The sequence below is a fragment of the Alistipes senegalensis JC50 genome (assembly GCF_025145645.1).
In the GTDB taxonomy this organism is placed as follows: Bacteria; Bacteroidota; Bacteroidia; order Bacteroidales; family Rikenellaceae; genus Alistipes; species Alistipes senegalensis.
Window position 1 is genome coordinate 3,286,401 of sequence record NZ_CP102252.1, and the last position, 57,671, is coordinate 3,344,071.

General features: G+C 61.1%; 45 protein-coding genes (2 of these 45 cut by a window edge). 32 read left to right on the forward strand and 13 right to left on the reverse strand.

The window, feature by feature from the left end; translation table 11 throughout:
* Positions 1-688, reverse strand: the 5' end (the start) of a protein-coding gene (locus tag NQ519_RS13130) for a DUF6377 domain-containing protein (RefSeq protein ID WP_019150700.1). It extends 974 nt beyond the left edge of the window; only the first 688 of its 1,662 coding nucleotides appear in the window; it begins with the start codon at positions 686-688; its stop codon lies off the left edge, out of view.
* A gap of 625 nt (positions 689-1,313) precedes the next feature.
* Here NQ519_RS13130 and NQ519_RS13135 point away from each other — a divergent pair.
* From NQ519_RS13135 to NQ519_RS13155, 5 genes are all read left to right on the forward strand, one after another.
* A complete protein-coding gene (locus NQ519_RS13135) occupies positions 1,314-4,349 on the forward strand; it encodes a SusC/RagA family TonB-linked outer membrane protein (RefSeq protein ID WP_019150699.1) in 3,036 nt (1,011 codons plus the stop codon).
* A gap of 22 nt (positions 4,350-4,371) precedes the next feature.
* A complete protein-coding gene (locus NQ519_RS13140) occupies positions 4,372-5,916 on the forward strand; it encodes a RagB/SusD family nutrient uptake outer membrane protein (protein WP_019150698.1) in 1,545 nt (514 codons plus the stop codon).
* Positions 5,917-5,938: 22 nt separating this feature from the next.
* Positions 5,939-7,447, forward strand: a complete 1,509-nt coding sequence (locus NQ519_RS13145; RefSeq protein WP_019150697.1) for a glycoside hydrolase family 30 protein — start codon at positions 5,939-5,941, stop codon at positions 7,445-7,447.
* Positions 7,448-7,468: 21 nt separating this feature from the next.
* A complete protein-coding gene (locus NQ519_RS13150) occupies positions 7,469-9,499 on the forward strand; it encodes a DUF5125 domain-containing protein (RefSeq protein ID WP_019150696.1) in 2,031 nt (676 codons plus the stop codon).
* Between the two features lie 77 nt (positions 9,500-9,576).
* Positions 9,577-11,811: a glycoside hydrolase family 3 C-terminal domain-containing protein gene (locus NQ519_RS13155; protein WP_019150695.1), complete on the forward strand. Its 2,235-nt coding sequence runs from the start codon at positions 9,577-9,579 to the stop codon at positions 11,809-11,811.
* A 51-nt stretch (positions 11,812-11,862) separates the two neighbouring features.
* On the opposite strand, the gene NQ519_RS13160 is transcribed toward NQ519_RS13155, so the two are convergent.
* From NQ519_RS13160 to NQ519_RS13170, 3 genes are all read right to left on the reverse strand, one after another.
* On the reverse strand, positions 11,863-12,396 hold the full coding sequence (locus tag NQ519_RS13160; protein WP_026076511.1) for a GNAT family N-acetyltransferase: 534 nt from the start codon (positions 12,394-12,396) through the stop codon (positions 11,863-11,865).
* A gap of 35 nt (positions 12,397-12,431) precedes the next feature.
* Entirely contained in the window at positions 12,432-13,232 is an 801-nt protein-coding gene (cdaA, locus tag NQ519_RS13165; RefSeq protein WP_019150693.1) for a diadenylate cyclase CdaA, read from the reverse strand.
* A 363-nt stretch (positions 13,233-13,595) separates the two neighbouring features.
* Positions 13,596-14,183 (reverse strand): OmpH/Skp family outer membrane protein, encoded by a 588-nt coding sequence (locus tag NQ519_RS13170; protein ID WP_019150692.1) that lies wholly within the window; start codon positions 14,181-14,183, stop codon positions 13,596-13,598.
* A 99-nt stretch (positions 14,184-14,282) separates the two neighbouring features.
* On the opposite strand from NQ519_RS13170, the gene ruvA reads away from it, so the two are divergent.
* The 6 genes from ruvA (at position 14,283) to NQ519_RS13200 (ending at position 20,862) form a co-directional block, all read left to right on the forward strand.
* Positions 14,283-14,870, forward strand: a complete 588-nt coding sequence (gene ruvA, locus NQ519_RS13175) for a Holliday junction branch migration protein RuvA (protein WP_019150691.1) — start codon at positions 14,283-14,285, stop codon at positions 14,868-14,870.
* Positions 14,871-15,033: 163 nt separating this feature from the next.
* Positions 15,034-15,627 (forward strand): hypothetical protein, encoded by a 594-nt coding sequence (locus NQ519_RS13180; protein WP_026076510.1) that lies wholly within the window; start codon positions 15,034-15,036, stop codon positions 15,625-15,627.
* Between the two features lie 32 nt (positions 15,628-15,659).
* Entirely contained in the window at positions 15,660-17,255 is a 1,596-nt protein-coding gene (locus NQ519_RS13185; RefSeq protein WP_026076509.1) for a hypothetical protein, read from the forward strand.
* Between the two features lie 194 nt (positions 17,256-17,449).
* Positions 17,450-17,686 (forward strand): hypothetical protein, encoded by a 237-nt coding sequence (locus NQ519_RS13190; protein ID WP_026076508.1) that lies wholly within the window; start codon positions 17,450-17,452, stop codon positions 17,684-17,686.
* A gap of 835 nt (positions 17,687-18,521) precedes the next feature.
* Entirely contained in the window at positions 18,522-20,417 is a 1,896-nt protein-coding gene (gene dnaK, locus NQ519_RS13195; RefSeq protein WP_026076507.1) for a molecular chaperone DnaK, read from the forward strand.
* A 124-nt stretch (positions 20,418-20,541) separates the two neighbouring features.
* On the forward strand, positions 20,542-20,862 hold the full coding sequence (locus tag NQ519_RS13200) for a DMT family transporter (protein ID WP_026076506.1): 321 nt from the start codon (positions 20,542-20,544) through the stop codon (positions 20,860-20,862).
* Here the strand turns inward: NQ519_RS13200 and NQ519_RS13205 are convergent.
* A complete protein-coding gene (locus NQ519_RS13205; RefSeq protein WP_019150686.1) occupies positions 20,859-21,737 on the reverse strand; it encodes a DMT family transporter in 879 nt (292 codons plus the stop codon). The two genes, NQ519_RS13200 and NQ519_RS13205, sit on opposite strands and share 4 nt — an antisense overlap.
* 148 nt (positions 21,738-21,885) lie before the next feature.
* Here NQ519_RS13205 and secDF point away from each other — a divergent pair, with 148 nt between their 5' ends.
* The 10 genes from secDF (at position 21,886) to NQ519_RS13255 (ending at position 31,836) form a co-directional block, all read left to right on the forward strand.
* Positions 21,886-24,921 carry a protein translocase subunit SecDF gene (gene secDF / locus NQ519_RS13210; RefSeq protein WP_019150685.1) on the forward strand — a complete coding sequence of 1,012 codons (3,036 nt, stop codon included), beginning with the start codon at positions 21,886-21,888 and terminating at the stop codon, positions 24,919-24,921.
* Positions 24,922-25,079: 158 nt separating this feature from the next.
* Positions 25,080-26,153 (forward strand): linear amide C-N hydrolase, encoded by a 1,074-nt coding sequence (locus tag NQ519_RS13215; RefSeq protein ID WP_173390128.1) that lies wholly within the window; start codon positions 25,080-25,082, stop codon positions 26,151-26,153.
* Positions 26,154-26,280: 127 nt separating this feature from the next.
* The gene (locus NQ519_RS13220; RefSeq protein WP_019150683.1) at positions 26,281-26,676 is read left to right on the forward strand and encodes a hypothetical protein; all 396 of its coding nucleotides are present in this window, start codon (positions 26,281-26,283) and stop codon (positions 26,674-26,676) included.
* Entirely contained in the window at positions 26,676-27,266 is a 591-nt protein-coding gene (gene coaE, locus NQ519_RS13225; protein ID WP_044118728.1) for a dephospho-CoA kinase, read from the forward strand. Before NQ519_RS13220 ends, coaE begins: the two co-directional genes overlap by 1 nt.
* A complete protein-coding gene (gene folP, locus NQ519_RS13230) occupies positions 27,247-28,071 on the forward strand; it encodes a dihydropteroate synthase (protein WP_458692737.1) in 825 nt (274 codons plus the stop codon). The genes coaE and folP overlap by 20 nt, the downstream gene beginning before the upstream one ends.
* A complete protein-coding gene (locus tag NQ519_RS13235; RefSeq protein ID WP_019150680.1) occupies positions 28,068-28,718 on the forward strand; it encodes an ABC transporter ATP-binding protein in 651 nt (216 codons plus the stop codon). The genes folP and NQ519_RS13235 overlap by 4 nt, the downstream gene beginning before the upstream one ends.
* A complete protein-coding gene (locus NQ519_RS13240; RefSeq protein ID WP_019150679.1) occupies positions 28,702-29,481 on the forward strand; it encodes a TIGR02757 family protein in 780 nt (259 codons plus the stop codon). Before NQ519_RS13235 ends, NQ519_RS13240 begins: the two co-directional genes overlap by 17 nt.
* 81 nt (positions 29,482-29,562) lie before the next feature.
* A complete protein-coding gene (locus NQ519_RS13245; RefSeq protein ID WP_019150678.1) occupies positions 29,563-30,219 on the forward strand; it encodes a tRNA1(Val) (adenine(37)-N6)-methyltransferase in 657 nt (218 codons plus the stop codon).
* Positions 30,220-30,272: 53 nt separating this feature from the next.
* Positions 30,273-31,166, forward strand: coding sequence for a DUF4831 family protein (locus NQ519_RS13250; protein ID WP_019150677.1), 894 nt, complete (start codon positions 30,273-30,275; stop codon positions 31,164-31,166).
* Between the two features lie 13 nt (positions 31,167-31,179).
* A complete protein-coding gene (locus NQ519_RS13255) occupies positions 31,180-31,836 on the forward strand; it encodes a DNA alkylation repair protein (RefSeq protein WP_019150676.1) in 657 nt (218 codons plus the stop codon).
* Here NQ519_RS13255 and NQ519_RS13260 read toward each other — a convergent pair.
* From NQ519_RS13260 to NQ519_RS13295, 8 genes are all read right to left on the reverse strand, one after another.
* A complete protein-coding gene (locus NQ519_RS13260) occupies positions 31,833-32,156 on the reverse strand; it encodes a thioredoxin family protein (RefSeq protein WP_019150675.1) in 324 nt (107 codons plus the stop codon). The two genes, NQ519_RS13255 and NQ519_RS13260, sit on opposite strands and share 4 nt — an antisense overlap.
* Before the next feature lie 19 nt (positions 32,157-32,175).
* Positions 32,176-33,141 carry an NAD-dependent epimerase/dehydratase family protein gene (locus tag NQ519_RS13265; RefSeq protein ID WP_019150674.1) on the reverse strand — a complete coding sequence of 322 codons (966 nt, stop codon included), beginning with the start codon at positions 33,139-33,141 and terminating at the stop codon, positions 32,176-32,178.
* Positions 33,142-33,205: 64 nt separating this feature from the next.
* Positions 33,206-34,579, reverse strand: a complete 1,374-nt coding sequence (gene radA / locus NQ519_RS13270) for a DNA repair protein RadA (protein WP_019150673.1) — start codon at positions 34,577-34,579, stop codon at positions 33,206-33,208.
* Between the two features lies 1 nt (position 34,580).
* The gene (locus NQ519_RS13275) at positions 34,581-35,156 is read right to left on the reverse strand and encodes a hypothetical protein (RefSeq protein WP_227901095.1); all 576 of its coding nucleotides are present in this window, start codon (positions 35,154-35,156) and stop codon (positions 34,581-34,583) included.
* Complete coding sequence (locus NQ519_RS13280; protein WP_019150671.1) at positions 35,156-35,797, reverse strand: lactate utilization protein; 642 nt, start codon at positions 35,795-35,797, stop codon at positions 35,156-35,158. Before NQ519_RS13280 ends, NQ519_RS13275 begins: the two co-directional genes overlap by 1 nt.
* Before the next feature lie 6 nt (positions 35,798-35,803).
* Positions 35,804-37,135, reverse strand: coding sequence for an RIP metalloprotease RseP (rseP, locus tag NQ519_RS13285; RefSeq protein ID WP_019150670.1), 1,332 nt, complete (start codon positions 37,133-37,135; stop codon positions 35,804-35,806).
* An 85-nt stretch (positions 37,136-37,220) separates the two neighbouring features.
* Positions 37,221-38,384, reverse strand: coding sequence for a 1-deoxy-D-xylulose-5-phosphate reductoisomerase (locus tag NQ519_RS13290; RefSeq protein ID WP_019150669.1), 1,164 nt, complete (start codon positions 38,382-38,384; stop codon positions 37,221-37,223).
* Positions 38,385-38,391: 7 nt separating this feature from the next.
* On the reverse strand, positions 38,392-39,261 hold the full coding sequence (locus tag NQ519_RS13295; RefSeq protein ID WP_019150668.1) for a murein hydrolase activator EnvC family protein: 870 nt from the start codon (positions 39,259-39,261) through the stop codon (positions 38,392-38,394).
* Between the two features lie 132 nt (positions 39,262-39,393).
* Here NQ519_RS13295 and NQ519_RS13300 point away from each other — a divergent pair, with 132 nt between their 5' ends.
* The 11 genes from NQ519_RS13300 to NQ519_RS13350 all read left to right on the forward strand — a co-directional run.
* Entirely contained in the window at positions 39,394-40,305 is a 912-nt protein-coding gene (locus tag NQ519_RS13300) for a nucleotidyltransferase family protein (RefSeq protein ID WP_019150667.1), read from the forward strand.
* Between the two features lie 336 nt (positions 40,306-40,641).
* Positions 40,642-43,182 (forward strand): zinc-dependent metalloprotease, encoded by a 2,541-nt coding sequence (locus NQ519_RS13305; protein WP_227901153.1) that lies wholly within the window; start codon positions 40,642-40,644, stop codon positions 43,180-43,182.
* An 8-nt stretch (positions 43,183-43,190) separates the two neighbouring features.
* Entirely contained in the window at positions 43,191-45,620 is a 2,430-nt protein-coding gene (locus tag NQ519_RS13310) for a zinc-dependent metalloprotease (protein ID WP_161603979.1), read from the forward strand.
* A 34-nt stretch (positions 45,621-45,654) separates the two neighbouring features.
* Entirely contained in the window at positions 45,655-48,978 is a 3,324-nt protein-coding gene (locus NQ519_RS13315; protein ID WP_019150665.1) for a SusC/RagA family TonB-linked outer membrane protein, read from the forward strand.
* A 12-nt stretch (positions 48,979-48,990) separates the two neighbouring features.
* Positions 48,991-50,409 carry a RagB/SusD family nutrient uptake outer membrane protein gene (locus NQ519_RS13320; RefSeq protein WP_019150664.1) on the forward strand — a complete coding sequence of 473 codons (1,419 nt, stop codon included), beginning with the start codon at positions 48,991-48,993 and terminating at the stop codon, positions 50,407-50,409.
* Positions 50,410-50,420: 11 nt separating this feature from the next.
* The gene (locus tag NQ519_RS13325) at positions 50,421-50,636 is read left to right on the forward strand and encodes a hypothetical protein (protein WP_129651946.1); all 216 of its coding nucleotides are present in this window, start codon (positions 50,421-50,423) and stop codon (positions 50,634-50,636) included.
* A 33-nt stretch (positions 50,637-50,669) separates the two neighbouring features.
* Positions 50,670-51,959: a hypothetical protein gene (locus NQ519_RS13330; RefSeq protein ID WP_147513177.1), complete on the forward strand. Its 1,290-nt coding sequence runs from the start codon at positions 50,670-50,672 to the stop codon at positions 51,957-51,959.
* Between the two features lie 109 nt (positions 51,960-52,068).
* Positions 52,069-53,646 (forward strand): M64 family metallopeptidase, encoded by a 1,578-nt coding sequence (locus tag NQ519_RS13335; protein ID WP_083871004.1) that lies wholly within the window; start codon positions 52,069-52,071, stop codon positions 53,644-53,646.
* 74 nt (positions 53,647-53,720) lie between these two features.
* Positions 53,721-54,377, forward strand: coding sequence for a beta-phosphoglucomutase (gene pgmB / locus NQ519_RS13340; protein WP_019150661.1), 657 nt, complete (start codon positions 53,721-53,723; stop codon positions 54,375-54,377).
* Positions 54,359-56,647, forward strand: coding sequence for a family 65 glycosyl hydrolase domain-containing protein (locus NQ519_RS13345; RefSeq protein WP_019150660.1), 2,289 nt, complete (start codon positions 54,359-54,361; stop codon positions 56,645-56,647). The genes pgmB and NQ519_RS13345 overlap by 19 nt, the downstream gene beginning before the upstream one ends.
* A gap of 3 nt (positions 56,648-56,650) precedes the next feature.
* Positions 56,651-57,671, forward strand: partial view of an alpha-amylase family glycosyl hydrolase gene (locus tag NQ519_RS13350; protein ID WP_019150659.1) — the 5' portion only. The gene runs 251 nt beyond the window's last position; only the first 1,021 of its 1,272 coding nucleotides appear in the window; its start codon is at positions 56,651-56,653; its stop codon lies off the right edge, out of view.

The following is a 57,671-nucleotide window of genomic DNA, read 5'->3' on the forward strand; positions in this document are numbered from 1 at the left end:
ACGACGCCTCGGCGTAGCCGCGCGAAAGGGGCGGCAGGGTGTTGCACAGCCGTTCGGAGATCTCCACCGCCTGCTCGTAATTGCGGTCGTTGATCGCCTGCCAGAGCTTGAAATTGAGGTGCGTGGTCGATTCCGGCTCGGTGTTCTCCACGATCAGCCGGGCGTAGAGCACCGTGAGGTGCCACGATTGCGTGCCCTGCACCGAGTCGTGGGAGTAGAGTTGGAGTTCGTCGTTGAGTTTGTGGCGGGCGACGTAGTAATCGACCAGCTGTTTCCGGTCGAGCTTCGCGGTGTCGATCTGTTGCAGAAGGGTGGCCGCTTCGAGGTAGATGCCTGCCGAACTGTAAAGGTAGGCCAGTTGGATGCGGCTCTCGTCGAGGCGCCGTGCGTCGTGCATCTTTTTGGCCAGATTGATGTTGCGGTAGAGGTAGTCGATCGTGGAATCGGCCTGGTAGGGGGTGTATTCGTCGATCAGTTGTTGGTTCAGAATGTAACGCTGGGCGTCCGAAAAGTCCGATTTGCCGAGGATGTTTTTCAGCGATTCGATCCGTTGTTCGCGGCCTGCGATGTAGGAGTCGCGGTGCGAGAGGGTGGCGTCTAGTTGCGAGAGCACGCTTTTCAGGTCGTTCTGTGCCAGGACGGATGGCGTTGCGGCGAGCAGCAGGGCGGTAAACAACAGGTTTTTCATGGGCAGACGGTATCTGTTAGGTCCAAACAAAGATACGAATAAGCGAGTGCAAAAGCAAGTTTACTTGCATTTTGCCGAGCGGGAGTATCTTCGGCGCAGCCAAAGATACGAATAAGCCGACCTCGGAAGGCGGAGCTCGCTTGCATTTTTTCCGAGGCGGAGTATCTTCGGCGCAGCCAAGGTACGAATAAGCGGGGGCAATGTCAAATTTATTTGAACATTGCCGGGCGGCCCGGCAAAAGTCCCCGACACTGAAAGTGCCGTTACGGCATCACCGACGGAACGGGCGGTTTTGCCGACGCTATCGCCGATTTTGCCGGCGGCGTGGACGGCGGAATTAATTAAAATTTTTTATTTACTTGCTTTCCCGACGCTTTTCCTTCCGCAGGGAGATTCCGGGACGTCTACTTTTTTTTGAAAACAGTAAAATATTAATATATTGATAATCAGTAAATTATATTTTAACGAACGGGTTTTCGGTTTACAAAATCCAGTTTAATTTTTTTTCATGTCGCAGAGGTTGTTTATTTTTATTTAAGAGAAACGAAGCGGGGTTTATACTGAATTTTTAAGAATCCGTCATACCTATTTATAATAATAACCAAAACCTAAAATCTGATTTCCTATGGTACATGTATGCAAAAAGCTGCAATCGGGCTGCCGGACAGGATGGATGCTGCTGCTTGCGGCGGCTATGCTGATCGTGTCGGCTCCGGTCCTGGCCCAGCAGCGGGCGACCGTGACGGGAACGGTCACCGACCAGTCGGGACAACCCGTCATCGGGGCTACGGTCATCGAGCAGGGCACCACCAACGGTGCCACGACGGGCGTAGACGGCACTTATACCCTCAAACTCAAAGGGGGGGGGAATTCTGCTAACCTGATTTTCCAGTCGCTGGGATTCGTCTCGCAGACGGTCGCCCTGAACGGCCGCACGAAGGTGGACGTGAAACTCAGCGAAGACGCCGTGGCCCTCGACGCCGTGGTGGCGATCGGTTACGGTACGGTCAAACAAAAGGACCTCACGACGGCCGTGTCGATCGTCAAGACCGACGACCTCGCGCGCCGTCCGATCACCTCGGCTTCCGGAGCCTTGCAGGGCAAGGCCGCCGGTGTACAGGTCATCCAGCCCAACGGCTCGCCCGGTCAGGGCATGGTGGTCCGCGTGCGCGGCGCTTCGTCCATCTCGTCGAGCAACGACCCGCTCTATGTGGTTGACGGCGTACCCGTGGGCGAGGGCAACTACGCCATCGCTTACCTCTCGCCCAACGAGATCGAGTCGATGCAGGTGCTGAAAGACGCCTCGTCGGCCGCCATCTACGGTTCGCGCGCCGCCAACGGCGTGGTGCTCATCACCACCAAGCAGGGCAGCCGGAAGATGGGACCCGAGATCTCGTTCTCGACCTTCGTCGGCATCTCGAAGGTGACCAAGAGCTTCGACGTGCTCAACGCCCGGCAGTACCGCGAACTGATGGAGGAGAACGGAGCCGTATCGGGACTTCCCGAGACGCTCACCGATGTCACCGACTGGTTCGACGAAACCTATTCGACAGGCGTCAACCAGAACTACCAGTTCTCGATCTCCAACGGCGACGAGAATTCGTCCTACTACGTCGGAGGAGGCTATACCGACGAGACGGGTGTCATCAACACCACCTCTTCGGAGCGTTACAACGTGAAGGCCAGCTTCGACAAGAAAATCTTCAAATGGGTGTCGGCCAACGCCTCGACGACCTTCTCGCACTACACCACCCGGGGTTCCATCATCTCGGGACAGGGCGCCAACCGCGCCGGCGTGGTCGTTTCGGCCGTCACGACCCCGACCTATGCGCCGATCTGGGACCCGGAGAACCCCCAGCAGTACAACAACAACTTCTACGGCGCGAACCTCACCTCGCCCCTCGAAAACATGGCCCGCACGGACTTCGACCGCAACGTCACCGACCGTCTGCTGCTCTCCGGCGGCCTGACGTTCTTCCTGGCCAAGGGGCTGACCTTCAAATCGACGGTCTCGATGGACCGCCGCTGGGTCCACTCGTCGTCGTTCCTCGACCCGATCCGCACCTCCTACGGCCGGACGCAGCACGGAACCGCTTCGGACACCCGTTCCGACGACATGCGCATGGTCTACGACAACATCCTCACCTGGAACAAGTCCTTCGACCGCCACAACCTCGAGGTGATGGCCGGCACGTCGGCCACGACCTCCGTGTGGGAGCAGCTGTCGGGCTCGCGCTCCTACTTCTCGTCGACCAACAACAACGCCATCCCCAATCTCAACGGCGGCAACAACGGCGGCGTCCGCGGCCAGAGCTACGGCAAATCGGAGTGGTCGATCATGTCCTACCTGGCGCGCGTGTCGTACAACTTCGACAGCCGCTATCTCGTGACGGCCAATTTCCGCGCCGACGGTTCCTCGAAGCTGGCTCCCGGCCACCGCTGGGGCTATTTCCCGTCGTTCTCGGGAGCCTGGCGCATCTCGGGCGAGAAGTTCCTGCGCGACGTGCGCTGGATCAACGACCTCAAACTGCGCGCCGGATGGGGACAGACCGGTAACCAGGCGGGCCTTACCGAATACGGCTGGATGCAGCAGTACAGCACGAACTACTACGACTGGACGCTGACCGAGAACGCCCATGCCGTGCCGACCGTCGGCGGACGCAGCAACATCAAGAATCAGGACCTGACCTGGGAGACCACCTCGCAGACCAACGTCGGTCTGGACTTCGCGCTGCTGAACAACCGGCTGAGCCTGTCGCTCGACTACTATTACAAATACACCAGGGACATGCTGATGAGCGTGCCCCTGCCGTCGCCCTATCCGAACATCACGCGCAACGACGGCGAGATGTCGAATCAGGGCTTCGAGATCACCCTCTCGTCGGTCAACATCGCCCGGAAGGATTTCAACTGGTCAACCGACCTGAACGTCTCGCTCAACCGCAACAAGCTCGAAAAACTCGACCTGAAACAGGTCTACTACTACGCCAAGACCTCCGACGCCACCAACGACAACGTCGTCCGCATGACGCCGGGCCATCCGCTTTCGATGTTCTGGGGCTACGTCTCCAAGGGCGTCGATCCCGAGACGGGCGACCTGATCTACGAGGACCGCAACGGCGACGGCGAGATCACGCCGCTGGACAAGACCTGGATCGGCAACGCCAACCCCAAGTTCACGTTCGGCATGACCAACAACTTCTCGTGGCGGGGGTTCAACCTGAACATCCTCATCACGGGCTCCTACGGCAACGACATCTTCAACGCCTCGCGCATCGAGACCGAGGGCATGACCACGGCCAACAACCAGACCACCACGGTGCTGCGCCGCTGGCGCATCCCGGGTCAGCAGACCGATGTCTTCCGCTCGGACAACCCCTCGTGGAACGTGAAGAACTCGACCTACTGGGTGGAGGACGGATCGTATCTCAAGGTGAAGAACATCACCCTCTCCTACGACATCACCTCGCCCAAGCTCAAACGCATCAACATCACGCGCATCCAGCCGTACGTCTCGCTCCAGAACTTCATCACCTGGACCGGCTATTCGGGTTACGATCCGGAGGTGAGCCAGTCGGAGAGCGCTACGCAGATGGGCATCGACTGGGGAACCTATCCCAACGTCCGCACGGTGGTCGTGGGCCTGAACCTTACTTTCTAATTCCGGAAAACAAGAACCGATCATGAAAAAGATATTATCATACGCTGCGGTGTTTTCGCTGGTTGTCGCGGCTTCGTCGTGCAGCCTCGAAAAATTCCCCGAAACCATGTACGCCGAGAACAACACCTCCGGCACGGGTGACGCCGAAACGGCCATCAACACCCGCGAACTGCTCGAAGGCCAGCTTACGGCCATGTACAACTACATGAAGGGCGACTTCCAGAACTACTGGTACCAGCTCATCGTCCTGGCCGAAAGCCGCGCCGACAACGCCTACGGCTGCCCGGGCGAAACGAAGACTATGGCCGTCGAACAGAACCAGATCGACAGCGACAACGAATTCGCGGCCACCATGTGGAACTATTCGATGAACGCCGTGGACTATGCCAACCAGGTCATCTGCAATATCGACCTCGTGAAGGAGAACGACCCGTCGCTCACCGAGAAAGAGTATCAGGAGTGGCTTTCCGAGGCGCTCTGCTGGCGCGCCTACATCTGGATCAACATGATGCAGCTGTTCGGCGAAATCCCGATGCTGACCGAGATTCCGCCCGCCATCAACGCCGACAACATCGAGGAGGTCTACCCGCTCTACTTCCCCTCCCGCGTCTCGAAGGAGACCGTCGGCGAACAGATCGTCAAGGACATCGAGGAGTACGCCTGCAAATACGCCCCCGACATGGACGCTTCGAACAAGTTCAAAATCACCAAGGGCTTCGCCTACGGCCTGATGGCGCGTTTCTACTCCCTGCGCGAGTTCCGCGACTGGTCGAAGGTGGTTGCGGCCTGCCAGGCGGTCGAGGGCATGGGTTACAGCCTCTGCGACAGCTACGGCGACCTCTGGGCCTACACCACGGGCGATACGGGCATGGCTGCGATGAACACCCGCGAGTCGATCTTCGAGGTGCAGTGGACCAGCCAGACTTCGGGTTCGTGGATGTGGATGATGTTCCACCGCAACGCCTACGTCCCCAACGACAGCTTCTCGTGGGCCAAGTGGAGCACGCCGTCGCGCAGCCTCACGAGGGCCTATAACGCCGCGGGCGACACCGAGCGCCTGAACGCATCGGTCGTCTACGACGAATGCGGCTGGTCGTACCAGTATCCCAGCGACGAATACGCTTTCATGCACAAGTTCCCGACCAACGTGACGCCGGTCTACGTGATGCGTCTGGCCGACATCCGGCTGCTGCACGCTGAGGCGCTGGCCAACTCGGGCGATCCGGGCGGCGCCGCCGACATTGTGGACGAGATCCGCGGCCGCGCGGGCCTCGGCAAGCTGACCGACGCGCAGCGCGCTTCCGAGACGCAGATGCGCGAAGCGGTGCTCGACGAACGCCGCCTCGAACTGGCTATGGAGGGCTTCCGCTGGTTCGACCTGATGCGCTACGGCGACGATTATTCGAAACTGATCGAGGTCTGCGACGGCGTCAACGTCAAGGGTTCCTCCTCCTACGACTCCTACTTCAAAGTCCGCCGTGCGATGAACGACAACCGCGTGCTGCTGCCGATCCCGACCAGCGTGCTCGACGACAACACCAATATCGAACAGAACCTGGGTTACTAAATCTTAAAATTGCGATACGACCATGAAATTCACGATCAATAACAACCTGCGTTTGCTGACCGGCTCGCTGCTGCTCGCCGGAGCGGTCTGCTGTTCCAGCGGAAGCGACGAACCCGGTCCCAACCCCGGCCCGGAGCCCGAACCCGTCTCGGGAGATGTCCGCGCCTATGTCACCTCGGCCAACGGCAACCGCCTGTTCGCGGAGGAGGGGCTCTCCTATTCGAAAGTCTCGATGTCGCCCTACCGGGTGGAGCTCGATCCCGCGACGATCTACCAGACTATCGACGGATTCGGCCCGGCCATGACGGGGGCCACGTGCTACAACCTGCTGAAGATGTCGCAGGCCGACCGCACGGCGATCCTCAAAAAGTGCTTCGACCCGGAGACCGGCGCCGGATTCAGCTTTATCCGCGTGCATATCGGCGGTTCGGACTTCTCGATGGACGAATACACCTGCTGCGACCAGGAGGGTATCGAGTTCTTCGCCATTCCGGAGGTGGAGAAAGAGGGCATTTTCCCCGTCCTGAAAGAGGTTCTGGAGATCAATCCCGAGATCAAGATCATGGGTTCGCCGTGGTCGTGCCCCAAGTGGATGAAGGGCACGGTCGCCGATCCGTCGAAACCCTACGATTCGTGGACCAGCGGGCGTCTGAATCCCGCCTATTACGACGACTATGCCGAGTATTTCGTGCAGTGGGTGAGCGAGATGGAGGAGAACGGCTTCCCGATCTACGCGATCACGATGCAGAACGAGCCGCTGAACCACGGCAATTCGATGTCGCTCTACATGCCGTGGGAAGATCAGCTGGCCTTCGTCAAGAAGCTCGGCCCGGCCTTCCAAAAGGCGGGCATCAAGACCAAGATCCTCTGCTATGACCACAACTACAACTACGACAACGTAGCCGGACAGCAGAGCTACCCGCTCAACATCTACGCCGACGGCGAGGCGTCGAAGTGGGTAGACGGATCGGCCTGGCACAACTACGGCGGTTCGGTGACCGAGCTGGACAACATCTTGGCGGCAGCCCCCGACAAGTCGATCTACTTCACGGAGGCTTCGATCGGTACGTGGAACTACAATTTCGAGAGCTGCGTCATCGACGATTTCGAGTCGATTTTCCTCGGGACGCTGAGCCGCATGGGCCGGGGCGTGCTGCTGTGGAACCTGATGCTCGACGACAAGGGCGCGCCGAACCGTCCGGGCGGCTGCACGACCTGCTACGGGGCCATCGAGATCAGCTCGTCGGACTACAAGACGCTCAAGTACAACAGCCATTACTACGATCTGGCGCAGTGCGCCAAGGTCATCCGTCCGGGAGCCGTGCGCATCGGCACGTCGGGCTATACGGCTCCGGGCCTCACCTACCTGGCGTTCGCCAATCCCGACGGCTCGAAAGCCTTCGTGGCCTTGAACCGGAACAGCAGCGAGCAGACCGTCGCCGTGTACGAAAGCGCCGACCGTTCGTTCAAATACACCATCCCGGCCAAGTCGATCGCCTCGTTCTGCTGGGGCGCCGCGGCTGAAAACTAACCTTAAAAAAACTCGCAGAACATGAAAACGCTGAAATATATCGCATTGTCGCTGCTCGCCGCGGCCTGCACGACGGCGTGCAAGGACGATCCGGAACTGCTCACCACCGATGTCGGTCCCGAGATGACGGCCGTGTCGTCCGACGCTTCGGGAGTCTTCGGCGGCAAGGTCGGCTTCGAGGCGACGATGACCGACCGCTATGCGCTCTCGACGCTCAAGGCGCAGATCTTCTTCGACGACGAGATGGTCGCCGAGGAGGTGATCCGCACCAAGGAGAACGGCACCTATTCGGGCACCGTGACGCTTCCCTTCTACAAAAACGTTCCCGACGGCGAAGCCACGCTGCGCCTCGTGGGGCAGAACGTCCGCTTCGGGCAGACCTTCGTCGAACGTCCGCTGGCCGCCTCGCGGCCCAAACCCGACCATCTGGTCTTCGTGCTCGGCGAGCAGGAGTACCGCATGGAGCCCACGGGCGTCGATTACGAGTACGCCGTGACGGCCGATTTCCCGCAGAAGCCCCAGGGCTACATCACGACGCCCGACCTCGACGGGCAGGGCTCGGTGGTGACGTTCGGTTACAGTTCCGAGCAGGGCGGGATCGTCTCCGACTCGACCGAGCCGATTCCCTTCGCCAATTCGAACGCCGGGGAGTTCACGGTCTCCTTCAATCTGAAGAGTTTCGAGGGTTCGCCCTTCATCAAGCTGCTCTTCAACGATGCGGAGATGACGATGGTGGACAACGACAATTACAGCATCGTCACCACGCTGACGCAGAATCAGACCTACACGCTGACGGGCGTTTCCGATTTCGCCGACTGGGACATCGACCGCGACTTCTTCGAACGGGCCGACGCTTCGAATCCCGAGGCCCTGACCTTCCTGCCGATGTCGGGCATGTACAAGGTGACGGCCAATTTCAAACACAGCTACCTGCGTATCGAGGCCATGAAGTCGGCCACGGAGCTTGCGACGCTCAACGAGGACGGTTCGGGGGCCATCTGGGCCATCGGCGGCATGTCGGTCGGCAAGCCGACGCTGAAAAACGCCGCCAGCTGGAGCCCCGAGCAGGGCGGCATGTGTCTGGCGCGCGTCGCCGACAAGAAATACCAGCTGACGTTCGTGGCGGGCGTTTCGATCGACGCTTCGTCGTTCGACTTCAAGTTCTTCCACCAGAAGACCTGGGGCGGCGAGTTCGGCGGCGACGATATTTCGACTGCGAGCGATCTGGTGAAGATCAGCGATTCGGGCAACCTGGGGCTGGCCGAGGGCAAGACGCTCGATCTGGGCGGCATCTACCGCTTCACGGTGGACATCTCGGGCGGCAATACGGCTGCCGTGCTGACCGTCGAGAAAGTGGGCGAGCAGGAGCTTCCGCCCGCCGACATCACCGTCAACGGCACGAAGATGACCCAGCTCGATATGGACAACTACCAGGTGGACCTCGATCTGACGCAGGGTCAGACGCTGACGCTGGGCGGTGCCGACGCCTTCACGCCGGCGTGGATCAATCCCGATTTCTTCGAGGCGGCTTCCGCGACGAGCGTCAAACTGGTTCCCGTGTCGGGCAAGTACCGCATCACGGCCAATATTGCGACCAAGGTGATCGACGCGCTGGTGCTCAACGCCGACGGTTCGGGACTGGCGACGCTGAGCGACGACGGCCACGGAGCGGTCTATTTCATCGGCTACGGCATCGGGTCGCCTGCGGCCGCCGACGAGCCGGGCTGGACGACCGAGAAGGGCGTCTGCGTGCCCGAGGCCGCTTCCGGCATCTACCGGATGACGGCGCAGGCCGGCGTGGAGGGCAGCACGGTCCTCGGCCAGCGGTTCCGCGTGAGCGGCTGGAGCGGCAAGTTCTTCAAGAACCGCGGCTGGGACGGTCTGGGAACTTTCTCGCTGGCGGCGGGCACCGAGGCTTTCTTCTCGATCGCCGGGGACGGCAACATCGAGATTGCACAGGGCGTGACGCTCGAAGAGGGCGCCACCTACGAACTGACGCTCGATGTGACGGGCGGGAACGATCATCCCGTTGTGTCGCTGGTCAAGAAATAATCATTATCTTTGTACGCGAAGTGCGCAGCCCTCGGACTGCGCACTCCGTGTGCAAACCGAACAAATTTTTTATTCCAATGCCAAACAATGTTCTGATAAAGACCCTTGCCGGGGTGTGCGCCCTTGCGGCGGTGGCCTGCGGCGGGGGACAGCAGCCCCGGAGCGATGTCGCCGTCTACCTCGACGAATCGCAGCCGATTGAAAAACGTGTCGAGGACGCCCTTTCGCGCATGACCCTCGAAGAGAAGGTCGCCATCCTCCACGCGCAGTCGAAATTCTCGTCGGCGGGAGTTCCGCGCCTGGGCATTCCCGAGGTGTGGTGCACCGACGGTCCTCACGGCATCCGCCCCGAGGTGCTGTGGGACGAGTGGGAGCAGGCCGGCTGGACGAACGACTCCTGCACGGCCTTCCCGGCCCTGACGTGTCTCGCCGCGACGTGGAATCCCGAAATGTCGGCCCTCTACGGCAAATCCATCGGCGAGGAGGCCCGCTACCGCGAGAAAGACATCCTGCTGGGTCCTGGCGTGAACATCTACCGCACGCCGCTCAACGGCCGCAATTTCGAGTATATGGGCGAGGACCCTTTCCTCTCCGCGCGGATGGTCGTTCCCTATGTCCGGGAGGTGCAGAAGAACGGCGTCGCCGCCTGCGTGAAGCACTTCGCGCTGAATAATCAGGAGGTGCACCGCCACGGCATCGACGTTGAGGTCGGCGACCGGGCGCTGTACGAGATTTACCTTCCGGCCTTCAAGGCGGCCGTCGAGGAGGGCGGCGCCTGGGCGATCATGGGTTCCTACAATAAATATAAGGGCCAGCATTGCTGCCACAACCAGTATCTGCTGAACGACATTCTCAAACGCGACTGGGCGTTCGACGGGGTGGTCGTCTCCGACTGGGGCGGCGTCCACGACACGAAGCAGGCCGCCGAGAACGGTCTCGACATGGAGTTCGGGTCGTGGACCGACGGTTTGAGCTGGGGCGCCAGCAACGCCTATGACAACTACTATCTGGCCGCTCCCTATCTCGACATGCTGCGCAAGGGCGAGGCTTCGACGGCCACGCTCGACGACAAGGCCCGCCGGGTGCTGCGGCTGATTTTCCGCACGGCGATGAATACGCAGAAACCGTTCGGGTCGCTCAATTCGCCCGAACATCTGGCCGCCGCACGCCGCATTGCGGGCGAGGGCATGGTGCTGCTGAAGAACGACGGCGGGGTGCTGCCGATCGACCTCGGGAAGACGAAGCGGATCGCCGTCGTGGGTGAGAATGCGATCAAGATGATGACCGTCGGCGGCGGCTCCTCGTCGCTCAAGGTGCGGCACGAATATACGCCGCTGGAGGGTATCCGCGCTGCCGCGGGCGACAAGGCCGAGGTGATTTACGAGCGCGGCTATGTCGGCGACGTGACGGGCTATTACAACGGCGTGAAGACGGGGCAGGACCTCTCGGAGAAGCGTTCCGAGGAGCAGCTCATCGCCGACGCCGTGGCTGCGGCACGCGAGGCCGACGCCGTGATTTTCGTCGGCGGACTCAACAAGAGCGACCATCAGGACTGCGAGGGTGCCGACCGTCTGCAATACGGTCTGCCCTATGCGCAGGACAAGGTGATCGAGGCGCTGGCCGGAGCCAATCCCAACCTGGCCGTCGTGATCGTTTCGGGCAACGCCGTGGCGATGCCGTGGATCGACCGCGTTCCGGCCGTTCTGGAGGCGTGGTTTTCGGGTTCGGAGGCCGGCAACGCGCTGGCCGACGTGGTGTTCGGGGCCGTGAACCCCTCGGGCAAGCTGCCCTTCACCTTCCCGGTGCGTCTGGAGGACAACAGCGCGCATGCGTTGGGTGAGTACCCCGGTACGGACAAGGTTGCCTACAACGAAGGGATTTTCGTGGGCTACCGCTGGCACGACAAGGAGCGGATAAAACCGCTGTTCGCCTTCGGCCACGGCCTGAGCTACACGACGTTCGACATTGCGAATGTGACGGCGGACCGCACGGCCCTTGCGGCGAACGGCCGCATCCGGGTTTCGGCCGACGTGACCAACACGGGTTCGCGTCCGGGCGCCGAGGTCGTGCAGCTGTATATCGGCGACGAGCAGTCGTCGCTGCCGCGTCCGGTGAAGGAGCTGAAAGGATTTCAGAAAGTTTCTCTGAATCCCGGCCAAACGCAGACGGTGACTTTCGAGATCACGCCCGATATGCTTCGATACTATGACGATGCGAAGGGCGCGTGGGTTGCCGAGCCGGGTGCGTTCACGGCCTGCGTGGGCGCCGCGTCGGACGATATTCGCGGCACGGTGGAGTTCGAATTGAAATGATTCCGCCGCCGGAAAAGAGAAGTCCGCGACCCTTCGGGGCCGCGGACTTTTTCATTGTTCGGTCCGGATGCGATAGAGGACGTGCCTCCGCAGGGGATGGCCTTCCGGCAGGGCAGGGTGGTCGAACTCCCCGGCGTACTCCATGCCGAGCCGTTTCATCACGTTCAGCGAACGCCGGTTTCCGACGTAGGTGAAAGAGATGAGTTCCGGGATGCCGAGTTTCGCGGCGTGCGCGATGCAGGCCCGGGCGGCTTCGGTGGCGTATCCCTGTCCCCAGGCGTCGCGGCGCAGGCGCCAGCCGATTTCGATCTGTCCCGCCAGCTCTCCGGAGCTGGTTACGCGGTGCAGTCCGACGTAACCCAGGAGTTCGTTGTCAGAAAGACGTTCTACGGCATACAACCCGAATCCGTCGGTCGAGAATTCGTCGCGGATGCGTTCCATCAGGGCTTGCGACTCCGCATCCGTCAACGGTGCGGGGTAAAACTCCATGACTCGCGCGTCGGCGTTCATGGCGGCGAATGCCGGTCGGTCTTCCTCCCGCCATGCGCGCAGTGCGAGACGGGCTGTTTGGGGCGGAAACAACATTTCAATATGATTTCAGCCGGATGTCCCGGGCTTTTTTACTCCGCCACCTCTTTTTTCGAGCGTTTGCGCGTGTTGATCGTCAGATAGCGTTGCAGGGTCTGCTGCAACCGCACGGGGTCGATGTCCAGGCGGATTTCGCCGCCCTGCGCGATCGAGATGTCGCCCGTCTCCTCGGAAACGACCACGATGATGGCGTCCGAGATCTCGCTCATGCCGATCGCCGCACGGTGGCGCGTGCCGAACGACTTGGGAACGTCGCTCTGCGTCACCGGGAGGATGCACTTGGCGGCCACGATCCGGTCGCCCTCGATCAGTACGGCGCCGTCGTGCAGGGGCGCGTTCTTGAAGAAGATGTTTTTCAGGAGCGATGTCGAGACCTTGGCGTCGAGGGCGATGCCGCCTTCGGCGATCAGCCGCAGGTCGCTCTGCTGGCCGATGACGATCAGCGCCCCGGTCTTGGTCTCCGACATTTCGCGGCAGGCCGTGACGATCGGCGCCACATTGGTCTGCACGGTGTCCTCACCGGTCGAGAAGATGCGCGAGATGAAGTTGAAATGTTTCTGGCGCATGCCGATCATTTGCAGGAAGCGCCGCAGTTCGGGCTGGAAGACGATGATCAGCGCGATGGCTCCCACCGAGATCAGTTGTCCGAGGATGGTCGATAACAACTCCATGTTCAATGCCCGCACGACCACCCACAGCAGGTAGACGGCGATGATTCCCGAGAGGATATACGGCGCATTGGTGCCCTTGGTCATGCGGTATATCCAGTACATGATGACGGCAACCAGGATGATGTCGATGAAATCGACGAATGTGAACGGAACGAATCCCATCGTTTGTCGGCGTTATTTGGTTTACAAAGGTACAAAAAAATCGGCCGGGGCCAAAACCGAACTGTGTATCCCGGTCCGGCAAAACCTTCCGACCCTAAAAAGTGCCGTTACGGCACCAAAGGTACAAAAAAGTCGTATAGGTCCAAACCCGAATTGCGATGCAGTCCGGCAAAACCTTCCGACTCTAAGAAGTGCCGTTACGGCGCCAAAGGTACAAAAAAGTCGGCCGGGGCCAAAACCGAACTGTATCCCGGTCCGGCAAAACCTTTCCGGCAAAAGTGTCGTTGCGACACCAAAGGTATAAAAAAACACCGACTTCCGCTCAGCGGGGAAGCCGGTATTTTATTTTCCGCGGGGCAGAGGCTATTTCTTCTCGGCCTTCTTGTCCGCCGCGTAGAGTTCGTTGACCTTCGCCAGCACGGCGGGGGTGATGTTGAGCGTCGTGTCGGCGTCGATCAGCGCCGTGGCGTTGATGATCAGTTTGTACTTCTTGCCGGCGTTGATCTCCAGCACGGCGCGCTGCAACAGGTCCTGGGCGCGGTTGGTGAACACGTAGTTCTCCTCGTCGAGCGTCTGGGCCTCCTTCTGGGCGTTGGCCTGGTAGGATTCGGCCCTCTTCTGGATGCTCTCCTGCTGGGACTGCGCGTCGCGCGAGGTGATGAGTCCCTTCTGGTACTTCTCCTGCAACTGCGCGGCTTCGGCCTGAAGTCCCTTTTCACGCTGCGCCCAGCTCTTCTGCGCCTTTTCGGTCTTCTCCTGGAGCGCTACGCCTTCGGTTTTGTAGAGGTCGCATTGCGCCAGCACGGCTTCGACCTGAACGTAAGCGATGTCGCTCGAAACAACCTGCTGTGCGACCGCTTCGGCCGCATCCCCGGTCTGCTCTGCGGTTTTCGTGCCGCAGGCCGCGAGGACGAGAGCCGCAGCCAGCGCCGGAAAGAGAGTTTTTTTCATGTCGTTTTGCTATTTGAAAAGTTAATTATTCTGCGTTTGAGTCACAAAGGTAAAAAAAAATCTTTACTTTTGCCCAACCTGCATTAAATTTTGACTTTCATGTACGAATACATCAAGGGAACCGTCGCCGAAGTCGCTCCGGCTTACGCCGTTATCGACGCCGGCGGGGTGGGCTACTACCTCCATATTTCGCTCGAAACCTATGCCGCCGTCGAGCACGCCTCCGAGGCCAGGCTTTACGTGCACTACGTCGTCCGCGAGGACGCCCAGCTGCTCTACGGGTTTTCGACGAAGATCGAGCGGGAATTGTTCCGGCTGCTGATCAGCGTTTCGGGCGTGGGCGGCAATACGGCCCGCATGATCCTCTCGACCTACTCGCCGCGCGAATTGCAGGGGATCATCACCTCGGGCAACGCCGTGCTGCTGAAGAACGTCAAGGGGCTGGGCCTCAAGACGGCGCAGAAGATCATCGTCGAGCTGAGCGGCAAACTCGCCGTGCTGGGGGCCGATACGGCCGATGCGCCCCTTGCCGCGGCCGACGGCGGCAGTTTCGACGAGGCCCTCGCCGCGCTGGTCATGCTGGGCTTCGCCCGCGCCGCCGCCGAAAAGGTCCTGCGCGCCGTGATGCGCGAACTGCCGCAGGCTCCGGTCGAGGAGCTGATCCGCGCGGCGCTTAAACGCCTGTGACGTGAAAAATGCTCCGTACGGGGATTGTTACGGACGGAAGCGACGGCCGGCATTCTCGGTTTTTCTTCTTTTTTTTGTCCGCCGGCATGCCGTGCGGACGTTTTTTTTCGTTTCTTGTTCGTAAATCGGATTGTTTTATGTAAATTTGCACGATTGTATGCCGATGAAACGACTTATCACCTTACTGAGCGTGGCCCTGCCCGTGCTGTTGAGCGGTTGCTCCGACGAGGAGGACATCCTCCCCGAGCAGCGCGAGAAGATCGTCTCGTACCTCGAAAGGACCCACACCCCGACACTCGTTTCCGAGGCCGAGGCCGACGAGGAGGGGCAGTTGCCGTTCTATACCACCGCGGGCAGCACGGTCTACCGGTATATCATCAATTACTACCGTCCCAACCGGGAGTCCTATCCGGCGGTGACGGCCGCGTCGAAGGTCACCATCACCTTCCGGGCCTATGTCTTCAGCTATTCGAACATTACGGATTCCACGTTCCCGTTCTATTCGAACGATCCGTTGTTGCAGGCGGCTTATGAGGACCTGGGGCTGACGCCCGGGGCGTGGTCGTTCGAACCGCTGACGCTCGATATGCGCGGTGACATACTAAAAGGACTCCGGCATGCGTTACTTGGTTGTCGCGCCGGGGACGAGGTAGAGGCGTACATGACCTACAACGAGGCTTTCGGCGACAAATATTTCACGACGATCCCGCGGGAAAGCCCGGTCGCGTGGTATTTCACGGTCGAATCCGTCGAATGAACGAACCCGAAAAAAGAACCGTTTAACGAAATATGAAATTGATCACCCGTTTTCTGTACCTCCCGGCAGCCTGCATCGCGCTGCTGTCCTCCTGTGCCGAAGATCAGACCGAGTCGTACGACAAGTTCGAGGATCAGGCCCTCGAAGCGTATATGACGCAGAAGCATCCCGAATTGCTGGAAAATTACCAGACCGAGGGCGGCTATTACGTCGATGTGCTTGAGGCTGGCAATCCCGATGCCAAACCGGTGAACGATACGATCTGCTGGGTGAAGTTCGATTTCTCGGGCCGCGACCTGAGCGGCAACATCGCCCTCACGCGCCGCGCTTCGGAAGCCTATCAGCTCGGGACCTTCACCAAATACACCCATTACGTGCCTTATTACCGCTACTGCGGCACCGCGAACTCCGGACTGATCGAGGGCACTTACCTGGCCATGCGCAATACGCTGCATCTCGGCGAGGAGTATGCCAGGAAAAAGGGGATCGACCGGGAGTACCTTTTGCGTGAGGGTGACATCGTGCGGCTCTATATGCCTTCGCGCGTCGTCGGTTCGGGCGGTCTGGGCGGCGACGGCGGTTACGAAGGGCAATATTCGCTCAACGCCAAGCGCCCCCTCATCATGGAGATGGAGATTTGCGGCATTGATAAAAACCCGCTGGAGGCCGAAGGTTCGCTGGTCGATGCTTTCGCCAAGTCCAACGGCGGGATGGTGATGTACACCAAGGACGGGGAGGACGGCACCGAAAAGCGCCCGACCGATCCCGATGACGAAAGGCATCCCTATAAGCCCGGTGTCGAGCGGTGGGTGAGCGCCTGCGACACCGTGGCGCAGCTCTACGTCAATGTCAAGTACGATCCGGCCGAGACGCTGGCAGGGGACAAGTTCACGTTCGATTTCGCCGATCCTGAAAATGATGTCGCAAACAAACCTTATAACGTCGGTTACGAGCCTTATAACGGTTCCGATCTGGAGAAAGAGATCTCCGAAGCGCTTGTGAAGCGTTTCCACGGCGAAGGCGACGACTACAAGGTCTACGAGGGCGTGGATAAGCTCGAATCGGATTCGGTCGGGCTCGACGGTACGGCCAAGATCTGGTATATCGGCCGTTTCCTCGACGGCTTCATCTTCGATACGAATATCGACGAGGTGAAGGAGATCATCTACGGGGCGGGCAATTATACCGAGGGTACGGTGAAGTCCTACAAGCCGGAAGATGGCGGCGATCTAACGGCGTGGTACTATACGGTGCCCAACCTGCGCTACGGCCAGTGGGCGGCTTTCGTCACCACCTCGACCAACGCCTACGGGACGAGCGGCAAGAGCGGAAGTTCGACCACCTCGTCGTCGGGCAACGGCTATTCGTCGAGCTATTACGATTACCTGAACTACCTGAACTATTCGCAGATGTATTACGGCAACAGCGGCCTTTACGGCGGTTATTACGGCGATTACTACGGATACGGCGGTCTGGGCTACGGAGGCTATTACGGCGGTTATTACGGGGGCTACGGCTACGATTACGGTTCGACGGGCACGACCACGACCACGACGACCGTGACGACGGAAATTCCCTCTTTCGCGCCGCTGATCTACCAGTTCTACATCGAGCCGGCGGAGGATTGATCCGCGTGTCGCACAACGGTTTCGGACTATGGAAAACCCTGCTTCGGCGGGGTTTTTCTTTTGCCCCGGCGCGACTTCCGTTCTTTTTCGCGCGCGTTTCATTTTAATTGCACTTTTTCGGGCAGAAATTTTGCAATTACGCAAAATTGTACTAACTTAGTTGTGCAGAACCATCAACCAAAAATTCAAGGGATATGATTATCACATTTAACGAGTTGCGACGTATCAAGGACAGGCTGCCCAGCGGCAGTTCGCAGCGCATTGCAGATGAATTGGGAATCGACGTGGAGACGGTCCGGAACTATTTCGGCGGCAAACACGAGTCGAAAGAGTGTGTCGGCGTGCACTTCGAGCCGGGGCCGGACGGGGGCGTCGTCACGTTGGACGATACGACGATTCTCGATGTCGCAATGCGTATCCTGAGCGAGTGATCGAGTTATAGCGATTCAGTCCGGCATCCGCCGGGGAAAGCCTGCGTTTTGCAGGCTTTTTTTTTCGATTCTCACGGGCACCTTTCGCCCTGCCTTGTCCGCCCCGAACGGGAAATACTTCTGTATGTCCCGTTCGGGACGAACTGCGTTATGACGAAATCTGCTCCGCGATAATCAAAAACACTCCGATCTCTTAGGCAGGTACGTCTTACGCGGGTAGGTGAGGTCATTCCGAGCGAACGAAGTGAGCGTGGGAATCCGATGGAAGCGTTGTGAGGTCGCGGCATTCAATCGGATTGCCACGGCACCTGCGCTGCCTCGCAATGACGGGGAGGGCGAGAATCGGATAGAGCGCGTCCCGGCAGACCGTCGCCCCTAAACTGGCGTCTTGCGTGGGTAGGAGAAGTCATTCCGAGCGAACGGAAGTGAGCGTGGGAATCCGATGGAAGCGTTGTGAGGTCGCGGCATTCAATCGGATTGCCACGGCACCTGCGCTGCCTCGCAATGACGGGGAGGGCGTAGAACCGGAAGAGAGCCTCCCGGCAGACCCTCGCCCCTAAACCAGCGTCTTGCGTGGGTAGGAGCGCAGAATTTGGATAGCGCGCGTCCCGGCAGACCCTCGCACCCTAAAGCCCGCTTCTTAAGCGGGGGTGACAAAATGCCCTGCAATAACGGGCCGAATGGCATTCTTTCTGCCATTCGGCTGACATTTTGGCAGGGATCGCCGATCGGCACGACCTTTGTTCGAATTCCGGGCGTAACCCGCGGCCGGAGCCGGAAAGCAGGCCCCGGGGTGCGAAAAACGAAAAAATGACAATTAAAACATATTACGATTATGGCAAAGATTATTGGTATTGACTTAGGAACCACGAACTCCTGCGTGGCAGTGATGGAGGGCAGCGAGCCCGTTGTAATTCCCAACTCCGAGGGACACCGCACGACCCCTTCCGTCGTGGCGTTCACGGCCGAGGGCGAGCGCAAGGTCGGCGACCCCGCCAAGCGTCAGGCTATCACCAACCCCAAGCGCACGGTCTTCTCGATCAAGCGTTTCATGGGCGAGGCTTACGACAAGGTCGCTGCCGACATCGCGCGCGCTCCCTATACGATCGTCAAGGGCGACAACAACACTCCGCGCGTGGACATCGACGGACGCCAGTACACGCCGCAGGAGATTTCGGCCATCATTCTGCAAAAGATGAAGAAGACGGCCGAGGATTATTTGGGCCAGGAGGTTTCGGAGGCCGTCATCACGGTTCCTGCCTATTTCTCCGACTCGCAGCGTCAGGCTACGAAGGAGGCGGGCGAGATCGCGGGTCTGAAGGTGCGCCGTATCATCAACGAGCCTACGGCCGCCGCGCTGGCCTACGGTCTGGACAAGAAGTCGAGCGACCTGAAGATCGCCGTATATGACTTGGGCGGCGGTACGTTCGATATTTCGATCCTCGAACTGGGCGACGGCGTATTCGAGGTGAAATCCACCAACGGCGATACGCACCTGGGCGGCGACGACTTCGACCACGTGCTGATCGACTACATGGCCGAGGCTTTCAAGGCCGAGCACCAGATCGACCTGCGTCAGGACCCGATGGCCTTGCAGCGTCTGAAGGAGGCCGCCGAGAAGGCGAAGATCGAGCTGTCGTCCTCGACCACGACGGAGATCAACCTGCCGTATATCATGCCCGTCAACGGCATTCCGCAGCACCTCGTGATGACGCTCACCCGCGCCAAGTTCGAGCAGCTGTGCGACCACCTGATCCGCAAGACCATCGAGCCTTGCAAACTGGCTCTGCGCGACGCGGGGCTGAATGCTTCCCAGATCGACGAGGTGATCCTCGTGGGCGGTTCGACGCGTATTCCCGCGATCCAGAAGATCGTCGAGGAGTTCTTCGGCAAGACCCCGAACCGTTCGGTGAACCCCGACGAGGTCGTGGCCATCGGCGCCGCCATCCAGGGCGGTGTGCTCACGGGCGAGGTGAAAGACGTGCTGCTGCTGGACGTTACGCCGCTGTCGCTGGGTATCGAGACCCTGGGCGGTGTGATGACGAAGCTCATCGACGCCAACACGACGATCCCGACCCGCAAGTCGGAGACCTTCTCGACGGCTGCCGACAACCAGCCTTCGGTGGAGATCAACGTCTGCCAGGGCGAACGTCCGCTGGCCCGCGACAACAAGTCGATCGGCCGCTTCCACCTCGACGGCATTCCCGCTGCGCCGCGCGGCGTTCCGCAGATCGAGGTAACGTTCGACATCGACGCCAACGGCATTCTGAACGTCTCGGCCAAGGACAAGGGCACGGGCAAGGAGCAGAAGATCCGCATCGAGGCTTCGTCGGGCCTTACCGAGCAGGAGATCCAGCGGATGCGCGACGAGGCTAAGGCCAACGAGGAGAAGGACAAGGCCGAGAAGGAGCGTATCGACAAGATCAACGCCGCCGACTCGAACATCTTCTCGACCGAGAAGCAGTTGAAGGAGTACGGCGACAAGCTGCCCGCCGACAAGAAGGCCGCCATCGAGACGGCGCTCGGCAAGCTGAAAGAGGCGCACAAGAACGCCGACGTGGCTGCCATCGACACCGCGATGGGCGAACTGAACGCCGCATGGCAGGCCGCTTCGCAGGACATCTACGCCGCACAGCAGCAGGCGCAGGGCGCACAGCCCGGAGCCGATGCCGGCCAGCAGGGCGGCGGCGACGGACAGCCCGAGGACGTGGAGTTCGAAGAGGTTAAGTAAAACCTCCGGGGAGAATCCCCGTCAAACATAACGCGAAGAGCGCGGTTCCGGAAACGGTGCCGCGCTCTTTTATTTTGCCCGGGAGGTAAATTTCGTTATCTTCGCCGACATAAATCCGTTTCCGATGGCTTGGTTGTATCTGATTCTGGCGGGGCTTTGCGAGGTGGGGTGGCCGCTGGGTTTCAAATTGGCGAACCTCAATCCGCGTTACCATCTCCTTTTTCTGGTTCTGGCTGTCGTTTCGATGGGCATGAGCGGCTGGTTGCTCTATATCGCCCAGAAGACGATCCCGATGGGCACGGCCTACATGATCTGGACGGGTATCGGGGGCGTGGGAACCGTGATCCTCGGCATCGTCTTTTTCCACGACGCCGTGACCTTCTGGCGGATGTTCTTTCTTTCGCTGGTTTTCATCGGCATCGTCGGCCTGAAGATGGTGCATTAGGCTCGCTCCGCCCGCCACATTCCGTAGAGGATCAGCGCCGCTCCGGCCAGCGCCGCAGGGGTGATGCGTTCGCCGATGCAGAGCGCGGCCGTGACGATCGTCACTAACGGATTGATGTAGATGTAGTTGGTCGTGCGCACGGTTCCCAGCCGGTGCATCACGGCGTTCCAGAGCAGGTAGCAGAGCATCGAGGCGACGACCCCGAGGAACAGCAGGTTGCCCCACACCGCAGGGCGTGCGAGCACCTCCCGTTCCACCGCGAAGGGGTGGAAGGCGAAGACCGGAAGAATGGTCAGCAATCCGTAGAAAAAGACTTTCCGGGTGATGAAGACCGCGGGGTAGCGGCCTCCGATGCGTTTGACGACCAGCGAGTAGACCATCCACAGCAGCGCCGCCGCGAGTGCCAGCATGTCGCCCCGCGGCGAGAGTTGCAGCACGAAATGCCCGTTGAGCACCACGAGGACCATGCCGGCGAAAGCCAGCGCCGACCCTGCGATCTGCCGCCGCGACATCCGTTCGCCGCGGTATGCGAGGCTCATCGCTACGGCCGTCCATACGGGCGCCGTGCAGACGATCAGCGAGACGTTCGAGGCCGGGGCGTACTCCAGGGCGATATTCTCGGTCAGGAAGTAGAGCGACCCTCCGCTCAGTCCGGCCGCCGCGAGCAGCAGTTCGTCGCGCAGATTCGCGGCCAGCAGCCTCCCGCGGGCGAAGGGCAGGATGCAGACGTAGGCCAGCGCGAAGCGCAGGACGAATATCTCCGCCGGGGTCAGCGAGTTGGCGATCAGCACCTTGGTCGATACGAACGTCGCGCCCCACACGGCGACGGCGAACAGCGCCGCGAGGTGGTATCGGTATTCCGGATATTTTGTCATGCGGCCCCAAAATTACTTATTTTTTGGCTTTTGACGCTAATTTCCACCCGCCGAATCCGCGTTATTTAATTCTTTTTTTCTATCTTTGCGTGCTATTATGCGTAATGACAAGAATTACAACAAATAATAACAACTATTTTTCATTCAAATGCAAAGTAAAGGTTTCATTAAACTCATCGCGGTCCTGCTGGGCCTCGCATGCGTTTACCAGCTCTCGTTCACGTTCAAAACGCGTGGCGTAGAGAAGAAGGCGGCTGCGTATGCCGCGCAGTTCCCCCTCGACCAGCAGGCCGAGGCCGAGCAGCATTACCTCGATTCGGTGCAGAACCTGTCGGTTTACAATCTGGGCTTCAGGAAGTTCACCTACAAGGAGTGCAAGGAGAAGGAGTTGAACCTGGGTCTCGACCTCAAAGGCGGTATGAACGTCATGCTGGAGGTGCAGGTCGAGGATGTCATCAAGGCGCTCGCCGGTGACAGCCAGAACGATCCCGCCTTCGTCCAGGCCATCGCCGAGGCGAACGAGGCCATGAAGCAGGGCACGTCGAACGACTATATCGCCGATTTCGTGAAAGCCTATTCGCGTCTGTCGAACGGCCGGGCCATCGCCGAGATCTTCGTAAGCCCCGACCGCAAGGACATCACGCTCGAAAGCTCGGACGCCGATGTCGAGAAGATCCTCAAGAAGGAGACCGAAGCCGCCATCAACGCATCGTTCAACGTGCTGCGCAGCCGTATCGACCACTTCGGCGTCACGCAGCCCAACATCATGCGCCTGCCTAACTCGCACCGCATTCTGGTCGAGCTTCCGGGTGTGAAGGAGCCCCAGCGCGTCCGCGACCTGTTGCAAGGCACCGCTTCGCTGGAATTCTGGACCACCTACGATGCCAACGAGGTGCTGCCGGCGCTGGTTGCAGCCGACAAGCTCATCAAAACCGAACTGGAGCAAGCTCCCGTCGCTGCGGAGCCCGAGACCGCTTCCGCCGAGGTTGAGGCCGCTGCCGGGACTGCCGCTGCCGAGACTGCCGGCGACCTGATCGCCGAGGTCGGCGCCGCCGATTCGACCGCCACGGCTCAGGTTGAAGGTGACGAGCTGCGCTACGACCGCGCGCAGAACCCGCTTTTTGCCGTTCTCAATCCCCGCTTTGCGGGCGGAGCCGCCATCGGCGCCGCCTACAAGGCCGACATGGCTGCTGTGAACGAGTACCTCGCTCAGCCGGCCGTGCGCGAGCTGTTCCCCGCCGACATCCTGTTCAAGTGGGGCGTCAAGGGCGACGACAAGATCGACGGCCGCTTCTACCTCTACGCCATCCGGGTTTCGACGCCCGACGGCAAGGCTCCGCTCGACGGTTCGGTCGTTACGGAGGCCACCGAGCAGTACGCCCAGCGCGGCGCCACGGCCGAGGTTTCGATGACCATGAACGCCGAAGGCACCCAGGAGTGGTCGCGCATGACGGGCGAGAACATCGGCAAATGCATCGCCATCGTCCTCGACGGTTATGTCTACTCGGCTCCCCGCGTCAACTCGAAGATCGACAAGGGCCAGTCGCAGATCACCGGCGATTTCACCATCCAGGAGGCCAAGGACCTCGCCAACGTGCTCAACTCGGGTAAGGTTCCGGCGCCCGCCAAGATTATTCAGGATACGGTCGTGGGTCCTTCACTGGGCCAGGAGTCGATCAACGCCGGTATGATGTCGTTCGTGATCGCCTTCATCCTCGTCCTGCTCTACATGGGCCTGTTCTACAAGACCGCAGGCTGGATGTCCGACATCGCGCTGCTGACCAACGTCTTCCTGCTGATGGGCGTGCTCGTGTCGTTCGGCGCCGTGCTGACCCTTCCGGGTATCGCGGGTATCGTGCTGACGATGGGTATGGCCGTCGATGCCAACGTCATCATCTACGAACGCATCAAGGAGGAGCTCCGCGGCGGCAAGGGCCTTTCGCTGGCCATCAAGGACGGCTTCTCGAAAGCCTATTCGGCCATCATCGACGGTAACCTGACGACGATCATCACGGGTATCGTGCTGTTCATCTTCGGCAACGGCCCCGTTCAGGGCTTCGCCACGACCCTTATCATCGGTATCATCACCTCGTTCTTCAGCGCCATCTTCATCACGCGCCTGCTGATCGAGTGGATCGTCGGCAAGTGGGGCCGCATCTCCTTCTCGCGCAAGTGGTCGGAGAACTTCCTCAATAACACGCGCGTCGATTTCATCGCCAAGCGCAAGGCGGCTTACATCATCTCCGCAGCCCTGATCGTGCTGTCGTGCGTTTCGTTCTTCGCCCGCGGTCTGAACCTCGGCGCCGAGTTCACCGGCGGCCGTGCTTATGTGATCCGTTTCGACCAGCCCGTTTCGGCCGAGGAGGTTCGCCAGAATGTCGAGCAGGCTTTCTCGCAGTTCGCCGATGCCGACGCTTCGTCGATCAGCTCCGAGGTGAAGCAGTACGGCAAGGAGAATCAGATGCGCATCGTGACGCAGTACCGTTACGACGATACGTCGGACGAGGCTACGGCCGAGGTCGAGAAGATCATCTACGACGCCCTGAAGCCGCTCTACTCCTACGACATCACCTTCGAGCAGTTCCGCAATACGCAGACCGACGCCAACGGTATCCTGACGGCCGACAAGATCGGCCCCTCGATCGCCAAGGACATGACCTGGAACGCCATCTATTCGGTGCTCTTCTCGCTCATCGCCATCGGTCTCTACATCACGTTCCGCTTCAAGCGCTGGCAGTGGGCTTCGGGCGCCACGGCAGCCCTGGCTTTCAACGCGCTGTTCATCATCGGTATCTTCTCGATGTTCTACGGACTGCTGCCCTTCAACCTCGAAGTCAACCAGGCGTTCATCGCTGCGATCCTGACGATCATCGGTTACGCCATCAACGATACCGTGGTGGTCTTCGACCGTATCCGCGAGTTCCTGGGACTCTATCCCAAGCGCAACCTCAAGGAGAATGTGAACAACGCCATCAACTCGACCCTGTCGCGTACGATCAACACCTCGGGCACGACGCTCGTGACGCTGCTGGCCATCTTCTTCTTCGGCGGCGAGACGATCCGCGGCTTCATCTTCGCGCTGATCATCGGCGTGGTCGTAGGTACGGCCGCCACGATCTTCCTCGCTACGCCGATCGCCTACGATCTGATGATCAAGCGTGCCAAGGCCGACGGAGAGAAGTAGGGTTACGTCGAATGTTTTACGTGAAATGGACTGCATCCCGGGCGGGTGCGGTCCATTTCGCATTCGTGGGACAGCCGCTCTTTCCGGTTCCGGCAGATCGGAATTTGCACGGAATTTGAGGGTTGTCCGGCGATGTGTAACGATATAACCGGAAGATTATGAAAACAAAGAATCTGTTGCTGGGTATGGGCGCTGTTTGCGGCGCTTCTTTCCAGGCGATCGCCTGCACGGGCATCGCGCTTACGGCTGCGGACGGCAGCTATGTACAGTCCCGCACCATCGAGTGGGCCCGCGGCGTTTTGCAGAGCGAATACGTCGTCATTCCGCGCGGCCAGCGGCTCCGCTCCTTCACGCCCTCCGGAACCGACGGAATGACTTTCACGGCCAAATACGGCGTCGTGGGGTTGTCCGTCGTGCAGAAGGAGTTCATCGCCGAGGGGATCAACGAAGCGGGATTGTCGGCCGGGCTCTTCTTCTTCCCGCAATACGGCGGTTACGAACCCTACGAACCGGCTCGGAACGACCGCACGCTCGCCGATCTGCAATTCGTGGCATGGGTGCTGACGCAGTTTTCGACGATCGACGAGGTGAAGGCTGGCATCGGAGAGGTGCGCATCGTCGGACTGGAGCCTGCGTCGGTCGTGCATTGGCGTATCGGAGAGCCCTCCGGGCGGCAGGTCGTGCTGGAAATCGTCGGCGGGGTGCCTCATTTCTACGAGAACGAGATCGGCGTGCTCACCAACGCTCCCGGTTTCGAGTGGCAGCTCACCAACCTGAACAATTACGTGAATCTCTATCCGGGCGACGCTCCCGTCCGGCGGCTGGGCGCCGTGACGCTGCGTCCTACGGGCGGCAACTCCGGGTTCCTCGGGCTTCCGGGCGACGCCACGCCGCCGTCGCGCTTCGTGAGGGCCGCCTTCTACCGCGCCACGGCTCCGCAGCGCGCCACCGGGTTCGACGCCGTGCAGCAGTGTTTCCATCTGCTCAACAATTTCGACATCCCCATCGGCATCGAGCATCCCGAGGGCGAATGTCCGGACATTCCGAGCGCTACGCAGTGGACCTCGGCCATCGACCTGACCAACCGCCGGGTCTATTACAAGACGGCCTACGACAATACGATCCGCTGTATCGACCTCGCGCGGATCGACTTCGCAAAGACGGCCTATCAGTCCCATCCGCTGGACCGGAGGCGGGAACAGCCCGTGGAACAGATTGTCATTCCGAAGTAGACCGCCCGGCCGCCCGCCGGATGCGGGCGGCCCCTCGCGGAAAGCCGGGCTTGCAACTTTTGGGGTGCGGTTCATTTTGAATCCATCCGACTTTTTCATACCTTTGCGAACGTAATCGAACCTGTTCATGGAAAATTTGCTGAAATGGATGCATCGTTACGTGTCGCCGGTTTTTCTGGCGCTGCTGGTCGCGTCGTTCATCCTGTGGTATATCGCCAAACTGAGTTACACTTACACCGCCGAGCAGACCGTGAAGGTGAGTGTCGATGGGCAGCCCTTCGAGGTCACGTGCGTGGTCGAGGGCGTCGGGACGAACCTTTTCGGCTACCGGGTCTACATGAACAAGACGCTGCGCATCCCGCTTTCGGACCTCAAGACGAAGCGTTCGCACGAGGAGGGTCACGAGGGCAAGCTCATCATCGACCCGCAGTCGTTGCAGAACGCCCTTGCGCCGCGTTTCAGCGACATCAAGATCATCTCCGTCGGGGATATTCCCGAAATCGACGTTCCCGCGCGTCCATGATGAAGGTCGGGATCACGGGGGGCATCGGCAGCGGCAAGAGTACGGTTTGCCGCCTTTTCGCGCAGCGGGGCGTCGCGGTCTACGACTCCGACGCCGCGGCCAAGCGGCTGATGACCGAAGAGCCCGCACTTCGGGCGGGCATCGCGGCCCGCTTCGGCGCCGAAGCCTATGCCGGCGGCGCGCTCAACCGCCCGTACCTCGCCGCGAAGGTCTTCTCCGACCCGGCGGCTCTGGCCGACCTGAACGCATTGGTCCATCCGGCCGTCATGGCCGATTTCGCCGCGTGGGCCGAACGGCAGGAGGGGAGTTATGTGATCCTCGAAAGCGCCATTCTCTTCGAAGCGGGACTGGAGGGTTCGGTCGATCGGACCGTCGCCGTCCTCGCCCCGTTGGAGCTGCGCGTCGAACGCACCTGCCGCCGCGACGGCTGCGACCCCGAAGCGGTCCGCCGCCGCATCGCCGCTCAGGCCGGCGACGATTTGCTGCGTGAGCGGGCCGATTACACCCTTGTCAATATTCTCGAAACCGATCTCGAACCCGCCGTTGCGGAGTTGGACCGCATATTTACCCATGAAGCCGTTGAACATTGATTTTTCCGCACCGCAGGTGATGGCGATTCTGAACGTCACGCCCGATTCGTTTTATGCCGGCAGCCGCATGCCCGACGCCGGGGCCGTCGAACGCCGCGTCCGGGAGGCCGTGGCCGAGGGAGCGCAGCTGATCGACGTGGGGGGCTACTCCTCGCGTCCCGGCGCCGACGAGGTTCCTGCCGACGAGGAGTGGCGGCGCGTGGAGTTGGGCGTCGGAACCGTGCGGCGGCTGGCTCCGGACATGCCGGTTTCGGTCGATACGTTCCGCAGCGAGGTGGCCGCAAAAGCCGTCGAGGCGTTCGGACCTCTGATCATCAACGATATCTCCGCCGGGGAGCTCGACCCCGCGATGCTCTCCGTCGCCGCGAAATACGACGTTCCCTATATCGCCATGCACATGAAAGGCGATCCCCGCACGATGCAGTCGCAGACCGACTACCGGCGCGACATCACCACCGAGGTCGTGGACTATTTCCGCGCCCGCATTGAGACGATGCTTGCGGCGGGTATCCGGCCTGAAAATATCATCCTCGACCCCGGCTTCGGCTTCGCCAAGACCACGGAACAGAACTACGAACTGCTGGCGGGCCTCGGTGAACTCTGTGCGCTGGGTTATCCCGTGCTGGCGGGGCTTTCGCGCAAGTCGATGATCTATAAGGTCCTCGGCGTGACGCCCGCCGAATCCCTCGCCGGGACCGTCGCGCTGGGGTGGGAGTGCCTGCGGCAGGGGGCGAAGATCCTGCGCGTCCACGACGTGCGGGAGGCCGCCGATACGGTCAGACTGTTCAACATGTTCCGCCGATGATACGAGTTACCGACATACACAAGAGTTTCGGCACGCTCGAAGTGCTGAAAGGCGTCTCGCTGGAGGTCGCCGCAGGCGAGGTGGTCTCCATCGTGGGGGCCAGCGGCGCCGGAAAGACCACGCTTTTGCAGATCATGGGGACCCTTTCGCGGCCCGACAGCGGGCGCGTGGAGATCGGCGGCGAGGATGTCTCGTCGCTGGGCGACAAGGCCCTGTCGAAATTCCGCAACGAGCGCATCGGCTTCGTCTTCCAGTTCCACCACCTGCTCGCGGAGTTCACGGCTTTCGAGAATGTCTGCATTCCGGGGCTGATCGGCCGGCGTCCCCGCGCCGAGGTCGAGCGCCGGGCCGCGGAGCTGCTCGACATGATGGGCCTCGCGTCGCGCCGCGACCACAAGCCCGGGCAGCTCTCGGGCGGCGAGCAGCAGCGCGTGGCCATCGCCCGTGCGCTGGTCAATGCGCCTGCGGTGCTGTTGGCCGACGAACCCTCGGGCAACCTCGATTCGCACAACCGCGACGAAATCCACCGCCTCTTTTTCGAATTGCGCGAGAAATTGGGCCAGACCGTCGTCATCGTGACCCACGACGAGAACCTCGCCGCGATGGCCGACCGGAAGATCACCATGTCCGATGGAACGATTCTCTGACGACGACCTGCGGGAGCTGCTGGAGGCCCTGCACGACAAATACAACCGTCCCGAATTCATTCCCGACGACCCGATTTCGGTGCCGTATCGCTACACCGGGCGCGCCGACCGCGAGATCGCGGGCTTCCTCTCCGCCACGATCGCCTGGGGCAACCGCAAGGCGATCGTCAGCAGCGGCCACCGCATGATGCGCTTTATGGACGACGCCCCGGCGGATTTCGTCCGCAACGCCTCGGAGCGCGAACTGGCGTTGCTCTCCTCCTATGCCCACCGCACGTTCAACGGCCGGGACCTGTGCGATTTCGTGCTGGCCCTGCGGCGCATGGAGGAGCGCCACGGAGGTATCGGGAACTTCTTCGAGACACGCTACGAGGCGACGCATGACATGCCCGCCGTGCTGGCCGACTTCCGGCGCGAGTTCTTCGCCGCGGAGCACGCCCCGCGGTGCGAGAAGCACCTCTCGTCCATCGAGAAGGGCGCGGCCTGCAAACGCCTCTGCATGTACCTGCGGTGGATGGTGCGCCGCGACGACCGGGGCGTCGATTTCGGGATGTGGCGGCGTATCCCGATGTCGGCCCTCTACCTGCCGCTGGATCTCCATGTCGGGAAGACAGGGCGTGCGCTGGGGCTGCTGACCCGCCGTCAGGACGACTGGCGCGCCGTGGAGGAGATCACCGCCGCGCTCCGCCGGTTCGATGCGGAGGACCCCGTGCGGTACGATTTTTCGCTGTTCGGCGCCGGGATAGACGGTTACCTGCGGTAACCGCAATTAAGAATTAAGAATTAAAAATTAAGAGTTATTTTCAGCTTCAAACAATTCACGATTCGCCAGGACCGCTGTCCGATGAAGGTCGGCACCGACGGCGTTCTGTTGGGGGCCTGGGCCGGTGTGCGGCCCTCCGACCGGCGGATGCTCGACATCGGCACCGGCACGGGGCTGATTGCCCTGATGCTGGCCCAGCGTTCCCCGGAGGCATTTGTTACGGGTGTAGACATCGACGACGTTTCGCAGGCCCGCGAGAATGCCGACTCCTCGCCGTGGGGCGGCAGGGTGGCTTTCGAACGCTGCCCCGTGCAGGAGTTCGCGGCGCCGGAACCGTTCGATCTGATCGTCTCGAACCCGCCCTTTTTCGTCGATTCGCTCACGTGTCCCGACGAAGGCCGCACGGCGGTGCGCCATGCCGTGCACCTGCCTTACGACGAGTTGCGCGATGCCGTGCTCCGGCTGCTGGCTCCTGCGGGCCGCTTCGCCGTGATCCTCCCCACGGCCGAGGCCGCGCGGTTCCTTGCGGTCTGTGCCGGACGGCTGGCCCTCGTGCGCCGCACCGATGTCCGCACCACGCCCCGCCGTCCGGCCAAGCGGGCGCTGATGGAGTTCGTCCGCGCGGAGGGCGCCGCGCCCGTGCCCGAAACCTCGGAACTGGTCGTCGGCTCGGGCGAACACGAGTGCTACACCCCCGAATACCGTGCCCTGACCCGCGATTTTTACCTGAAATTTTGACGGCTCACGAAAAAAAGTTACATTTGTCGTATTGCAATAAAAAGACCCGGACTATGAAACTCAGACTTTTGGCATTGTCCCTGCTGCTCGCGGGCGGCGTTTCGGCACAAAACCCATACATCGCCTTGCAGGGCGCGAATGAAACCGCTTCGGGCGTCGTCGTCTCCCAGCCGCGCACGATCCTCGCCGTGGACGTTACGGTCGAGCGCGATCAGACCCTCACGGGACCCTATGCGCGTTATGCGCAGAAATACCTCGGGGTGCGCGCTCCGCTGGCCGACAAAACGACGTGGAACATCACCGGGGCGCAGATCGCCCTGTTGGACTTCGGCACCTGCCTCGATGCCGGGGCTCCTGCGCCCGCTTCGACGCGCATTTTCAACCACGCCGCTTCCGACGAGGAGTTCGCGCGTCTGCAACCCGACAAGACCGACATGACGACGCCTGCGCTGGAGGATGCCGCGCGCGCCGCCGCCGACCGGATCTTCTCGCTGCGCCGCCACCGGATCGAACTCATCACGGGCGAAGCCGGGGAGAACGTCTTCGGCGAAGGGCTCAAAGCCGCCCTGGCCGAGATCGACCGCATGGAGCAGAGCTATCTGGAGCTGTTCCTCGGCAAGCGCATCGTCTCGACCGAGACCCGCCGCTATGTGGTCTACCCGCAGGCGGACAAGAAGCAGTATATCGTCTGCCGTTTCAGCCCGGCCGCCGGACTGCTGCCCGACAGCGACCTTTCGGGCGACATCGTGCTGTTGCAGATCGAGCCTTCGGGCAACACGAAATGCGACCTCGAAGCCGGTCCGAAGGAGACTTCGGTCGTGGCGTGCCGCGTCGCCGATCCTTCGACCTGCACCGTCCTCTCGGGCGGCCGCGAATATGCCCGGGCCGTGCTTCCGGTCTTCGAGTTCGGCCGCACGGTCAATGTCGCTTTGCCGCGCCGCAAATAATCCTGCACCGGATATGGATTTCACCTCCCGGATGGCCGCGCTGCTCGGGGCGTTCCGCCGCGAACGCAACGGCGCCGTGGCCGATTCGATGCGTCTCTACGGCAAGCCTTACGGCCTGAACTACGGCGTGAGCCTCCCGACGCTCCGCACGCTGGCGCGCGCCGAAGGCACCGACCACGAATTTGCCCGCTATCTCTATCAACAGGATGTCCGCTGCCTGCGGCTCGCGGCGTTCCATATCGCCGACCCGGCACGCTTCCTACCCGCCGAATTCGCTTTCTGGGGCGGCGGACTGCTCAACTCCGAACTGGCCGAAGAGGCCGCTTTCGCTCTGCTGAGCCGCTCGGAAACCCTTCCCGCGCTCTTCGAAGCGTGGATCGCCCCGGGCGCTCCCTGCCTCGAACAATATGCCGCTCTGATGGCTGCCGCCCGTGCGCCGCATCCGTCTCCGGCGTGGATCGCCCCGACTGTCGAAGCCGTGCGCCGCGCCGCTTCGGACGACGCCCCGGCCGCACGGCTGTTGGCGCAGGGCGCCGTGGCGTTGCTGGCCGCCGCAGGCTCCCTGAACGACGAAAACCGGCTGGCGGTGCTCCGCGCGGCCGGTTCGTTGGATTCGTCCCCTGCCGCGGAGTATCTCCGCGACGAGCTGGGATGGCGTCTGGATGCCTAAAGCAGCACGTGTTCGTGTTTTTCGAGTTCGTTGAGCACGTTCACCAGGTGCTCGTAATCCACCCGTCCGCTCTCGCGCCACAGCACCTCCCCGCGGCGGAAAAACATCAGCGTCGGTACCGACACGATGTTGTAGCGCCGCACGATTTCGAGCAGGTCGGGGTCTTCGATGTCCATGCGGTAAACGTCCGCGCGGCCGTTCATCTGTTTTTGAAACCGGTCGATCACGGGGGTCATCGCCCTGCACGTTCCGCACCAGACAGCGAAAAAATCTACGAACGTCAGCGCGTTCCGCCAGATGATCTTGTCGAAGTCTTTCATTGTCGCTGTTTTATTCGGTTCAACTTATCTCCGCCCACGTCATCCCCGCATGGGTCTTGTCTGCGAGCTCTTTTTCGGCGTAGCTGATCGTGCGGCGCAGTCCCTCGACCAGCGGCGTGCGGGGTTCCCATCCCAGTTCGCGGCGCGCCGACGAGATGTCGGGCGCGAGACGCCGCACGTCGTCGGCGCGGGCGTCGGTGTGTACGATCTGCGAGCGGCTGCCCGTCAGGGCGACGATCTTCTCGGCCAGCGCACGGATCGAAACCTCGTGGCTGCTGCCGAAATTGATCGTCCGCGCGGTCTCGGTCGGCGGGGCGTCCATCAGCCGCACCAGCCCGTCCACGACATCCTCGACCCAGCAGAAGGTCCGCAACTGTTCGCCGCTGCCGTTGATCGGAATGTCGCGGTTCTGCAACGCCGCCACGATCATTTTCATCACCACGCGCTGATCCATCAGGTCGGCGCCTGTGCCGTAGGTGTTGAATATGCGGGCAATGCGGGCGTCCACTCCGAATTCGCTCTGATAGGCGCGGTGCATCGCCTCGGCGGCGCGTTTGCCTTCGGCGAGAATGCGGCGCGTGGTGCAGAAGCCGGACTCTTCGGCGGTGTCCCGGCAGTTTGCGGCATAGATGTTCCCCGCCGAGGCGAACAGGATGCGGGCGTGTTCCGCACGGGCGGTGTCGAGGGCGTTTATCGAGCCCAGCGTGTTGACTTTGAGCGTCTCGACGGGCAGCGCCTTGTTGTAGCGCACGCGGGAGGGCGAGGCGAGATTGTAGATCTCGTCGCAGCGAATCCCGAATTGGTGGACGATGTTGTGGCGGACATAGCGGAATTCCGGATGCGGGGGCATGTCGCGCAGCAGCGGCGAATTGGCGATGTCGCGCGTGTCCACGCAGAAAACTTCGTGCCCTTCGTCCAGCAGACGCAGACACAGGTGGGTGCCGATGAATCCCACGCCGCCCAGTACGACTATTCTCTTTTGCATCTCGTTCCGGTTTTTTACCGGAGCGGAAGCAAAATCCGTTCCATACCGATGCGATTCCTGCTTTTTAACGGGCTTCCAGGAAGAGCGCCCGGGGAAGCTGGTCGATGCTGTTTATCGGCACGACCTCGATCCCTTTGGGGCGCTTGCCGCCTTTGGCCAGATAGCCCGAGACGATGATGCGCTTGAACCCCAGCCGCGCCGCTTCGCTGATGCGCTGTTCGGTGCGGGGTGCGGGGCGCACTTCGCCCGAGAGGCCGATCTCGCCTGCGCAGCAGACCCCTTCGGCCACGGGACGGTCGTAGTAGGAGGAGATCACCGCCGCCACGACCGCGAGGTCCAGCCCCGGATCGGCGACCTTGAATCCTCCGGCGAAGTTCAGGAAAACGTCCTTCTGGAACATCTTCATCCCCACGCGCTTCTCCAGCACGGCCAGCAGCATGTTCATGCGCCGGCCGTCGTAGCCCGTCGTCGAACGCTGGGGGGTGCCGTAGGCCGCGCCGCTCACCAGCGCCTGCACCTCGATCAGATAGGGCCTCACGCCGTCGGCCGAAGCCCCCACGGCGATGCCCGAAAGCGGCTCCTCGTAGTGGGTCAGCAGGATTTCCGACGGATTATCGACTCCCCGCAGCCCGGCGTCGAGCATCTCGAAGACCCCGATCTCGAACGTGGCGCCGAAACGGTTCTTGATGCCCCGCAGAATGCGGTAGATATTGTTGCTGTCGCCTTCGAATTGCAGAACCACATCGACGATGTGTTCCAGTATCTTGGGGCCGGCTATCGCGCCGTCCTTGGTGATGTGTCCGATGATGAAGATCGACGTTCCGGTCGATTTGGCGTATTTCAGCAGCGTGGCAGCGCATTCGCGGATCTGCGACACGCTTCCCGCCGACGAGTCCAGCAGGTCGGTGTAGATGGTCTGTATCGAGTCGATCACCACCAGGTCGGGACGCTGTTCGGTGATCTGCGCCACGATGTTCTCCAGCAGCGTTTCGGGATAGATCAGGCATTCGTCGTTGCCGATTCCTATGCGTGCCGCGCGCATCTTGATCTGCTCGGCCGACTCCTCGCCCGAGACATAGAGGGTCTTCAGTCCGTTCGCCGCCAGCGCGATTTGCAGCGAGAGGGTCGATTTGCCGATGCCCGGCTCGCCGCCCACCAAGACCAGCGATCCGGGGACCATGCCGCCGCCCAGCACCCGGTTGACCTCGGCATTCCCGAGGTCGATGCGCACGTGTTCGCTTTCGCGGATATCCTTCACCCGCTGGGGCTTCGCCGCGGGCAGGGGGCCCGCCACGGTCGCCGCCACCGAACCGCTTTCACGGGCGATGATCTCCTCGGTGAAGGTGTTCCACTCGCCGCACGAGGGGCACCGTCCCAGCCATTTGGGGGCTTCGAAACCGCAGTTCTTGCAGAAATATGCCTTTTTGACCTTTGCCATCTCAGTTCGCGTTTGTCGAGGTGTACGACCGGCGTTCGGCCTTCGTGATCCCGGCGTCGGGGTAGAGCGCCTGGTAGGTTTCGGTCAGGTCGGTCACGAGCACCGTTTTGGTCCGCCCGTCCGTGTCCTGATAGGTCGAGAGCGTGAACGAGTATTCCGCCTCGGGTTCCGGACAGTAGATCAGCACCTCGTTCGTGCCCGGGGTCTTGAAGAAAGCCGCCGTCACCGTGCCGGCCTCCGTGGCGGTCTCGATCTGCGCGCGGCCGCCGTTGTATTTCGAGAAATTGAGCGTATAGCGTCCGCCTGCCTGCACGTGCGCCGACGCGACGATTCCGGCCTCGATCTCTTCGATCACCGGGTCCGTCGTTTCACCCTCGTCCGCCCGGCTTTCCGGCGTCGGCTCGGGTTCGGGTTCGGGTTCGGGTTCGGGCTCGGGTTCCGGCTCCGGACTCGGGACGGTCACTACGGCTTCGACACGTACAACGGGGTAGACGGCCGTGTAGAACACCTCCGATTCGCTGCATGCTCCCAGCAGCAGTGCCGCCAGCACGGCGGCGCCGTATTTCAATCCTTTCATCATAATCCCAAATCTTCGTCGATCAGTACCACCAGCACTCGTTTGTCGGGCCAGCAGCGCAGCATCTCCATCCGGGTATTGCAGACCCGGTCCTGCGCATTGCAGTCCGAACAGATGCCCGTTTTGGCGCAGGGCGTGTGGAATCCCGGGTGGCGGGCGATGTTCTGCGGCGCCGCGATGCGGCGGATGCGCTCTTCGGCTGCGTCGCGGTCGGCCACCACCTTGTTGCGGCCCGCCACGATGACCACCTTGCGGGGTCCGAACGCCACCGGGGCGATGCGGTTGCCCACTTTGTCGAGCCAATGGAGCGTACCCGCTTCGGTCACGGCATTCACGCCCGTTACGAAAAAGTCCGACATCAGGGCCTGACGGCGTATTTCGAGCCGTTCCTCATAGGGCTTCGAGGCGTCGAATCCGTCGAGCAGCACTATTTCGTCATTGCCGGCGAGCCACTCGACGATCCCCGTCGCACGCATCGTCATCGAGTCGCCGAACGACGCCAGCCGGGGCCGGCACTCCTCTGCTGCGGCCTTCATCACGGCGAAGGCTTCGGCCGTACTGCCGACGGCTACGGCGTCGAAATGATGCCTCCGCAGCGCCGCGGCGCAGGCTTCCAGTTTTTCTGTAGTTCGGTTTGTCATCACATTTTATTTGATGAAGAACCGGTATATGTCGTTTCCGTTGGCGTAGAGCAGCAGGAAGAGGATGATGATAAGCCCGACGTACTGCGCGCCTTCCAACACCTTGTCGCTCACTTTGCGGCCCGTCACCATCTCCCAGAAGGTGAAGATAGCGTGCCCGCCGTCGAGCCCCGGGATCGGCAGGATGTTCATCACGGCGAGGATGATCGACAGAAAGGCGGTTTTCAGCCAGAAATCCTGCCAGTCCCACGACGAGGGGAAGATGCTGCCGATGGCGATGAATCCGCCCAGCTCCTCGTACATCTTGGTCTTGGGCTGTACGATCATCTTCAGCTGCTCCCAGTAGGAGGAGATCATGTCGCCGGCCTTGCGGAAACCCGCCGGAATCGACTCCCAGAAGGTGTACGTCTGCGTGCGGAGCGTGTAGGGGTTTTGTACGATCACGCCGATCGTTCCCTCGGCGGAGACGGGAACGGGGAGTTCCAGCGTCCCGCCGTTGCGCAGGACGGTCAGCCGCACCGTGTCGCCGGCATGGAGTTGCAGATAGGCTTTGTAGTCGCGGTAGTCCATCTTTTCGTAACGGTCCGCCGTGCGCCGGCTCTCCATAGCGACGATTTCGTCGCCTTTCCGCAGCCGGGCAGCAGTCGGGGCCACGACGCTGTCGATCAGGAAAGGCATGCGCTGGACGAGGAGTTTTTCATAGCCCTTGTTCTGACGCATGGCGATCAGTTCGGCGAGCGGGAGCGTCAGTTCCACCTGCTCTCCGTCGCGCTCCACGACCACGCGGCGGTCACCCTCGGTGATCAGCAGCGAGTTGAGGAACACCATCGGGTTCTCCACCGCCTCGCCGTCGATGCTCACCAGCCGGTCCCCGTCGCGGAATCCGAGGCTGTGTCCCGCTTCGTTGAAGTTGTAGCCCCATTTGGCATCCTCGTTCGAGAAATAGCTGTCGCCCCAGGTGTAGCAGACGCCGATGTAGATGGCCACGGCCAGCACGACGTTCATCACCACGCCGGCGATCATCACCAGAAAACGCTGCCAGGCGGGTTTCGACCGGAACTCCCAGGGCTGCGGGGGTTGTTTCTGATACTCCTTGTCCATCGACTCGTCGATCATGCCGGCGATCTTGCAGTATCCGCCCAGCGGCAGCCAGCCCAAACCGTATTCGGTGTGTCCGCGGCGGAACTTGAAGAGCGAGAATCCCAGGTCGAAGAAGATGTAGAACTTATCGACGCGGATTTTGAAGACCCGCGCCATGATGTAGTGTCCCAGCTCGTGAATGCCTACGAGGATGGTGAAACAGAGGAAGAATTGAATGATCTTGGTTAGAATATCCATGTCAATAGCGTGAAAAGTTAAAAGTTAAAGGTGAAAGGTAAGACGGTTATATCGATGTGGGATTGTGTTTTTAACATTTCTCCTTTCACATTTCACCTTTCAATTTTAAAAATTCCGCCGCCAGCGCACGGGCTTCGGCGTTCGCTTCGGCATAATCGGCCAGGGTGGGCGAGGCGATGAACGACGCGCGTTCCAGCGCATGACGGATGGCGCGCACGATGTCGAGCCACGCGCACTTGCGGGCGAGGAATGCGGCCACCGCCACTTCGTTCGCCCCGTTCATCGTGCAGGCCGCCGTGCCGCCGCGCCGCAGGCAGTCGTAGGCGATGTCCAGCGCCGGATATTTCGCGCGGTCCACCTCGGCGAAGGTCAGCTGCGGATGGTTCAGGAAGTTGAACCGCTCGCCCGGACGGTTCGCCCGGTCGGGGAACATCAGCGCGAAGCTGATCGGCATGCGCATGTCGGGCGTTCCCAACTGGGCCTTGATCGCCCCGTCTTCGAATTCGACCATCGAGTGCACGATCGACTGGGGATGGAGCAACACCGAGATCCGCTCGGTCGAGGTTCCGAAAAGCCAGTGGGCCTCGATCACCTCGAACCCCTTGTTCACGAGCGTCGAAGAGTCGATCGTGATCTTCGCGCCCATGTCCCATTGGGGATGACGCAGCGCCTGTTCCACCGTGACGTTCGCCAGCTCTTCGGCCGCGAGGTCGCGGAACGCGCCGCCGCTGCACGTGACGATCAGCCTTCGGACCGGGGCGCGTTCGCCCACGAGGCATTGGAAGATGGCCGAGTGCTCCGAGTCGATCGGGATCACCGGGGCTTTCCGTTCGCGCGCCAGCGGCATCACGCAGGCGCCGCCCACCACCAGCGACTCCTTGTTGGCCAGCGCGAGCTTCTTGCCCGCCTCGATGGCCGCCACCGTGGGCGCCAGCCCCGCATAGCCCACCAGGGCGTTGACCACCACTTCGGTGTCTCCGCCTCCGGCGACCTGCGCCACGGCCTCCTCTCCGGCGTAAACCTTCGTGTCGGTGTCCGCAAGTGCTTCGCTCAGGGCGGCGTAACGGCTCTTGTCGGCGATCACCACCGTGTCGGCGTCGAATTCCCGGGCCTGCTGCGCGAGTTTTTCCCAGTTGCGGTTCGCCGTGAGGATGCGGGCTTCGAAGCGGTCGGGGTTCTCGCGGACGATGTCGAGCGTCTGCACGCCGATCGAACCGGTCGAACCCAGTATGGCAAGTCGTTGTTTCATGCGTTTGTCAGAAGACGATGTATCCCTCCGGGTCCACGGGCTTGCCGTTGTTCCAGAGTTCGAATTCGAAGAGTTTCACCTCGCCGTTCTCGGCTTCGGCGTTGTATCCGATCAGCTCGCCCGAGCGGATGGTCTGTCCCACCGACACGAGCGACTGCGAAAGATTCTTGTAGATCGAAATCAGGTTCCCGGCGTGTTGCAGGACCACCGTGTAGCCCGTCTCCGGGGCCCAGAGGCTCTGCACGACCGTTCCGTTGTCGATGGCCGCGATGCGGTCGCCGGCCGCCGCCGCGATCTTCACGCCGAAATTCCCCTGTTTGATGTCGAAACGCCCGGTGATGATCCCTTCGACGGGCGTCGCCAGTTCGATGGCCTCGCGGATCTTGCGGCGCGACCCCTCGCTGCGCGGGGCGATGGCATACTCCCCGTCGCCCTCCATCTGGGCCCTCAGCAGCGAATCCTCGGGCGAGGGCATCACCAGCACCTTGCTGATGCGCGACGAATCCGACGCGGCCAGCGTCCGCGCCACGGGGGTGCGTCCCTCCATGATGAGGGCGATGTTGCGGTTGTAGGTCATCATGTCGTTCATCATGCGCTCCATCGAGTCGAGTCGGATGATGTTTTGCAGCAGGCTTTCGCGCGAGCGGTCGGCCTCGGTGCGGTATCCGGGCAGGAACTCCAGCACGGGGCTGTAAGCCACCAGCGACAGCGTGAGGATGAACAGCAGCAGGACGAACGCCACCAGCCCGGCAAAGACGCTCGCGGGCGAAAGGTGTATGTGCCACTCCTCGGAATTGTCCGTGGCGTTGAGCATGCTGAAGCGGCGTTTGCGGAACAGCCCGCGCCACCACGCCCGTATTCTCTTCAGAAATTTCATTTTCCGGGAACGTTTTTTCGGGGTTACGTCTGACAAAGGTAGCCAAAATTCCAAAAAACCTTTGGCATCGCCTTGAAAATTTTTACCTTTGCAGATGCTTTGAACCTAAACGTCACAAACACATAAAAAAGTATGGTCAAACCTACACTCTTGGTCCTGGCGGCGGGCATGGGCTCCCGCTACGGATCGCTCAAACAGATGGACGGCGTCGGTCCCAACAACGAAGCCATCATCGACTATTCGGTCTACGACGCCATCCGCGCCGGTTTCGGCAAGGTGGTTTTCGTCATCCGCCACTCTTTTGAAAAGGAGTTCCGCGAAGTCTTTTCGGCCGACCGCTTCGGCGGGCGCATCGCCGTCGATTTCGTCTTTCAGGAGCTGGACTACCTCCCCGAGGGGCTGACGGTTCCCGAAGGCCGCGTGAAGCCGTGGGGCACGAACCACGCCGTGATGATGGCCGCCGATGCCGTTCACGAGCCGTTCGCCGTGATCAACGCCGACGACTTCTACGGCGCCGAGGCTTACAAGACCATCGGCGAGTACCTCTCGAAACTCGGCGATTCGAAAAACAGCTATTGCATGGTCGCCTACGACCTGAACCGGACTCTTTCGGAGAACGGTACGGTTTCGCGCGGCGTCTGCGGCGTCGATCCGAAGGGCGACCTCACGTCGATGGTCGAGCGCACGCAGATCGAGCGCATGCCCGACGGCCGGATCGTCTTCCACGACGGTGGCGCCGACGAGGAGCTGGCCGAGGATACGCCGGTTTCGATGAACCTCTTCGGGTTCACGCCCGACTTCTTCGCCTATTCGAAGGAGTACTTCGCGCAGTGGTACGCCGAGAATCACGAGAATCTCAAGTCGGAGTTCTACATCCCGACGATGGTCAACAAGCTGATCGGCGACGGCACGGCGACGCTCCGCGTGCTGCGTTCGGCCGCCCAGTGGCACGGCGTCACCTACAAGGAGGACAAACCGGCGCTGATGGCCGCCATCGAGAAGATGATCGCCGACGGGAAATATCCCCGCGACCTCTGGAAGTAGTTTCCGGCGGTTGCGGCGGCATCTGCCGCGGATTTTCAGACAGGGTCGTAGCTTGAAAAAGTTACGGCCCTTCTTATATATATAGGGTCGATCGGTCTTTGCCTGCGACGCGAACGACAACCCGTGCGAAAAACTCGTTTCCGGTTTGTTTTCCGATAAATTTTTTATATCTTTGTAGAGGTTTGTTAGGTTCCTCGTGGAGGATGGCTCCTTTCGATAGCGAGAAAGGGCTCTCTTCGGGAATTTTGTCGGTATTTCTTTGGTTAATCTGCTTGTTCTAACCCTGTTTGAATGATGAAGTTTTACGTTCGGACAATTTCGCCCCTTTTTTTGCTTGTGGTCTTGTCGTTATGCGGCTCGCAGCAGGCGTTCGGACTTTGTGGAAAACGCAGCCGCAAGGCGCCCGCCGAACAGCGTGACACCACGAAAAGTTCGGCATACGACAAATTCTTCAAGGAGGAACAGCGCATAGCCCGGGGCCTTTTCACGCTGCATGAGATGAAAGGACGGGTCTATTTCGAGATTCCGCTCCGGCTGATGGACCGGAGCATGCTGCTCGGAACGACCATCTCGGCTACCAGCGACAACGGTCACGGAATCGTGGGCTCCAAGCCGAAAGATCCGCTTCATTTCGCATTCACGCGTGCGGGAGACCGGATCGCCATGCGGCTGATTTCGGAGCGGACTGTCTCCCCCCCCCTCCCGGATCATGCTGAAATAGGGCGGGCGCTCGCAACGAGCAATATCGGCGCTATTTACCGGTTGTTCAAGATCGAGACCTTTACGCCCGACAGCTCGGCGGTGGTCGTGGACGCCACGAATCTGTTTGTCAGCGATGACGAGCGGCTGTCGCCTTTCGACAAATACAGCCAGCACACGCTTTCGGGACGCCTCAAACGCAAGGAGTCGTTCGAAAAGGAGAAGTCCTACGTGACCGGAATCAAGTCCTTTTCGGATAACGTTTCGGTCAGCAGCAGTCTGAATTACCGGGTGACGATCTCGGAGCGCGGGCTGCGGGATGTGCCGGTTACGATCGCTGCCACACGTTCCATCCTGCTGCTCGACAGTCTTCCCGTCAGCCCCCGGATCACCGACAGCCGCATCGCCGTTTTTCCGACGGGCAAGATGCTCTATTCTCCCACGACCCAGGGGGCCCGTCCGATATGGTATGCCAACCGCTGGCGGCTGGAGCCCTCGGATATCGAAGCCTACCGGCGCGGGGAATTGGTGGACCCGGTCAAGCCGATCGTCTTTTACATCGACCGTAATTTTCCCCGCACGTGGCTTCCGTACGTCATCGAAGGGGTGAATCAGTGGAGCGAACTTTTCGAGCAGATCGGTTTCCGCAATGCCGTCCAGGCGCGGCTTTTTCCCGAGGACGACCCTGAATTCGACCCCGACAACCTCAAATATTCGTGCGTGCGGTATGCCCCGGTGACGATTCAGAACGCTATGGGCCCCTCGTGGACCGATCCGCGCAGCGGCGAGATCGTCAGCGCCTCGGTCTATCTTTATCACGATGTGATCGAGCTGATCAACAACTGGCTTTTCATACAGACTTCGCCGGCCGATCCGCGCGTGCGGCAGAAGCAGATTCCTCAGGAGATCATCGGCGACGCCCTGCGGTATGTGCTTTCGCACGAGATCGGGCATTGCCTGGGCTTCATGCACAACATGGGCGCATCGTCCGTGATCCCCGTGGATTCGCTGCGGAGCCCCTCTTTCACCCGCGAGACGGGAACGACCCCGTCGATCATGGATTACGCCCGTTTCAACTATGTCGCCCAGCCGGGCGATTTCGAGCGCGGCGTGCGGATGACGCCTCCGCGGTTCGGGGTTTACGACCGGTTTCTGGTGAAATGGAACTATACGCCGCTTTTCGCCGGGAGCCCCGAGGCGGAGTATGCGATCACCTCGCAATGGCTGCGCGAGGCGTCGGCCGATCCGGCCCTGCGCTACGGCAAGCAGCAGTTCTCCGAGCCGCTCGACCCCCGGTCCCTCTCCGAGGATCTTGGCGACGATCACGTCAGGGCCTCCGAATACGGCATCTCCAATCTGAAATACGTGCTTTCGCACCTCAATGCCTGGACCGAATCCGACGACCGGGATTACAGCTACCGCAAGACCATCTACAACGGAATCGTCAACCAGTATTTCACCTATCTGAACCATGTCTATGCGGACGTGGGCGGAGTGTATCTGTACGAGAAACACGTCGGGGACTCGGTCGAACATTACCGGAGCGTTCCCCGCGAGCGTCAGGTCCGGGCGCTGGAATTCCTGTTGGGACAGCTCGACGACATGGAGTGGCTGGACGACCGGAGTGTGACGGGCAATCTGGGGCTGGTGGCCTCGGCCGCGGACGCCGTGTGCGAGGCTGTGATGAAAGCCGTCGTGGCGTCGCCCTCGAAAGTGGGGCTTTCGGCTGCGCTGGCCGAGAATGACGCCTTCACGCCCGAAGCGTGCATGTCGTTGATTTACGACCGGATCTGGGCTCCGACCCTTCGCCGGAAGGCGTTGAATCTCTCGCAGATCAAGCGGCAGCGTCTTTTCCTGGAGACGCTCGGCAAGGTGGCCGCATTGCGTGAAGAGGGAAATTCCAAGAGCCTTGCGGCCATGCGGCGGATGGAGGTTCCGGAGGCGTTCCGCACGGACCGGTCCCTGCTGCCGAACGCTTCGGCAGGTTGTCCGGGACCTGTGGCGGGGTATGACGATCCTATGCCGCTGTTTTACGAAGAGCGGCCGATGGAGGGACTCGCCTATGACTGCGTGCTGAAGATCCGGCGCTTGCTGGAGGGGCAGCGGAACCATCCCGATCCGCAGACCCGGCTGCACTACCGTTCGCTGTTGCATACGATCGAATCCTATCTGAAATGACGGCGGTTATGAGAGAAAGATACGATATGCGATGGATCGTGACGCTGATGATGCTGTTGTCGGTGCTGTGCGACACGACGCCCGCGGCGGCCCGCAAGCGGCGCGCGACGGCTCCCGAACCGCGTAAGACGGCTTACGAACGGCTTTTCGCCGGTAAGAATCCCCGAACGGTGCAGGGATTGTTCACCCTGCATCTGCTCGACGGGGATGTCTATTTCGAGGTGCCCGATTCGATGCTCGGACGTGACCTGCTGCTGGGGGTTACGGTGCTGTCGGTCAGCGACGGCGAGGAGTCGTCGGTCGGGATGCAGCCTTCGCGTCCGCGCCATGTCGTTTTCCAGCGAACCGATTCGCTTTTGCAGATTGCCGCACTCGACAGCCGTTCGCGCAGCGACGATCCGGCGATCGGGCGGGCGCTGGCCGCGAGCCGGCAGCCCTCCGTGATCGCGTCGTTTCCCATCGAGGCGGTTACGCCCGACAGCAGCGGCGTCGTGGTGCGTGCGACATCGTTCTTCCGGAACGGCGAGAGTTACCTTTCGCCCAAGGACCCGAAGAGTTACAGCAGCCGCGACGGATTCGTCCTGCGGAGTTACGAATACCGTTCTGAAGCCTCCTGGATACGCGATATAGCGGCCTTTAGCGACAATGTCTCGGTGGTGAGCGAGCTCTCCTACGAAGTCTCGTCCTACGCTTTCGGCGTGATTTCTCGGGGCGATCCCGAGCTCTTCACGGCGGCCGTGCGGACATCGTTCCTGCTGCTGCCCGAACCGATGACGACGGTCCGTGAAGCGGATCTGCGCGTGGGCACCTCCACGTCGCGTTACGTCGAATACAGCGCCGACCGGCAGGGCGCCGAAGTCCGTTATTACGCCTCCCGGTGGCGGGTGGATGCCGGGCGTCCCATCGTCTTCTATCTCGACGAGCGTTTTCCGGCGGCGTGGAAACCCTATATCGAACGGGGCATACTGCTCTGGAACGATGCCTTCGAGCGGATCGGTCTTCCGCGGGCCATCGAGGTGCGGCGTGTCTCGGCGGAGGGGCTGCCCGACGTGAACGACATTCGCTATTCGGCCGTACGCTACGTTCCTTCGCCGGCCCGCGATCTGCGGTTCAACGCCTGGACCGATCCGCGGACGGGAGAGATTCTGAGCGCCAACATCTACATCAGCCATAATATCGGGCCGCAGATCCAGACCGAACGGCTTCTTCAGACGGGAGCCGCCGATCCCCGGGCGCGGCGGCTGGAACTCGACGAGGCGCTTTTCGGCGAGAGCCTGTCGGCGAAGGTGGCCCGTTATACGGGTTTTTGCCTGGGGCTGCTGCCTAACATGGGGGCTTCGCAGACAGTGCCGCTCGATTCGCTGCGCAGCGCGCATTATACGGCCGCGAACGGACTTTCGGCCTCGATTCTCGACGAGCTGCCGTTGAACTATGCGGCGCGTCCCGAAGATTTCCGGAACGGTGTGAAACTCTGTCAGACATCGCTGGGGCCGTACGATTACCGCGCCGTCGAGTGGCTTTACGGCGACGGGGCGGTGAGCGACGATCCGTCGTGCCGTTTTCTGCGGGAACAGCCGGAAAAATTCGCGCTCGATCCCCGGGCCCGGGCCTCGGATCTGGGCGACGATCCGCTGCGGGCGGCCGATGCCGGGCTGGCGAATCTTGCCGTTGTTCTGCGCCATGTCTCGGAGTGGATCGACGACGAGGATGTCGATTATGCCTACCGTTCGGCCTTCCCCGAGTCGGTTTCGTTCTATTGCAATGCGTTGTTCGGCTCCGTGATCGCCCGCTTGGGCGGAGTGCGGATCAACGAACGCTATGCCGGAGATGCGGGCCGGAGTTTCGAGCCGCTTCCCGCCGGGACGCAGCGGGAGGCGATGCGGTGGCTGCTGTCGCGGCTCGACGATCTGCAATGGCTCGACAGCCGTTCGCTGATCGTGGGGGAGGGGCTCAACCCCGGAATCGCGGATTTCATCCGTACGGAGACCTTCGACCGGATTCTGGGAAGCCTGGACCGCATTGCGCTCTGCGCTTCGTTGACCGACGGGGAGGCTTACACGCGCGCGGAGGCGCTGGACGACCTCTCGGCCTATCTTTGGGACAATGCGGACCCGGCGGACGAACTCGTCAAGCAGCCGTTGCAACTGCGATTCCTGAATCGGTTGCTGGCCCTTGCCGAACAGGCTGCGGGCCGGAAATCGAAGCTGCGTTCGGACTATTTCGCCGAGGCTGTGACGGCGGAGAATTCCGCAGGCTTCGCTCCGCTTGCCGGGGTTTCCTACCTCACGCGGCCCGAGGACGGCCATCTGCTCTACGGCGTGCTGCTCGACTGCCGGGATCGGATTGCGGCCGCCCGGAATCGGAGCGCCTCGCCGCAGATGCGGGGACACTACGCATTGTTGCTGCGTCGGGTGACGCACTTTCTTGAAAACAAGTGACGATAAGTTTGTACACCTATAACGATTGAGGCCTATGAAGATGATTTTACGTCAAGCCTTGGTTCTGCTGTCGGTTCTGTTGCAGTGCGGTGCTGCGTTCGCACAGCCGCGGTCCGTTACGGGACGGGTTGCGGATGTGAACGGGATGCCCGTGGTCGGGGCGACGGTGGTCGTGAAGGAGGCGCGCAGCAGCGGGGCGATCACGGATTCCGACGGACGCTACCAAATCCGGATTCCCGAAGGCGGCAAGACCCTTCTGTTTTCATTTGTCGGTTATCAGACGCAGGAGCAGGTCGTGGCTCCGGGGCGTACACGTTTGGACGTGGTTCTGCAACCCTCCTCCACGGAGATCGAACAGGTCGTCGTGACGGGATATTCGCAGACCACGGTCAAGAAGGTTACCGGTTCGGTGGGAATCCTGACGGCCGACGAATTGAAACTCAAGCCGCAGACCTCGGTGGATGCCCTGATGCAGGGCGAGCTGGCCGGCGTTTCGGTGACGCCGACGACGGGACGGCCGGGGGCCAGTCAGCGGATTCGTATCCGCGGCATCGCCAACCTCTCGGGAAATACGGCGCCGCTGTGGGTGGTCGATGGGGTCCCGATGCAGAACGAGGGTCCGAGTACGAATCTGAGTTCCAACGAACTCAAGGCCGGAGGCTTCGACGATATTTTCATTTACGGTATCGGCGGGGTGAACCCGAACGATATCGAGTCGATCGTCGTGCTGAAGGATGCCGCGGCTGCTGCGATCTACGGTTCCCGGGCGGCGAACGGCGTCATCGTGGTGACTACCAAGCGGGGCAAGGCCGGCAAGATGAAGGTCAATTTCTCGTCGAATGTCACGGTTTCGTTCCGGCCGCAGCGGCAGCCGTCGCTGATGAATACGGCCGAGAAACTGGCCTGGGAGCGGGAGCTTTGGGACGAATTCGCGGCTGAGAAATATGCGCAGTCGCTTCTGGACCCGTCGGTGATCTATCCTACGGTGGGCATCGTGGGGCAGGTGCGTTCGGGACAGCTGGCCTTTTCGCATCTCAAGGGCGACCCGGCGGCGCAGGAAGCCTATCTGAACAGTCTGGCTGCGACCGACACCGACTGGTACGACGTGATTCTTCGCAACGCCGTGTCGGTAAACGGTCATGTTTCGGTGAGCGGCGGCGAGAATGCCTACAACTACTATCTTTCGTTGGGTTACACCAATGACCAGGGCATGCTCATCGAGGACAGCGCCGACCGCTACACCTTCAAGGCGAATCTGGGATTCAAACCGACGCGGCGCCTGTCGTTCGACGTGGGGGCCGACATTTCGTACCGGCAGGCCGATACGCCGAATCCGAGTGTCGATCCCTTCACCTATGCCTACTTCGCCAATCCCTACGAGAAACCCTACAACGACGACGGAAGCTATGCGAACGACCAGACGTGGCTTTCGCTGCCCAACTACAACCGCGATACCTATGAGGACCTGCCGGAAAAGGGCTTCAACATTCTCCGGGAGATCGAGGGCAACAAGACGAAGACCGATTATGTTTCGACGGAGGTGCGTATGGGGCTCGAATACAAGCTGCTGGAGAATCTGAAATTCGTCGGTCTGGCCTCCTACAATTTCAATAACAACGATACGCAGACCACGCGGGAGGAGGACACCTACGGGGCTTTCAAGGACCGGTTGAGCATCCACCGTACGCATAACGGCAATCTCTACGGCTCCATTCTGGAAAACAAGAGCCGCCGCACGGGGTATCTGCTGCGCGGTCATCTCTCCTATGTCGGGGAGTACGGCGAGGGGCATACGCTGAATGTCGTGGGAGGAGCCGAATTGCGGGGCAACGATTCGCATACGCTCTTCAACAAACGGTTCAACTATGATCCGCGGACCGGGAATACGGCCCTTCCGCCGATCGAGAAACCCTCGGAGAGCACGCTGCGGGAGATCGAGCGTCTGACGGGCGAGTATTTCACCAAGTCCCGTTATGCGTCGTTCTACCTTTCGGCCGACTATTCGTTCCGGGACCGTTATATTCTGAGCGTCACGGGGCGCGCCGACGGCAGCTCCTATTTCGGCACGCATGCGCAGTTCAATCCGAACTGGAGTGTGGGTGGAGCCTGGATTCTGACCGAGGAGCCCTTCATGGCATCGGCCCGCAAGGTGCTCCATTACGCCAAGCTGAAAGCCTCTTACGGCTTTACGGGAAATATCGTGACGAGCGCCTCGCCGCAGCTGATGATGAACTATTCGTTGCAGACCTACCGCGAATATATGAACCAGAACCATTTGGTCGGAACGATCTCTTCGGCGCCCAATCCGAATCTGGGGTGGGAGAAGGTCAACGACGTGAAGGTGGGTCTGGACCTGGGATTCCTGGACGGCCGGCTTTCGCTCGAAACGGAGTATTACAGCCGTCTGACCAAAGGCGCTGTGGACGACAAGCCGCTCTACGTGACCACGGGATTCACCCATCAGGCGGCCAATTTCGCCCGCCTGCGCAACCGGGGTATCGAGTTCACGCTCCGGGGCGGGATCGTTCAGACCCGGGACTGGACGCTGGATGCTTCGGTCAATTTCGCTTTCAACTCGAACAAGGTGCTCGAATATGCGAGTTCGGTATCGTTCCAGCATATGAAGCTCAACTACTACGAGGGCTATCCGGCCCGGGCGCTCATCGGCGGCAAGGTGGTCGGGATCGACCCCCTGACGGGTCTTTACGAATTCAAACTGCGCCCCGATGCGGTCATTTCGAGCGATGCGGACTACACCGACGAAGCCAACTACCTCTACTATCTGGGGAACCGGGAGGCGCCGTTCAACGGCGGTTTCAGCCTTTCGGCCGGATACCGGAATCTGCGTCTGTCGGTCAACGGCGTCTTTTCGTTCGGGTCTTACGCCTATGACCGCAACGAGTCGCCGGCGACTTACAGCCAGATCGCTGCGGGAAGCGTCTCCACGATGGACCGGGCGCAGACGGAGTACAGCGACCTGTATTCGAACCACCTGAATGTCTGGAAAGACCGCACCGACCGTTGGACGGAGGCGAACCCTACGGGGACGAAGTACCCGCGGATCTACGACTCGTTCGACGCGAAGTACCATTTCGACCAGTCGAATCCGACCTCCAATGCCGTGGTCGATGGAATCTATATCTACAAGATTTCGTACGTGCGGATCAAGAACATCACGCTCTCCTACTCATTGCCGCGCAAGGTGGTCAACCGGGGCGGATTCGATGCCGTGAGCTTCAACGTAAGTCTGGCCAACTTCTTTACATTCACCGATTACAAGGGCATGGACCCGGAGGTTCCGGGCGCGATCTATCCCACGACGCGCTCCGTGACGTTCGGCGTGACGCTCGGATTCTAAAAACAGCGGATTATGAAACGGAAAATATGGATGACAGTCCTGGCAGCGCTGCTTTTCGGCGGATGCAAGCGCTATCTCGACGTGACGCCGCAGGGAAAGATCATCCCTGAAACGGAGGAGGATTTCGAAGCCTTGCTGAACAACATGCTGTATGCCATCGAGGAGGGTACGGACGAAGATATCCTGGGCTGCTACGACCGGGTGATTCTCTACGAGTCGATCTCCGACAATCTCGATGCGAACATCTCGGCCGGGCGTCTGACGCTCTATGCGGGCGATGTGGCGAACAACTTTCAGAAGGGGTATTACGAGGGCCTTTATTCGGCGATCAAGGATTGTAACCTGATTCTGGAGCACATGCTCGAAAAGGACTCCGCGAAGGCCCGGGCGTTGTGTGCCGCAGCCTATGCCATCAAGGGCGTATGCTATTACAATCTGATCCGGATCTACTGCGAGCCGTACGATGCGGCGACGGCCTCCTCTCTGCCGGGCATTCCCATCGTCGAGCGTTTCGATGTGGAAAGCGATGCGGTGCCCGACCGCAACACCCTCGCCCGGAGCTACGAGTATGCGGTTTCGCTCTTCCGCAAGGCGATCGATTGCCACATGACCGACGAGTCGTATCTTTTCACGGAGGCGGTGGCGAAGACCTACCTGGCCAAGCTCTATTTCTGGGCGGAAGAGTGGTCCGAGGTGATTCCGCTGTGCGAGGAGCTGTTGGCCGTACCGTCCTACGCCCTTGCGGACAGAAGCGTCTATACGGAGTCGATCCAGTCTTACGGCGAGCGGTTGCAGGAGGTCATCATCCGCGACCGGACGACGGGCGACGACGACGTGAAGACACTCTACGACGAGACTTTTCAGCGATACCTGAACACGCGGCCGGTGAATGCCACGCTGTTGAAACTTTTCGGTGCGGAACCGCAGAAAGATGTGCGTTGGAACATCATGTGCGATGCGAAGCGGGTTAACCGGAAGACCGTGACGGTGCGGGTCCGGGGTTCGGAACTGCATCTGATGCTTGCCGAGAGTTATGCCCACCCGGGGGCGCAGCAGGACGAGGCGAAGGCATTGTCGCTGCTCAACGAACTGCGCCGCAAGCGTATCGAAGATGTTGAGGATTACACGCTTCGGACGCTTCCCGAGCCGGACCCCGGGGCGCTGATCACGGTGGATGCCGCGGGCAAGCCCCTCACGCCGTTGATTTCCGCCATTCTGGACGAGCGGCGCAAGGAGCTCTACATGGAGGGCGACCGCTGGTTCGAACTCAAGCGTAACGGCTGTCCCGAATGGTGGGTGATCCAGCAGTCGGGAAGCACGCTGCCGGTCAAATACGTGGTGCGGCGGTATCTCTATACGATGCCCGTGAGTGTCCGGGACATCCGGAACAGTCAGGGAAAGATCGCCCAGAACCCGGGTTATGAATTTTGAATCGCAAAGCTATGAAACGAAGGAAATGGATGTTTTTCGCAGCGCTGACGGTGTTGGCGTCGGCGGGACTTTTTGCCGCGGGATGCGACGAATACGACGATGTGCCGCCGCGGAGCTCGGGCGGATCGTACGATCTGCTGCCGATCGTCGGCGAATCGGCATCGGCCGAGGAGCTCGAAACGTGGCGGGAGATTCGTTCGGAGTACGAATCGGCGGTCGGAAATTGATACTCTGATTGTTTCACTAAATAAAGACGGATTATGAAAAAGTATTTGTATTTGTCCGTGGCGCTTCTGACGACGTTGTCGCTGGGCGCGTGCGGCGACGACGACGAACCCGGATCGGGCTCGGCTGCCAATGTGCAATTTTCAGCATCGTCCTATACGCTGGACGACGAACCGATCGAGATCAAGGTGGTGGCGTCGCAGGCTGCGGCGTCGAATCTGAATATCGGATTCACGGTCGGCGGTACGGCCACGACGGCCGATTACGAGCTTTCCGCGCAGAGCTTCCTGCTCGAAGCCGGCAAGACCGAGGCGACCGTCACCGTAACGCCCAAGCAGGCTTATAAGGAGGCCAAGACCCTGACGTTCAGCCTTGCTGCCGGTAAGGGATATGTGATCGGGCGGGTCGCTTCCACGACGGTAAATCTGGTCGAGTCGAGCGTTTATGTTTACAGCTTCACGACGGCGGCGGCAGAATTGCAGGAGTCGCTGGATGTTACGCTGACCGTGGGTGACGAGAACTTCAAGGCGCCTAAGGATCTCGAATTGCCGTTCAAGGTCCTTTCGGGCTCGACGGCCGAGTTGGGCAAGCACTTCCTGGTGAAGGACGAAGCCTCCTCTTTCATCGTTCCGAAAGACGGCAACACGGCGACGCTGACGCTGCTTCCGGGTCCCGATGCTGACCTTGCCAATCCCGCGACGCTGAAGCTCGGCGTGGATGAGCAGGGCGGACGCTTCGTCGCCGGAGAGACCTCGAGCGTAACCGTCACGGTCAAGGGGCTGCTCTCCTATGCGGCTCTTGCCGGCACGTGGCATTGCAAGGAGCTGATCGGTCAAGAAGATCTCGAACTTTATGCGATGCTTGAAGAGATGGATGTTGACGCGATTCCGAGCCACAACGACGGTTTTACGATCACGATCACGGATGAAGGGGACCATGCGATGTTCACGCCGTCGAGCACGGGCGATCCGGCCGATCTGGCCAACCTCTTCCGGACGTGTGACATGACCTATACCGCACCCCTCAACAATGTGGAGGGCAAAGTGAGCGGGTCTTATACAACGGTCGGTGAGGAATATTTCTTCTATGAAGGTTCGTACGATCTGACTTATTTCCAGTTGAGCAGCGGAAACCGCTCTTTCGACAATTCGAACGAAAAACTTGGTAAGTTGACTATCGCGCTCATGCTGGACAAGGACGGATCGATGATCCTCTTCCTGCGCGACTTCGACGAGCCTCCCTTCCTGCCTTTGTGGTGGGATACGGAGTGTTTTGAATCCTACTTCTTCGGTTTTGGGTATCGTTTCGAGAAGGCCGCGCAATAGCCGTCTCTGCAATTCGGGAAAGCACCTCTCCTCTTACGCGAGGTGCTTTCCCGTTTGTTTTCGATCCGGAGTCGCCCGGATCGTTTCGTTCGCATAAAAAGAGTTTGCCATGAAGAGTTATTTACGGTTGTTGTGGGGCATCGTGCTGTTCGGTTGCTGCGCCTGCACGACTTCGCAGGATCGGACGACGCTGTTGGAGGTTTCGCCCCGGAGTGTCGTGTTGCCGCACGAGGGCGGGGACGAATGGATCGAATTGCAGGCCGACGGAGCCTGGACTTCGGAGGTGTCGCCTCCGATAGCGCGGGAGTGGCTGACGACCGAACCCGCCTCGGGCGGAGCCGGGAAACATCGGGTCCGGCTGCACGTTGCACCGAACGCGGATTTCGCACAGCGCGATGCCTCGGTCTATTTCGATGCGGCGGAGCTTTCGCAGGTGGTTGCGGTTACGCAGGCTCCGACCCTCGTGACTCCCGGACGACTCGAATTGCCGGCTCTCAATACCACCGAGTATCTGACGGTCGGATCGGCTTCCGAACCGCTCGAAGTCGCGCTCTCCCCGCAGGCGGAGTGGTGTACGGCCGTGGTCGAGGGGGCGCGGATGCGCATCCGGGTCTCGACGAATCTCGGCGCGGAAAGGTCCGTGACGTTGCATGTGACGGCCGGCCGGTTCACGCAGGATGTCGTGCTCGTGCAGCGGGCCTTCGATCCGGTGAGAAACTACGGCGACGGCGAGGTCGTTGCGCTGCAACGGGCCACATCCGGAAACGGCGTGTGTCTGGTCGTCGTGGGGGACGGCTACACGCTTGCCGAGATGGCCCGGGGAACGGGGAAGTATGAAACCGACATGCGGCGAGCGGCCGAAGCCTTCTTCTCGGTCTATCCTTACAGCGCCTACCGCTCCTATTTCGATGTCTACATGCTGACTGCGATTTCCGAGGAGGCGGGCATGAGCTGTGTCTCTCCGTCGGAGACCGTGGATACGAAATTCTCGACGCTGTGGCAGGGGGTATCGACCTCGATTTCGTGCGATGACGGAGCCGTCCGCGACTGGCTGACGCGGGTGACGGCACTGACGGGGCGCCGCATGCAGGATTTGACGGTCGTCATGCCGATCAACCGGGCGGTGTATGCCGGGACCTGTCTGATGTGGACCGACGGTTTTTCGATCTCCATGATTCCCGTCGGAAGCAGTTTCGACAAACTTGTGGTGCACGAGGCCGGCGGACACGGTTTCGCCAAGCTGCTCGACGAATACGTCTATTACGAGACCGAGATTCCGGCGAAAACCCGGAGCGAAATCGAGAGTTTCAAAAACTTCGGATTCTATATCAATGCGGACTTTTCGCCCGACATCTCCCAGACGACGTGGCGGGATTTCGCCGCGCGGCCCGATTATCCGATGGTCGGAACCTATCCCGGGGCGGGCACCTACCGTTCGGGGATCTGGCGTCCGGAGGAGAACAGCTGCATGAACGACAATGTCGCCTATTTCAACGCCCCGAGCCGATGGGCCCAGATCCGGCGTATCCGGAGGCTCGCCGGCGAGCCGGATTATACGTTCGACGCGTTTCTGCTCGAAGATCAGCGCCCGGCTTATCCGGTCGGAACGCGCTCGGGAATCGGGGATTTGTCCCGCTTCGTGCCGTCGGGGCCTCCCGTGGTCATCACGGAGCCGTCGGACCGTTGAGCGGCGAAGTTCTTTGTTCGGAGCGGACGGATGTCGGGAAAAAATCGTATCTTTAACCTCCGAAATTACGAAAAATGATCGCTTGCTGTCTGTTCGATCTCGACGGAGTTATCGTCGATACGGCCCGTTATCACTATCTGGCATGGGCCTCGCTGGCCCGGGAGCTGGGTTTCGAGTTCACGCCCGAGGCGGGAGAAGCCACCAAAGGCGTGAGCCGCATGGCTTCGCTCGACATCGTGCTGCATGCCGGGGGACTGGATGACCGCTTCTCCCCGGCCGAAAAGGAGCGTCTCGCCGCGGAGAAGAACGCCCGCTATCTGGCTTATGTCTCGGCGATGACGCCCGCGGAGGTGCTTCCGGGCGCTGCCGCGTTCCTGCGCGACGTGCGCGCCCACGGCGTGCTGACCGTGCTGGGCTCCGCGTCGAAGAACGCCGGGACGATCCTCGACCGCTGCGGGCTTCGGCCGCTGTTCGACGCCGTGGTCGATGGCACCGGGGTCACGCATCCCAAGCCCGATCCCGAGGTTTTTGCCAAAGGGGCCGGGGCGGTCGGTGCGCGGCCCGAAAACTGCGTGGTGTTCGAGGACGCCGCCGCGGGTATCGAGGCCGCGGCGCGCGCCGGCATGCGCTCGGTGGGTGTCGGCGGCGGCCCTCTGCTCGCGGGGGCCTCGATGCAGCTGAAAGGATTCGAAGGATTTACGTTTGAGATGTTATGCAGAGAAATAGACTGAATCTCGTCACAGACCCCTGGCGGATCGTCGAGGCCGATTTCGACCCCGCGCGGGTCGAGGCCGCCGAATCGCTCTTCGCGCTGGGCAACGGCGTCATGGGCGGCCGCGCCAATTTCGAGGAACGCTACTCGGGGCCGTCGCTTCAGGGCAACTACATCGGCGGGGTCTATTACCCCGACAAGACCCGCGTGGGGTGGTGGAAGAACGGCTACCCGGAGTATTTCGCCAAGGTGCTCAATGCGGCCTTCTGGATCGGGGTGGATGTCGGGATCGACGGCGAGCCGCTCGACCTGGCGACCGTCGCGGAGGTGAAGAGCTTTTACCGCGAGACGGACATGCGCCGTTCGGTGCTGACGCGCCGCATGACGGTCACGATGTGCAACGGCGCCGAAGTCGCCGTCGAGGCGACGCGCTTCCTGTCGCTGACGCGCCGCGAACTGGGCGTCATCCGCTATGCCGTCACGCCGCTGAACCGCGCCGCCGCGATCACCTTCTCGCCCCATATCGACGCCGACGTGCGCAACGCCGACGCCAACTACGACGAAAAGTTCTGGGAGCCGGTCCTCACCGACGGCGACGTTACGCAGAGCCGCACCCGTAAGAGCGGTTTCGAAGCCGCATGGGCGCAGGCCGTGGAGCTCGAAGGCGCGGAGTTCCGCTGCGAAACGCAGCCCGAGAAGGTCCGTCATACCGCCGCGGTGCGCTGCGACGCGGGCCGCACGGCCACATTATATAAATATGCGGGTATCTGCTCGTCGCTCAACCATGCCCCTGCGGACCTCGCCGCCGCTGCGCGTGCCGTCGCCGCCGACGGACTGCGGACGGGCTTCGACGCCCTGCTGAAAGAACAGGAGGAGGCGTGGGCGGCCCGCTGGCACGGGTGCGACATCGTGATCGGGGGCGACCCTGCGGCCCAGCAGGGCATCCGCTTCTGCATCTTCATGCTCCTGCAAACCTACACCGGGGTGGACACCCGCCTGAACATCGGGCCCAAGGGCTTCACGGGCGAGAAATACGGTGGCGTCACCTACTGGGACACCGAGGCTTACTGCCTGCCGTTCTACATGGCCACCGCAGGGCAGGCTGTGGCGCGCGAACTGCTGGTCTACCGCTACAATCAGCTGGACAAGGCCATCGAGAACGCTGCCAAACTGGGGTTCCGCGACGGTGCGGCGTTGTATCCGATGGTCACGATCAACGGCGAGGAGTGCCACAACGAGTGGGAGATCACCTTCGAGGAGATCCACCGCAACGGCGCCATCGCCTATGCCATCCATAACTATATCCGTTATACGGGTGACGAGGGCTACCTCGCCGACTGCGGACTGGAGGTCCTCGTGGGCATCGCGCGCTTCTGGGCCCAGCGCATCACGTGGTCCGAAGCGCGGCGGAAATACGTCCTGCTGGGCGTCACCGGCCCCAACGAATACGAGAACAACGTCAATAACAACTGGTACACCTCCTATATCGCCTGCTGGTCGATGCGCTACGCCGCCCGGGCTGCCCGATGGGTGCGCGAGAATCGCCCTGCGGACTATGCGCGCATCTGTGCGAAACGGGCGTTCGACGAGGCCGCCGAGACGGCTGTGTGGCACCGCATCGCCGACAACATGTATCTCGGCGAGGATCGGGAGCTGGGCATTTTTCTCCAGCAGGACAGCTATCTGGACAAGGAGCAGACGCTCGTGGCGGACCTCGACCCGGCCGAGCGCCCCATCAATCAGAAGTGGTCGTGGGACCGCATCCTGCGCTCGTGCTTCATCAAGCAGGCGGATGTTCTGCAAGGGCTCTATTTCTTCGGCGAGGAGTTCGACCTCGACACGCTCCGCCGCAACTTCTATTTCTACGAACCGCGCACCGTCCACGAATCGTCGCTCTCTCCCTGCGTCCATGCCGTCCTCGCCGCGCGCCTCGGCGACCTGGAAAAAGCGGTCGAAATGTACCTGCGCACGGCGCGGCTGGACCTTGACGACTACAACCGCGAGGTCGCCGAAGGGTGCCACGTCACCTCGATGGCCGGGTCGTGGCTCTCGGTGGTTGAGGGCTTCGGGGGCATGCGCGTCCGCGACGGCGTGTTGTCGTTCGATCCGCGGCTGCCCGAGACGTGGGAGTCGCTCTCCTTCAAGGTCAATTTCCGGGGCCGCGTGCTCACCGTGAAGGTCACGCGCACGGCCGTCGAGGTTTCGAACGAGGGCGATCCCGTCGAAATCGCTCTCTGCCGCCGCCGCGTCCTCGTGGAGGAAAAAGTAATTATGAATTCTGAATCGTGAATTATGGATTGTTTCTGGCCCCGGGCCGTTCTCTATGAAATGAACGTGCGCCAGCTCACGCCCGAAGGCACGCTGCGCGCCGCCGCCGCGAAACTCCCTTTCCTGAAAGATCTGGGCGTCGATGCCGTGTGGCTCATGCCGATCTATCCCATCGGCGAGGCCGGGCGCAAAGGCTCGCTGGGCTCCTACTATTCGATCCGCGACTATTGCGCCGTGAATCCCGAGATGGGCACGATGGCCGATTTCGACGCTTTCGTCGCCGAAGCCCACCGCCTCGGGCTGAAGGTCCTGCTCGACTGGGTGGCCAACCATACGGCCCGCGACGCCCGGTGGATCGACGAGGCGCCCGCCTCGTGGTACGAGCGCGACGCTTCGGGAGAGCCTGCCGTGCCGTGGGACTGGTCCGACACCGCGAAACTCAACTACGCCGACCGCGACGTATGGCGGGCGCAGGGCGACGCTATGGAGTTCTGGATCACGCAGCACGCCGTCGATGGCTTCCGCTGCGACATGGCGATGCTGGTGCCCGTCGATTTTTGGAACGAGGTGTCGCGGCGTCTGCGGCGGACGAAGCCCGATCTGTTCATGCTGGCCGAGGCCGAGGAGCGGAATCTCTTCGAGGAGGGGGCTTTCGACGCCTGCTATGCCTGGGAGATGCACCACCTGATGAACGATGTCGCCCGGCAGCGGGTGCGCGTCACGGCGCTGCGCGACTACATCTACGCCGACCGCGGCCGTTATCCCGATTCGGCCATGCGGCTCGCGTTCACCTCGAACCACGACGAAAATTCGTGGAACGGCTCCGAGTTCGCCCGTCTGGGCGACGCCCGCGAGATCATGGCGGTCTTCACGTTCGTCGTGCCGCGGGGGCTGCCGCTGATCTATACCGGTCAGGAGATCGGCTACGACCATTCGTTCGCCTTCTTCGACCGCGATCCGATTCCGTCCTACGCTTCCAACGCTTTCACGGAGTTCTACCGCCGTCTCACGGCCTTGCGGCACGGCAATCCGGCCCTTGCCGCCG

What these genes read in the sequence shown, in the direction of transcription:
- NQ519_RS13145 (WP_019150697.1), top strand. Translation starts at nt 5,939, where the DNA reads ATGAAATTCACGATCAATAACAACCTGCGTTTGCTGACCGGCTCGCTG.
- NQ519_RS13240 (WP_019150679.1), top strand. Translation starts at nt 28,702, where the DNA reads ATGGAACGATTCTCTGACGACGACCTGCGGGAGCTGCTGGAGGCCCTG.
- NQ519_RS13275 (WP_227901095.1), bottom strand. Translation starts at nt 35,156, where the DNA reads ATGAAAGGATTGAAATACGGCGCCGCCGTGCTGGCGGCACTGCTGCTG.
- NQ519_RS13295 (WP_019150668.1), bottom strand. Translation starts at nt 39,261, where the DNA reads ATGAAATTTCTGAAGAGAATACGGGCGTGGTGGCGCGGGCTGTTCCGC.
- pgmB (WP_019150661.1), top strand. Translation starts at nt 53,721, where the DNA reads ATGATCGCTTGCTGTCTGTTCGATCTCGACGGAGTTATCGTCGATACG.
- NQ519_RS13330 (WP_147513177.1), top strand. Translation starts at nt 50,670, where the DNA reads ATGAAAAAGTATTTGTATTTGTCCGTGGCGCTTCTGACGACGTTGTCG.
- NQ519_RS13215 (WP_173390128.1), top strand. Translation starts at nt 25,080, where the DNA reads ATGAAAACAAAGAATCTGTTGCTGGGTATGGGCGCTGTTTGCGGCGCT.
- coaE (WP_044118728.1), top strand. Translation starts at nt 26,676, where the DNA reads ATGAAGGTCGGGATCACGGGGGGCATCGGCAGCGGCAAGAGTACGGTT.
- rseP (WP_019150670.1), bottom strand. Translation starts at nt 37,135, where the DNA reads ATGGATATTCTAACCAAGATCATTCAATTCTTCCTCTGTTTCACCATC.
- NQ519_RS13220 (WP_019150683.1), top strand. Translation starts at nt 26,281, where the DNA reads ATGGAAAATTTGCTGAAATGGATGCATCGTTACGTGTCGCCGGTTTTT.
- ruvA (WP_019150691.1), top strand. Translation starts at nt 14,283, where the DNA reads ATGTACGAATACATCAAGGGAACCGTCGCCGAAGTCGCTCCGGCTTAC.
- NQ519_RS13290 (WP_019150669.1), bottom strand. Translation starts at nt 38,384, where the DNA reads ATGAAACAACGACTTGCCATACTGGGTTCGACCGGTTCGATCGGCGTG.
- NQ519_RS13150 (WP_019150696.1), top strand. Translation starts at nt 7,469, where the DNA reads ATGAAAACGCTGAAATATATCGCATTGTCGCTGCTCGCCGCGGCCTGC.
- NQ519_RS13325 (WP_129651946.1), top strand. Translation starts at nt 50,421, where the DNA reads ATGAAACGAAGGAAATGGATGTTTTTCGCAGCGCTGACGGTGTTGGCG.
- NQ519_RS13255 (WP_019150676.1), top strand. Translation starts at nt 31,180, where the DNA reads ATGGATTTCACCTCCCGGATGGCCGCGCTGCTCGGGGCGTTCCGCCGC.
- NQ519_RS13345 (WP_019150660.1), top strand. Translation starts at nt 54,359, where the DNA reads ATGCAGAGAAATAGACTGAATCTCGTCACAGACCCCTGGCGGATCGTC.
- NQ519_RS13205 (WP_019150686.1), bottom strand. Translation starts at nt 21,737, where the DNA reads ATGACAAAATATCCGGAATACCGATACCACCTCGCGGCGCTGTTCGCC.
- NQ519_RS13320 (WP_019150664.1), top strand. Translation starts at nt 48,991, where the DNA reads ATGAAACGGAAAATATGGATGACAGTCCTGGCAGCGCTGCTTTTCGGC.
- NQ519_RS13245 (WP_019150678.1), top strand. Translation starts at nt 29,563, where the DNA reads ATGAAGGTCGGCACCGACGGCGTTCTGTTGGGGGCCTGGGCCGGTGTG.
- NQ519_RS13185 (WP_026076509.1), top strand. Translation starts at nt 15,660, where the DNA reads ATGAAATTGATCACCCGTTTTCTGTACCTCCCGGCAGCCTGCATCGCG.
- secDF (WP_019150685.1), top strand. Translation starts at nt 21,886, where the DNA reads ATGCAAAGTAAAGGTTTCATTAAACTCATCGCGGTCCTGCTGGGCCTC.
- NQ519_RS13335 (WP_083871004.1), top strand. Translation starts at nt 52,069, where the DNA reads ATGAAGAGTTATTTACGGTTGTTGTGGGGCATCGTGCTGTTCGGTTGC.
- NQ519_RS13190 (WP_026076508.1), top strand. Translation starts at nt 17,450, where the DNA reads ATGATTATCACATTTAACGAGTTGCGACGTATCAAGGACAGGCTGCCC.
- folP (WP_458692737.1), top strand. Translation starts at nt 27,247, where the DNA reads ATGAAGCCGTTGAACATTGATTTTTCCGCACCGCAGGTGATGGCGATT.
- NQ519_RS13155 (WP_019150695.1), top strand. Translation starts at nt 9,577, where the DNA reads ATGCCAAACAATGTTCTGATAAAGACCCTTGCCGGGGTGTGCGCCCTT.
- NQ519_RS13300 (WP_019150667.1), top strand. Translation starts at nt 39,394, where the DNA reads ATGGTCAAACCTACACTCTTGGTCCTGGCGGCGGGCATGGGCTCCCGC.
- NQ519_RS13180 (WP_026076510.1), top strand. Translation starts at nt 15,034, where the DNA reads ATGAAACGACTTATCACCTTACTGAGCGTGGCCCTGCCCGTGCTGTTG.
- NQ519_RS13315 (WP_019150665.1), top strand. Translation starts at nt 45,655, where the DNA reads ATGAAGATGATTTTACGTCAAGCCTTGGTTCTGCTGTCGGTTCTGTTG.
- NQ519_RS13140 (WP_019150698.1), top strand. Translation starts at nt 4,372, where the DNA reads ATGAAAAAGATATTATCATACGCTGCGGTGTTTTCGCTGGTTGTCGCG.
- NQ519_RS13260 (WP_019150675.1), bottom strand. Translation starts at nt 32,156, where the DNA reads ATGAAAGACTTCGACAAGATCATCTGGCGGAACGCGCTGACGTTCGTA.
- cdaA (WP_019150693.1), bottom strand. Translation starts at nt 13,232, where the DNA reads ATGGGATTCGTTCCGTTCACATTCGTCGATTTCATCGACATCATCCTG.
- radA (WP_019150673.1), bottom strand. Translation starts at nt 34,579, where the DNA reads ATGGCAAAGGTCAAAAAGGCATATTTCTGCAAGAACTGCGGTTTCGAA.
- dnaK (WP_026076507.1), top strand. Translation starts at nt 18,522, where the DNA reads ATGGCAAAGATTATTGGTATTGACTTAGGAACCACGAACTCCTGCGTG.
- NQ519_RS13310 (WP_161603979.1), top strand. Translation starts at nt 43,191, where the DNA reads ATGAGAGAAAGATACGATATGCGATGGATCGTGACGCTGATGATGCTG.
- NQ519_RS13235 (WP_019150680.1), top strand. Translation starts at nt 28,068, where the DNA reads ATGATACGAGTTACCGACATACACAAGAGTTTCGGCACGCTCGAAGTG.
- NQ519_RS13160 (WP_026076511.1), bottom strand. Translation starts at nt 12,396, where the DNA reads ATGTTGTTTCCGCCCCAAACAGCCCGTCTCGCACTGCGCGCATGGCGG.
- NQ519_RS13250 (WP_019150677.1), top strand. Translation starts at nt 30,273, where the DNA reads ATGAAACTCAGACTTTTGGCATTGTCCCTGCTGCTCGCGGGCGGCGTT.
- NQ519_RS13200 (WP_026076506.1), top strand. Translation starts at nt 20,542, where the DNA reads ATGGCTTGGTTGTATCTGATTCTGGCGGGGCTTTGCGAGGTGGGGTGG.
- NQ519_RS13135 (WP_019150699.1), top strand. Translation starts at nt 1,314, where the DNA reads ATGGTACATGTATGCAAAAAGCTGCAATCGGGCTGCCGGACAGGATGG.
- NQ519_RS13265 (WP_019150674.1), bottom strand. Translation starts at nt 33,141, where the DNA reads ATGCAAAAGAGAATAGTCGTACTGGGCGGCGTGGGATTCATCGGCACC.
- NQ519_RS13280 (WP_019150671.1), bottom strand. Translation starts at nt 35,797, where the DNA reads ATGACAAACCGAACTACAGAAAAACTGGAAGCCTGCGCCGCGGCGCTG.
- NQ519_RS13170 (WP_019150692.1), bottom strand. Translation starts at nt 14,183, where the DNA reads ATGAAAAAAACTCTCTTTCCGGCGCTGGCTGCGGCTCTCGTCCTCGCG.